71 protein-coding genes (1 of these 71 running past the window's edge) are annotated in these 48,313 nt (G+C 30.7%); 37 read left to right on the forward strand and 34 right to left on the reverse strand.

Annotated features, from left to right (window positions below):
• Positions 1 to 1,348: the 3' portion of a DUF1957 domain-containing protein gene (locus tag JJ844_09225; protein MBO6975858.1), read on the forward strand. Its footprint begins 236 nt before the window's first position; the window shows 1,348 of its 1,584 coding nt (coding positions 237–1,584); its start codon lies beyond the left edge, outside the window; the stop codon is at positions 1,346 to 1,348.
• 4 nt (positions 1,349 to 1,352) lie between these two features.
• On the opposite strand, the gene JJ844_09230 is transcribed toward JJ844_09225, so the two are convergent.
• The gene (locus JJ844_09230) at positions 1,353 to 2,564 is read right to left on the reverse strand and encodes a lycopene cyclase family protein (protein ID MBO6975859.1); all 1,212 of its coding nucleotides are present in this window, start codon (positions 2,562 to 2,564) and stop codon (positions 1,353 to 1,355) included.
• 24 nt (positions 2,565 to 2,588) lie between these two features.
• Entirely contained in the window at positions 2,589 to 5,186 is a 2,598-nt protein-coding gene (gene gyrA, locus JJ844_09235) for a DNA gyrase subunit A (GenBank protein MBO6975860.1), read from the reverse strand.
• Between the two features lie 179 nt (positions 5,187 to 5,365).
• Between gyrA and JJ844_09240 the strand changes: the two genes are divergently transcribed.
• The 4 genes from JJ844_09240 (at position 5,366) to rsmD (ending at position 8,320) form a co-directional block, all read left to right on the forward strand.
• On the forward strand, positions 5,366 to 6,529 hold the full coding sequence (locus JJ844_09240; GenBank protein MBO6975861.1) for a GuaB3 family IMP dehydrogenase-related protein: 1,164 nt from the start codon (positions 5,366 to 5,368) through the stop codon (positions 6,527 to 6,529).
• Between the two features lie 226 nt (positions 6,530 to 6,755).
• Positions 6,756 to 7,079: a thioredoxin gene (gene trxA / locus JJ844_09245; GenBank protein MBO6975862.1), complete on the forward strand. Its 324-nt coding sequence runs from the start codon at positions 6,756 to 6,758 to the stop codon at positions 7,077 to 7,079.
• A gap of 10 nt (positions 7,080 to 7,089) precedes the next feature.
• Positions 7,090 to 7,707 (forward strand): imidazole glycerol phosphate synthase subunit HisH, encoded by a 618-nt coding sequence (hisH, locus tag JJ844_09250; protein MBO6975863.1) that lies wholly within the window; start codon positions 7,090 to 7,092, stop codon positions 7,705 to 7,707.
• A 13-nt stretch (positions 7,708 to 7,720) separates the two neighbouring features.
• The gene (rsmD, locus tag JJ844_09255) at positions 7,721 to 8,320 is read left to right on the forward strand and encodes a 16S rRNA (guanine(966)-N(2))-methyltransferase RsmD (GenBank protein ID MBO6975864.1); all 600 of its coding nucleotides are present in this window, start codon (positions 7,721 to 7,723) and stop codon (positions 8,318 to 8,320) included.
• Here rsmD and petG read toward each other — a convergent pair.
• Together petG and JJ844_09265 are read right to left on the reverse strand one after the other, a co-directional pair.
• A complete protein-coding gene (petG, locus tag JJ844_09260) occupies positions 8,297 to 8,416 on the reverse strand; it encodes a cytochrome b6-f complex subunit PetG (protein ID MBO6975865.1) in 120 nt (39 codons plus the stop codon). The two genes, rsmD and petG, sit on opposite strands and share 24 nt — an antisense overlap.
• A 9-nt stretch (positions 8,417 to 8,425) precedes the next feature.
• Complete coding sequence (locus JJ844_09265; GenBank protein ID MBO6975866.1) at positions 8,426 to 8,581, reverse strand: hypothetical protein; 156 nt, start codon at positions 8,579 to 8,581, stop codon at positions 8,426 to 8,428.
• Between JJ844_09265 and JJ844_09270 the strand changes: the two genes are divergently transcribed.
• The 10 genes from JJ844_09270 to JJ844_09315 all read left to right on the forward strand — a co-directional run bounded on the left by JJ844_09270 (position 8,556) and on the right by JJ844_09315 (position 16,595).
• Entirely contained in the window at positions 8,556 to 8,861 is a 306-nt protein-coding gene (locus JJ844_09270; protein ID MBO6975867.1) for a cytochrome c, read from the forward strand. The two genes, JJ844_09265 and JJ844_09270, sit on opposite strands and share 26 nt — an antisense overlap.
• Positions 8,858 to 9,607: a TrmJ/YjtD family RNA methyltransferase gene (locus JJ844_09275; GenBank protein MBO6975868.1), complete on the forward strand. Its 750-nt coding sequence runs from the start codon at positions 8,858 to 8,860 to the stop codon at positions 9,605 to 9,607. Before JJ844_09270 ends, JJ844_09275 begins: the two co-directional genes overlap by 4 nt.
• 122 nt (positions 9,608 to 9,729) lie before the next feature.
• A complete protein-coding gene (bchI, locus tag JJ844_09280; protein MBO6975869.1) occupies positions 9,730 to 10,818 on the forward strand; it encodes a magnesium chelatase ATPase subunit I in 1,089 nt (362 codons plus the stop codon).
• A gap of 5 nt (positions 10,819 to 10,823) precedes the next feature.
• A complete protein-coding gene (ruvC, locus tag JJ844_09285; protein ID MBO6975870.1) occupies positions 10,824 to 11,297 on the forward strand; it encodes a crossover junction endodeoxyribonuclease RuvC in 474 nt (157 codons plus the stop codon).
• A gap of 9 nt (positions 11,298 to 11,306) precedes the next feature.
• Positions 11,307 to 11,867: a 5-formyltetrahydrofolate cyclo-ligase gene (locus JJ844_09290; GenBank protein MBO6975871.1), complete on the forward strand. Its 561-nt coding sequence runs from the start codon at positions 11,307 to 11,309 to the stop codon at positions 11,865 to 11,867.
• A gap of 37 nt (positions 11,868 to 11,904) precedes the next feature.
• Positions 11,905 to 12,324, forward strand: coding sequence for a SufE family protein (locus JJ844_09295; protein ID MBO6975872.1), 420 nt, complete (start codon positions 11,905 to 11,907; stop codon positions 12,322 to 12,324).
• Positions 12,325 to 12,367: 43 nt separating this feature from the next.
• Complete coding sequence (locus tag JJ844_09300; protein MBO6975873.1) at positions 12,368 to 13,669, forward strand: homoserine dehydrogenase; 1,302 nt, start codon at positions 12,368 to 12,370, stop codon at positions 13,667 to 13,669.
• A 70-nt stretch (positions 13,670 to 13,739) separates the two neighbouring features.
• Positions 13,740 to 13,991 carry a hypothetical protein gene (locus tag JJ844_09305; GenBank protein MBO6975874.1) on the forward strand — a complete coding sequence of 84 codons (252 nt, stop codon included), beginning with the start codon at positions 13,740 to 13,742 and terminating at the stop codon, positions 13,989 to 13,991.
• A 17-nt stretch (positions 13,992 to 14,008) separates the two neighbouring features.
• Positions 14,009 to 15,580: an ABC transporter substrate-binding protein gene (locus tag JJ844_09310; GenBank protein ID MBO6975875.1), complete on the forward strand. Its 1,572-nt coding sequence runs from the start codon at positions 14,009 to 14,011 to the stop codon at positions 15,578 to 15,580.
• Positions 15,573 to 16,595: an ABC transporter permease gene (locus JJ844_09315; protein MBO6975876.1), complete on the forward strand. Its 1,023-nt coding sequence runs from the start codon at positions 15,573 to 15,575 to the stop codon at positions 16,593 to 16,595. Before JJ844_09310 ends, JJ844_09315 begins: the two co-directional genes overlap by 8 nt.
• On the opposite strand, the gene JJ844_09320 is transcribed toward JJ844_09315, so the two are convergent.
• On the reverse strand, positions 16,592 to 18,136 hold the full coding sequence (locus JJ844_09320; protein ID MBO6975877.1) for an alpha/beta hydrolase: 1,545 nt from the start codon (positions 18,134 to 18,136) through the stop codon (positions 16,592 to 16,594). The two genes, JJ844_09315 and JJ844_09320, sit on opposite strands and share 4 nt — an antisense overlap.
• A gap of 2 nt (positions 18,137 to 18,138) precedes the next feature.
• On the opposite strand from JJ844_09320, the gene JJ844_09325 reads away from it, so the two are divergent.
• A complete protein-coding gene (locus JJ844_09325) occupies positions 18,139 to 19,368 on the forward strand; it encodes an MFS transporter (GenBank protein ID MBO6975878.1) in 1,230 nt (409 codons plus the stop codon).
• Here the strand turns inward: JJ844_09325 and JJ844_09330 are convergent.
• A complete protein-coding gene (locus tag JJ844_09330; GenBank protein ID MBO6975879.1) occupies positions 19,365 to 19,736 on the reverse strand; it encodes a DUF2834 domain-containing protein in 372 nt (123 codons plus the stop codon). The genes JJ844_09325 and JJ844_09330 overlap by 4 nt on opposite strands.
• 41 nt (positions 19,737 to 19,777) lie before the next feature.
• Between JJ844_09330 and JJ844_09335 the strand changes: the two genes are divergently transcribed.
• The 3 genes from JJ844_09335 to JJ844_09345 are packed head-to-tail and all read left to right on the forward strand — an operon-like array spanning position 19,778 to position 21,208.
• A complete protein-coding gene (locus tag JJ844_09335) occupies positions 19,778 to 20,647 on the forward strand; it encodes a ribokinase (GenBank protein ID MBO6975880.1) in 870 nt (289 codons plus the stop codon).
• 16 nt (positions 20,648 to 20,663) lie between these two features.
• Entirely contained in the window at positions 20,664 to 20,855 is a 192-nt protein-coding gene (locus JJ844_09340; GenBank protein ID MBO6975881.1) for a hypothetical protein, read from the forward strand.
• A complete protein-coding gene (locus tag JJ844_09345; protein ID MBO6975882.1) occupies positions 20,855 to 21,208 on the forward strand; it encodes a hypothetical protein in 354 nt (117 codons plus the stop codon). The genes JJ844_09340 and JJ844_09345 overlap by 1 nt, the downstream gene beginning before the upstream one ends.
• 8 nt (positions 21,209 to 21,216) lie before the next feature.
• Here the strand turns inward: JJ844_09345 and JJ844_09350 are convergent, their stop codons facing one another.
• The 5 genes from JJ844_09350 to JJ844_09370 all read right to left on the reverse strand — a co-directional run bounded on the left by JJ844_09350 (position 21,217) and on the right by JJ844_09370 (position 25,720).
• Positions 21,217 to 21,735: a pentapeptide repeat-containing protein gene (locus JJ844_09350; protein MBO6975883.1), complete on the reverse strand. Its 519-nt coding sequence runs from the start codon at positions 21,733 to 21,735 to the stop codon at positions 21,217 to 21,219.
• 82 nt (positions 21,736 to 21,817) lie between these two features.
• Positions 21,818 to 22,291: an HNH endonuclease gene (locus JJ844_09355; GenBank protein MBO6975884.1), complete on the reverse strand. Its 474-nt coding sequence runs from the start codon at positions 22,289 to 22,291 to the stop codon at positions 21,818 to 21,820.
• Positions 22,292 to 22,465: 174 nt separating this feature from the next.
• Positions 22,466 to 23,323, reverse strand: coding sequence for a transglutaminase family protein (locus tag JJ844_09360; protein MBO6975885.1), 858 nt, complete (start codon positions 23,321 to 23,323; stop codon positions 22,466 to 22,468).
• An 11-nt stretch (positions 23,324 to 23,334) separates the two neighbouring features.
• On the reverse strand, positions 23,335 to 24,276 hold the full coding sequence (locus JJ844_09365) for an alpha-E domain-containing protein (protein MBO6975886.1): 942 nt from the start codon (positions 24,274 to 24,276) through the stop codon (positions 23,335 to 23,337).
• A 1-nt stretch (position 24,277) separates the two neighbouring features.
• A complete protein-coding gene (locus JJ844_09370; protein MBO6975887.1) occupies positions 24,278 to 25,720 on the reverse strand; it encodes a circularly permuted type 2 ATP-grasp protein in 1,443 nt (480 codons plus the stop codon).
• Between the two features lie 128 nt (positions 25,721 to 25,848).
• Here JJ844_09370 and JJ844_09375 point away from each other — a divergent pair, with 128 nt between their 5' ends.
• Together JJ844_09375 and JJ844_09380 are read left to right on the forward strand one after the other, a co-directional pair.
• Positions 25,849 to 26,085, forward strand: a complete 237-nt coding sequence (locus tag JJ844_09375; protein MBO6975888.1) for a hypothetical protein — start codon at positions 25,849 to 25,851, stop codon at positions 26,083 to 26,085.
• 43 nt (positions 26,086 to 26,128) lie between these two features.
• Positions 26,129 to 26,350, forward strand: a complete 222-nt coding sequence (locus tag JJ844_09380; protein MBO6975889.1) for a hypothetical protein — start codon at positions 26,129 to 26,131, stop codon at positions 26,348 to 26,350.
• Positions 26,351 to 26,374: 24 nt separating this feature from the next.
• On the opposite strand, the gene JJ844_09385 is transcribed toward JJ844_09380, so the two are convergent.
• Positions 26,375 to 26,650, reverse strand: coding sequence for a DNA gyrase (locus JJ844_09385; protein MBO6975890.1), 276 nt, complete (start codon positions 26,648 to 26,650; stop codon positions 26,375 to 26,377).
• A 558-nt stretch (positions 26,651 to 27,208) separates the two neighbouring features.
• Here JJ844_09385 and JJ844_09390 point away from each other — a divergent pair.
• The gene (locus JJ844_09390) at positions 27,209 to 27,364 is read left to right on the forward strand and encodes a hypothetical protein (GenBank protein MBO6975891.1); all 156 of its coding nucleotides are present in this window, start codon (positions 27,209 to 27,211) and stop codon (positions 27,362 to 27,364) included.
• A 33-nt stretch (positions 27,365 to 27,397) separates the two neighbouring features.
• On the opposite strand, the gene JJ844_09395 is transcribed toward JJ844_09390, so the two are convergent.
• The 3 genes from JJ844_09395 to JJ844_09405 form a co-directional block, all read right to left on the reverse strand.
• Complete coding sequence (locus JJ844_09395) at positions 27,398 to 28,456, reverse strand: PQQ-binding-like beta-propeller repeat protein (protein MBO6975892.1); 1,059 nt, start codon at positions 28,454 to 28,456, stop codon at positions 27,398 to 27,400.
• Positions 28,444 to 29,799, reverse strand: a complete 1,356-nt coding sequence (locus JJ844_09400) for a GTP-binding protein (protein MBO6975893.1) — start codon at positions 29,797 to 29,799, stop codon at positions 28,444 to 28,446. Before JJ844_09400 ends, JJ844_09395 begins: the two co-directional genes overlap by 13 nt.
• Positions 29,800 to 29,875: 76 nt before the next feature.
• Positions 29,876 to 31,417 carry a zinc ABC transporter substrate-binding protein gene (locus tag JJ844_09405; GenBank protein ID MBO6975894.1) on the reverse strand — a complete coding sequence of 514 codons (1,542 nt, stop codon included), beginning with the start codon at positions 31,415 to 31,417 and terminating at the stop codon, positions 29,876 to 29,878.
• Positions 31,418 to 31,554: 137 nt separating this feature from the next.
• Between JJ844_09405 and JJ844_09410 the strand changes: the two genes are divergently transcribed.
• Complete coding sequence (locus JJ844_09410; protein ID MBO6975895.1) at positions 31,555 to 32,325, forward strand: ABC transporter ATP-binding protein; 771 nt, start codon at positions 31,555 to 31,557, stop codon at positions 32,323 to 32,325.
• 13 nt (positions 32,326 to 32,338) lie between these two features.
• Here JJ844_09410 and JJ844_09415 read toward each other — a convergent pair whose 3' ends face one another.
• A complete protein-coding gene (locus JJ844_09415; protein MBO6975896.1) occupies positions 32,339 to 32,773 on the reverse strand; it encodes a transcriptional repressor in 435 nt (144 codons plus the stop codon).
• Between the two features lie 17 nt (positions 32,774 to 32,790).
• On the opposite strand from JJ844_09415, the gene JJ844_09420 reads away from it, so the two are divergent.
• Entirely contained in the window at positions 32,791 to 33,576 is a 786-nt protein-coding gene (locus JJ844_09420; protein ID MBO6975897.1) for a metal ABC transporter permease, read from the forward strand.
• On the opposite strand, the gene JJ844_09425 is transcribed toward JJ844_09420, so the two are convergent.
• From JJ844_09425 to JJ844_09435, 3 genes are all read right to left on the reverse strand, one after another.
• A complete protein-coding gene (locus tag JJ844_09425) occupies positions 33,577 to 33,723 on the reverse strand; it encodes a hypothetical protein (GenBank protein ID MBO6975898.1) in 147 nt (48 codons plus the stop codon).
• 83 nt (positions 33,724 to 33,806) lie between these two features.
• A complete protein-coding gene (locus JJ844_09430; protein MBO6975899.1) occupies positions 33,807 to 34,055 on the reverse strand; it encodes a hypothetical protein in 249 nt (82 codons plus the stop codon).
• A gap of 9 nt (positions 34,056 to 34,064) precedes the next feature.
• The gene (locus tag JJ844_09435) at positions 34,065 to 34,208 is read right to left on the reverse strand and encodes a hypothetical protein (protein MBO6975900.1); all 144 of its coding nucleotides are present in this window, start codon (positions 34,206 to 34,208) and stop codon (positions 34,065 to 34,067) included.
• A gap of 698 nt (positions 34,209 to 34,906) precedes the next feature.
• On the opposite strand from JJ844_09435, the gene JJ844_09440 reads away from it, so the two are divergent.
• On the forward strand, positions 34,907 to 35,290 hold the full coding sequence (locus JJ844_09440) for a DUF1499 domain-containing protein (protein MBO6975901.1): 384 nt from the start codon (positions 34,907 to 34,909) through the stop codon (positions 35,288 to 35,290).
• A gap of 639 nt (positions 35,291 to 35,929) precedes the next feature.
• Here JJ844_09440 and JJ844_09445 read toward each other — a convergent pair.
• The 3 genes from JJ844_09445 to JJ844_09455 form a co-directional block, all read right to left on the reverse strand.
• Complete coding sequence (locus JJ844_09445) at positions 35,930 to 36,337, reverse strand: OsmC family protein (protein ID MBO6975902.1); 408 nt, start codon at positions 36,335 to 36,337, stop codon at positions 35,930 to 35,932.
• 127 nt (positions 36,338 to 36,464) lie between these two features.
• Entirely contained in the window at positions 36,465 to 36,707 is a 243-nt protein-coding gene (locus JJ844_09450) for a hypothetical protein (GenBank protein MBO6975903.1), read from the reverse strand.
• A gap of 281 nt (positions 36,708 to 36,988) precedes the next feature.
• Complete coding sequence (locus tag JJ844_09455; protein MBO6975904.1) at positions 36,989 to 37,195, reverse strand: hypothetical protein; 207 nt, start codon at positions 37,193 to 37,195, stop codon at positions 36,989 to 36,991.
• A gap of 179 nt (positions 37,196 to 37,374) precedes the next feature.
• Here JJ844_09455 and JJ844_09460 point away from each other — a divergent pair, with 179 nt between their 5' ends.
• Entirely contained in the window at positions 37,375 to 37,749 is a 375-nt protein-coding gene (locus JJ844_09460; protein MBO6975905.1) for a hypothetical protein, read from the forward strand.
• 96 nt (positions 37,750 to 37,845) lie between these two features.
• Entirely contained in the window at positions 37,846 to 38,007 is a 162-nt protein-coding gene (locus JJ844_09465) for a hypothetical protein (protein ID MBO6975906.1), read from the forward strand.
• An 18-nt stretch (positions 38,008 to 38,025) separates the two neighbouring features.
• Here the strand turns inward: JJ844_09465 and JJ844_09470 are convergent, their stop codons facing one another.
• The 3 genes from JJ844_09470 to JJ844_09480 all read right to left on the reverse strand — a co-directional run bounded on the left by JJ844_09470 (position 38,026) and on the right by JJ844_09480 (position 39,512).
• Positions 38,026 to 38,340: a hypothetical protein gene (locus JJ844_09470; protein ID MBO6975907.1), complete on the reverse strand. Its 315-nt coding sequence runs from the start codon at positions 38,338 to 38,340 to the stop codon at positions 38,026 to 38,028.
• Positions 38,341 to 38,472: 132 nt separating this feature from the next.
• Positions 38,473 to 39,243, reverse strand: coding sequence for a pilus assembly protein (locus tag JJ844_09475; GenBank protein ID MBO6975908.1), 771 nt, complete (start codon positions 39,241 to 39,243; stop codon positions 38,473 to 38,475).
• Between the two features lie 86 nt (positions 39,244 to 39,329).
• Positions 39,330 to 39,512, reverse strand: a complete 183-nt coding sequence (locus tag JJ844_09480) for a Nif11 family protein (GenBank protein ID MBO6975909.1) — start codon at positions 39,510 to 39,512, stop codon at positions 39,330 to 39,332.
• 237 nt (positions 39,513 to 39,749) lie between these two features.
• On the opposite strand from JJ844_09480, the gene JJ844_09485 reads away from it, so the two are divergent.
• The 4 genes from JJ844_09485 (at position 39,750) to JJ844_09500 (ending at position 40,986) form a co-directional block, all read left to right on the forward strand.
• Positions 39,750 to 39,929 carry a hypothetical protein gene (locus JJ844_09485; protein MBO6975910.1) on the forward strand — a complete coding sequence of 60 codons (180 nt, stop codon included), beginning with the start codon at positions 39,750 to 39,752 and terminating at the stop codon, positions 39,927 to 39,929.
• Positions 39,930 to 39,979: 50 nt separating this feature from the next.
• Positions 39,980 to 40,201 (forward strand): hypothetical protein, encoded by a 222-nt coding sequence (locus JJ844_09490; protein MBO6975911.1) that lies wholly within the window; start codon positions 39,980 to 39,982, stop codon positions 40,199 to 40,201.
• Positions 40,202 to 40,501: a hypothetical protein gene (locus tag JJ844_09495; GenBank protein ID MBO6975912.1), complete on the forward strand. Its 300-nt coding sequence runs from the start codon at positions 40,202 to 40,204 to the stop codon at positions 40,499 to 40,501.
• Positions 40,502 to 40,806: 305 nt separating this feature from the next.
• On the forward strand, positions 40,807 to 40,986 hold the full coding sequence (locus JJ844_09500; protein MBO6975913.1) for a hypothetical protein: 180 nt from the start codon (positions 40,807 to 40,809) through the stop codon (positions 40,984 to 40,986).
• Between the two features lie 4 nt (positions 40,987 to 40,990).
• Here JJ844_09500 and JJ844_09505 read toward each other — a convergent pair whose 3' ends face one another.
• Together JJ844_09505 and JJ844_09510 are read right to left on the reverse strand one after the other, a co-directional pair.
• Positions 40,991 to 41,170, reverse strand: a complete 180-nt coding sequence (locus JJ844_09505) for a hypothetical protein (GenBank protein ID MBO6975914.1) — start codon at positions 41,168 to 41,170, stop codon at positions 40,991 to 40,993.
• A 132-nt stretch (positions 41,171 to 41,302) separates the two neighbouring features.
• The gene (locus JJ844_09510; protein MBO6975915.1) at positions 41,303 to 41,587 is read right to left on the reverse strand and encodes a DUF1330 domain-containing protein; all 285 of its coding nucleotides are present in this window, start codon (positions 41,585 to 41,587) and stop codon (positions 41,303 to 41,305) included.
• Positions 41,588 to 41,666: 79 nt separating this feature from the next.
• Between JJ844_09510 and JJ844_09515 the strand changes: the two genes are divergently transcribed.
• Positions 41,667 to 42,209 (forward strand): hypothetical protein, encoded by a 543-nt coding sequence (locus JJ844_09515; protein ID MBO6975916.1) that lies wholly within the window; start codon positions 41,667 to 41,669, stop codon positions 42,207 to 42,209.
• 9 nt (positions 42,210 to 42,218) lie between these two features.
• On the opposite strand, the gene JJ844_09520 is transcribed toward JJ844_09515, so the two are convergent.
• Entirely contained in the window at positions 42,219 to 42,512 is a 294-nt protein-coding gene (locus tag JJ844_09520) for a virion host shutoff protein (GenBank protein ID MBO6975917.1), read from the reverse strand.
• A gap of 372 nt (positions 42,513 to 42,884) precedes the next feature.
• Between JJ844_09520 and JJ844_09525 the strand changes: the two genes are divergently transcribed.
• Positions 42,885 to 43,289 (forward strand): MAPEG family protein, encoded by a 405-nt coding sequence (locus JJ844_09525; protein ID MBO6975918.1) that lies wholly within the window; start codon positions 42,885 to 42,887, stop codon positions 43,287 to 43,289.
• Positions 43,290 to 43,294: 5 nt separating this feature from the next.
• On the opposite strand, the gene JJ844_09530 is transcribed toward JJ844_09525, so the two are convergent.
• Genes JJ844_09530 through JJ844_09545 form a run of 4 tightly spaced genes read right to left on the reverse strand, consistent with a single transcriptional unit; the run spans position 43,295 to position 45,136 of the window.
• Complete coding sequence (locus tag JJ844_09530; GenBank protein ID MBO6975919.1) at positions 43,295 to 44,164, reverse strand: restriction endonuclease; 870 nt, start codon at positions 44,162 to 44,164, stop codon at positions 43,295 to 43,297.
• A gap of 20 nt (positions 44,165 to 44,184) precedes the next feature.
• On the reverse strand, positions 44,185 to 44,436 hold the full coding sequence (locus JJ844_09535) for a hypothetical protein (protein MBO6975920.1): 252 nt from the start codon (positions 44,434 to 44,436) through the stop codon (positions 44,185 to 44,187).
• A 40-nt stretch (positions 44,437 to 44,476) separates the two neighbouring features.
• Complete coding sequence (locus JJ844_09540) at positions 44,477 to 44,674, reverse strand: hypothetical protein (protein MBO6975921.1); 198 nt, start codon at positions 44,672 to 44,674, stop codon at positions 44,477 to 44,479.
• Positions 44,675 to 44,716: 42 nt separating this feature from the next.
• Entirely contained in the window at positions 44,717 to 45,136 is a 420-nt protein-coding gene (locus tag JJ844_09545; GenBank protein MBO6975922.1) for an acyl-CoA thioesterase, read from the reverse strand.
• Positions 45,137 to 45,579: 443 nt separating this feature from the next.
• On the opposite strand from JJ844_09545, the gene JJ844_09550 reads away from it, so the two are divergent.
• Together JJ844_09550 and JJ844_09555 are read left to right on the forward strand one after the other, a co-directional pair.
• Positions 45,580 to 45,819: a hypothetical protein gene (locus JJ844_09550; GenBank protein MBO6975923.1), complete on the forward strand. Its 240-nt coding sequence runs from the start codon at positions 45,580 to 45,582 to the stop codon at positions 45,817 to 45,819.
• 45 nt (positions 45,820 to 45,864) lie between these two features.
• A complete protein-coding gene (locus JJ844_09555) occupies positions 45,865 to 46,029 on the forward strand; it encodes a hypothetical protein (protein MBO6975924.1) in 165 nt (54 codons plus the stop codon).
• Between the two features lie 26 nt (positions 46,030 to 46,055).
• On the opposite strand, the gene JJ844_09560 is transcribed toward JJ844_09555, so the two are convergent.
• Positions 46,056 to 46,307 (reverse strand): DUF2470 domain-containing protein, encoded by a 252-nt coding sequence (locus JJ844_09560; protein MBO6975925.1) that lies wholly within the window; start codon positions 46,305 to 46,307, stop codon positions 46,056 to 46,058.
• Between the two features lie 18 nt (positions 46,308 to 46,325).
• Positions 46,326 to 47,333: a tRNA dihydrouridine synthase DusB gene (gene dusB, locus JJ844_09565; protein ID MBO6975926.1), complete on the reverse strand. Its 1,008-nt coding sequence runs from the start codon at positions 47,331 to 47,333 to the stop codon at positions 46,326 to 46,328.
• Positions 47,334 to 47,502: 169 nt separating this feature from the next.
• On the opposite strand from dusB, the gene JJ844_09570 reads away from it, so the two are divergent.
• Together JJ844_09570 and JJ844_09575 are read left to right on the forward strand one after the other, a co-directional pair.
• Entirely contained in the window at positions 47,503 to 47,895 is a 393-nt protein-coding gene (locus JJ844_09570; protein ID MBO6975927.1) for a hypothetical protein, read from the forward strand.
• Positions 47,896 to 47,942: 47 nt separating this feature from the next.
• On the forward strand, positions 47,943 to 48,313 hold a 371-nt coding region (locus JJ844_09575), incomplete at its 3' end, for a cell surface protein (GenBank protein MBO6975928.1).

The following is a 48,313-nucleotide window of genomic DNA, read 5'->3' on the forward strand; positions in this document are numbered from 1 at the left end:
TAATAAACAAATCAAAGAAACTTTTCCAAGATGGATTAAAACAAGGAAAGATTTTTTAAGTGAGTTACCAAAAAAAGAAAAAAGTGCCTCTGCATTTTTAATGAAAAATTTTAATGAGAAAGAACTTTATTGGCAAGAATGTTCTGGAAATTTAATTGAGAAGTTTAGAGTTTTTAATAAATCTGGAAATTTGGATATTCTTACTTGTGCTGCTACACACGGATATTTACCAATTCTTAGAGAAAATCCTGAAACAGTCAAAGGACAAATTAATACAGCCATAAGGAGCCATGAAAAAATTTTTGGAACTAAGCCTTTAGGTATTTGGTTACCCGAATGTGCTTATTATGAAAATTTAGATGAAATACTTTTTAAGTCTGGAATTAGATATGCAATTTTAGACGGCCATGGCATCCTAAATGCAACGCCAAGACCTAGGTATGGCGTATACGCCCCAATCTGCTCAAAAAGAGGAGTTGCATTCTTCGGGAGAGATAGTGAGTCAACTTTGCCAGTTTGGTCTGCGAAGGATGGATTCCCAGGAGATAGAGTTTATAGAGAATTTCATAAGGATTTGGGGTGGGAATTGCCTGCCTCAAAGCTACAAAAGAAAGGTATTTCAACAATAAGACCTTTGGGATTAAAATTTCATAAGATTACTGGTGAAAACGTACCTTTAGGAGAAAAGGCGTTTTACCTAGAAAATGAGGCCATAATAAAGGCTGAGGAACATGCCGATTGCTATCTTATTGAGAGGTCCAAACAACTAGAAAAATTAACTTTATCCTCAACCTTTAAGCCTCTATTAGTCGCTCCATTTGATGCAGAATTATTTGGTCATTGGTGGTACGAGGGACCTTTTTTTATTGAAAATATTTTAAAAAAATCTGATAGATATTCAATTAAGCTTACAAATTTAAAAGAATTTTTAATTCAAAAACCAAATATTCAAATTTGCGATCCATCCCCATCAAGTTGGGGACAAGGTGGTTATCACAATTACTGGATTAACGACGCAAATGCATGGATCGTCCCAGAAATAACGAAAGCAGGCTCAACTTTTGTTGATTTATGCTCGAATAATTTTAATAATGAATTATCTACTAGGCTTTTAAATCAAGCAGCTAGAGAATTACTACTTTCTGAGTCCTCTGATTGGAGTTTTATCCTAAGAGCTGGTACTACCACTGAACTTGCAAAAGAGAGGATAGAAAGACACTTATCCAGATTCTGGAAATTAATTGCAATGATTAAAAATTATTCTGAAATTAATTTGAAATTTCTTGAGGATATAGAGGAAGAAGATAAAATTTTCCTAGATATTAATGTTGATGATTGGCGAAAATAAAATACTAATTTAATTTAAGCATTCCAAGTTTTACTTTTAGAGGCGAATTTATAAACATCTTACTCATTACGTAAATTAGCTTTGGGAGAGGAAGCGTATTAGTTAGAAAGCCTACCCACTCTTTGGTAGACAATTTAAAGAAATTAGAGAAAAAGCTTCTTAGTCTACTTTCATCAAAACTCATTAATCTTCGGAGGCCATATTGGTAAAGCTTGTGCCTTTGTGTTAATTCATAAGGCCAAAGAACGCTCCAACCTTTTGTTGCAAGTTCTAGAGAGCTTAGATGAGGTTCTTTTAGGAAGAATGCTAATTTTTCTGCAAGGAGTGGAGCTCTTCTTAACAAAGATCCAATCATGTATCCTGATGCAGGATGAACCATACTTGCTGAGCCTCCAAAACCTAGTACAAATTGCTTTTTAAACGGTAGAGGTAAATTCATTGGGAAAAGGCAATTCTCTTCGTGAAAAATTTCAATTACCTTAATACCCTTACTATTAAGTCTATTTAGAAGTCTTTTTTTTAGATTTTCTTGCGATAATGCTGGATAACTAGCTAATGAAGTTTCTTCAACAAAAAAAGTTTCATCTCCTAAATCCATTGCATAAAGAAAAGATGGAGAGGATAATTTTTCTTCCTTTTTTAAATGATTCGGACGAAAATCCATTAAAACAAACTGTTCCTCATTAACAGGCGGTGAAGAGAATTTCCCAACAATTCCATAGGCAGCTTGCTGTGCTATTTCGTTTTGAACTGGTCTTTTTACAAAATTACTCTTATGCCCACTTGCATCAATAACTAACCTAGCCATTATTTTTAAACCTGAAGAACAAATTACTTCAGATAGATTGTTCTTCTCTGTAATATCTTTTGCCGTTTCATTTAACCATTCAATCCCTTTGCATTTTTTTAAAAGTTCACTTTGAAAGGCTTCTTGATTTATTAAACCATAATCGTAATTGTGTTTTGTTGGAACATTACCCTTTTTATTTTCCCCGTTTCCAAAAAAACTAACAGTTTTACACCAACGGTGAGATAAAAGAGAATCTAAACCTAATTCCTCTAGTTCAGAAGCCCAAATACCGTAAGTATTTTCCCATTTTTCACTTGGAGATTTAGTTGATATTCCCTTTATATTTAAATCCTGCTTGGCTAATTCAGAAGCTAAACATAATGCTGCAGGACCGGAACCTAAAATTAGAATATCAAGTATTTCCATATTATTTAAATAACCATCTGTTTTTTAATTTTTCTTCTCTGGAGTTATTTGGTCCAGTACCTCTATTTGTTCACGAGGAACTAATACCACTTCTGATAAATGATCACCTTCATCCAATCTTTGTAATTTTACTCCAGTAGCTGCTCTAGATTGCTGGGAAATTTTATCTGCATTTGTTCTAACTATTACACCTTTTTCTGTCACTAATAGTAATTCTTCTCCTTCTCCGAGTACCTTTAGGCAAACCAGTACATCATTTTTTATTCTGAATTTTATTGCTCTTAAGCCCATCCCTGCTCTCTTTTGTAATCTAAATTGTGTTACGGGTACCCTCTTACCTAGTCCAAATGCACTTGCTATTAATACCCAAGGACCATCTGTGGAGCTGACTTCAAGATTTTCATCAGTTTCTTTAGTTTGATCCTCAATCTTAGTCAATTGATCAACCAAATCAGAAGTTAAGACATCCATGGACACTAGTTTGTCTCCTTCTCTTAAGTTCATTGATTTAACGCCCCTTGCTGTCCTGCCAAGCGGCCTTAATTCGTTTAGATCTAATCTGAAATGTATTGCCATCCCTGTTCGCGATCCAATTAACACACTATCACCCTCTTTTGATAACCTAACCCATGTAAGGGCATCACCATTCTCAAGATTAATTGCTATTAGTCCATTTGAGCGGATTTTCGAGAAAGCAGAAAGTGCAGTTCTTTTTATAAATCCAGCCTTGGTTAGCATTAATAAATAGCAATCGTTATCAAAAGAATCCACAGCAACTAATGAAGTTATTTTTTCCTCTCTTGGGATAGGAAGAAGTTGTACTGATGGAGTGCCTTTCGCTGTTCTGCTACTCATGGGAACTCTATATGCGGGAAGAGCATAAGCTACTCCTCTATCACTGAAAAGCAGTAGAGTGTCATGATCGTTACAGCTTATAAATAATTTCACGTCATCATCTTCTTGGGACTTTGTGCCAGCTTTACCCCTTGATCCACGACTAGTTGATTCAAATTCATTAACAGGCATCCTTTTTAAATAACCTGCTTCAGTCAATAGAACTACTGATCTATCATTAGCTATGAGATCAATATCATCTAATCCGCCACCTAAATCTAATATTTCTGTTTTTCTAGGGGAAGAAAATCTTTCATCTATTTTATTAAGTTCTTCAAGAATAATTTCAAAGATTCTTTCTTTACTATTTAAAATTTGCTGATATTGGTTGATTTTTTGGGTTAATTCTTCATGTTCTGCTTTGATTTTATCAGCTTCAAGAGCTGTTAATCTTCTTAGCTGCATTTGTAAAATTGCGTCTGCCTGTATGGAAGATAATTCGTGATCGGTTTGTAATTTTTCTCTAGCTGAAATTGAATCTTTCGCAGATCTAATTAGATCGATAATTTCGTCCATAGCATCTAAGGCTAATAAAAGACCCTTTACAATATGATCTCTTTCTTCTGCCTTTTTTAATAAAAATCCTGTTCGCCGTCTTATTGTCTCTACTCTGAAATCTAAAAATACATCTAACATTTTTCTGAGTGAGAGAGTTGTGGGCTCTCCTTTAACTAAGGCTAGAATGTTCGCACTGAAGTTATTTTGTAGCGGAGTTAACTTAAATAAATTATTTAAAACTACTTGTGGATAGGCATCTCTTTTTAACTCGATAACAATCCGCATTCCATCTCTATCACTTTCATCTCTAATATCAGAGATACCTTCTAATTTTTTTTCATTAACCATATCCGCAATTCTCTCTATCAAGCCCGCTTTGTTAGTTTGAAATGGGAGTTCCGTAATTATTACTGCATCTTTTTCTGCTCTACCAGTTGATTTGATTTGTTCAATATTTGCCACCCCTCTCATAGTTATTGAACCTTTTCCTGTTTTAAAAGTTTCTCTAATACCATCTCTTCCTAAGATTTGACCACCAGTGGGAAAATCAGGACCTTTAATAATTTCAAAAAGTTCTCTATCTTCAATTGATGGGTCTTTAATAATGGATTTAAGACCATTGATTAATTCTCCTAAGTTATGTGGAGGGATATTAGTTGCCATTCCTACAGCTATTCCAGATGATCCATTTAGAAGTAGTTGAGGGATTCTTGCAGGTAAAACTGTTGGCTCTTGTTGAGAACCGTCAAAGTTATCAGCGAAATCTACAGTTTCAGATTCAATATCCTCCAATAAACTTTCATCTGTAAGAGACTGTAGACGAGATTCTGTATATCTCATTGCTGCAGGGGGGTCGTTATCTACAGATCCAAAGTTTCCATGACCATCTATAAGTGGCATTCTCATAGAAAAATCTTGAGCCATCCTTACCAAAGCATCGTAGACAGCAGTGTCACCATGAGGGTGGTATTTACCAAGTACTTCTCCAACAACCCTTGCACATTTTCTGTAAGGTCTACTACTAGTTAAACCGAGTTCATACATCGCATAAAGAATTCTTCTATGAACAGGCTTTAAACCATCCCTTGCATCTGGAAGCGCACGGCCAACTATTACGCTCATTGCATATTCGAGATAAGAACGAGACATCTCGTTTCTTAAGTCGGTCTGAATAATTCGATCGTTATCTTCGCTTAATCCAGAATTGCCAGAATCTACAATATCAGACATACAAAAAACCTTTCTTTAATAATAATGGCTGATTGTCATAATGAATAAAAATAAAGTTATATTTAATTCCCAAATACTCACATTCACACACAAATTTAAAAAAAACCTTTTGTTTTTGAATAAACCTTGGCTTATTACCCCTTTAGTTGTTAATTTAATCTGAATAAATGATAAATTCCGTGAATATTGAACTTGGATTAAACAAAAAGGTCAGAAGGGCTTATGGCATTGACGAAATAGCGTTAGTCCCTGGCAAAAGGACACTTGATTACGATTTAACTGATCCTTCTTGGATGATAGGTGATTTAAAGAGAGAAGTTCCAATTATAGCCAGCGCTATGGATAGTGTCGTTGATGTTAATACGGCTGTAGAGCTCACCAAATTAGGTGCCCTCGGGGTTATTAATATGGAGGGGATACAAACAAGATATGAAAATCCTGAAGAAATATTAAATAAAATAGCATCAGTTGGGAAAAATGAGTTTGTTCCATTAATGCAAAAGATATACAGTGAACCTGTTAAGGAGAAATTAATATTAAAGAGAATAAATGAGGTCAAAGAAAGAGGAGGTATTGCTGCGTTAAGTGGTACTCCTCAAGCTGCAATAAAATTTCAAAAAACACTAAGTAATTCCAATATAGATTTATTTTTCCTCCAAGGGACCGTTGTTTCAACTGAGCATCTTGGCATGGAAGGTAAAGAAACTTTAAATATTAAAGATCTTTGTCAATCCATGAAAGTCCCAGTAGTAGCAGGCAATTGTGTAACTTACGAAGTTGCCAAACTTTTAATGAATGCTGGAGTCGCAGGATTAATGGTTGGTATAGGTCCTGGAGCAGCATGTACCTCTAGAGGAGTATTAGGAATTGGAATCCCTCAAGCAACTGCAATTGCTGATTGTAGTTTGGCAAGAGATGATTACTTTAAAGAAAGCGGACGTTATATTCCTATTATTGGCGATGGAGGAATTGTAACAGGTGGAGATATCTGTAAATGTTTAGCATGTGGTGCAGATGCTGTAATGATTGGCTCGCCAATAGCTAAGTCCTCAAATGCTCCAGGTAAAGGATTTCATTGGGGTATGGCTACTCCAAGCCCCATATTGCCTAGGGGTACAAGAATTGAAGTTGGGTCTACAGGATCCTTAGAAAGAATAATAAAAGGGCCTGCTTTGCTTGATGATGGTACTCATAATTTATTAGGTGCTATTAGAACATCAATGAGTACTCTTGGGGCTAAAAATATTAGAGAAATGCAAGAGGTTGAAATAGTTATTGCACCATCTCTTCTGACAGAGGGTAAGGTTTATCAAAAAGCTCAGCAACTTGGGATGGGTAAATAACTTTTAGAGAAAATTATTAAACCCTAGTGAATTAAGCATTAAATTGAACAAATTTCGTATTAAGAGTTATTATTAAATAATGGGGGAAACCCCATACTCCTCACACACTAAATCGCCCGATTATTCGGGCTTTTTTAGATATTTTGTTACTTATATTATTTTATCTGTAATGAAATCATCATTCAAAAGAATTGCCTGCTAAATTCTCTAAAGGAATACTTAAATTATGTCATCAGCCCCAGCCGTAACTGATTCTTCATTTGATAAAGACGTACTACAAAGTGATCTGCCAGTATTGGTTGATTTCTGGGCACCGTGGTGTGGTCCTTGTAGGATGGTTGCACCAGTTGTAGAAGAAATCTCAAAAGACTTTGAAGGGAAAATTAAAGTTTTTAAATTAAATACTGACGAAAACCCAAATGTTGCAAGTCAATATGGAATTAGAAGTATTCCAACATTAATGATCTTTAAAGGAGGTCAAAAGGTTGATACAGTAGTTGGAGCGGTACCAAAAGCAACTCTCTCTAGCACTTTAACTAAGCATCTATAATATAAAAACCTTGCACAAAATTGGACTTATAGACTATGGAATGGGTAACATCCATTCTGTAATAAAATCTTTAGAAAGTCTTGGAGAAGAAATAATATTAATCAAAAACTTTAATGAATCAAAGACTTGTAAGGCGATAATACTTCCTGGAGTCGGATCATTTGATCCCGCGATGATTAATCTTATAAATACGGATTTGATAACTGATTTGAAAACCTGGATTAAAAGCGGGAAGTCTTTTCTAGGCATTTGTTTAGGTCTTCAACTACTTTTTGAATCTAGTGATGAAGGAAAAGTTCAAGGAATAGGAATTTTAAAGGGGAAAATACAAAAAATACCTAAAATTGTAAATCAAAGAATCCCCCACATGGGTTGGTGCCAACTCTTACCTACAAAACCAAATACTTTATTTGAGCTAGAAGAATTAAACAATTGGGTTTATTTTGTACATTCGTATCATGCAATCCCAAATGACCATAACATTATTGCAGCCCAAGTTAATTATGGTTCTGAAAAATTAACAGCGATGATTGAGAATGATAATTTATTAGCGTGTCAATTTCATCCAGAAAAATCTGGTAAAACTGGAGAAAAACTTTTAAGACGATGGCTTAGTAATATTCAATAATTGATAATTATTAATGAAGACAAAATTAAGATTAATAGGTGGTAAAAAACTCCAAAGTCCAAATAATATTTATACCAGACCTACAACTTTGAGAGTGAGAGAGGCAATATTTAATATATTGAACAATAGAGTTGAAAACAGTAACTGGTTAGATTTATTTAGTGGAACAGGGGCCATATCTTGTGAGGCATATAATCATGGGGCAAGAAAAATAATTGCAATTGAAAAAAACAAAATCAATTCAAAAATTTGCTTAGAAAATCTATTATCGTTGGAGGATATAGAGAATAGGAAAACTGATATCGAAGTTATTTGTAAAGACGTTTTGAGCTGGACAAAACCAAATTTTGATAGAAAACTTTCATCTAAAATTATGGATTTAAATCAATTAAAGTTTGATTTTGTTTATCTAGACCCTCCATATGATGTTGATTTCCATGAATTAGTTTTAAATCAAATATTTAATTGTAATTTTTTAAAAAAAGATTCAATAGTTATTTGTGAACATTCTCCAAACTTATTTATTAAAAAAAATACTTTATGGGAAATTATAGATGTGAGAGAATATGGACAATCAAGATTAACATTTTTAATCAATGTCCAACATTCCTGAACCTCTTCTGTATTGATTCCATGCACTTACGAATAATCCAAGAAGAGTTATTGGAACTAAACCTAAAACAATTCCACATAGAAGAGGCTCGATCATTTTTTTGACTTATTTGAATTTCTTATTCACAATTGTTACATAGAGAATATTTTTTGTGTCAACATCTTCATCATCTGCAGCAGAAATAGACTTTAAAAGAGACTTTTTGAAAATTTCTTTTATTTTTTTTGGGGTATTTTTGATATGTTTCTCAATATTTTTCATGAACCACCACCATACAAATAATAAATTTATTATCGAAACTCTTAAGCTTAATGGCTCTGCAGAGGAAGGAGATGCTCTTTTCAAGATAAATTGTGTTGGATGTCATGGAATTACAGCAAGAGGATTAGTGGGTCCGGACTTACACTCAGTAACTCAACGTTTGAATGATAAAGAGATAATCAAACAAGTTACTGGTGGCCTCACTCCTCCTATGCCAAGTTTTGAAATTGACCCTGTAAATATGTCCAATTTACTGAAATATCTTCATAGCCTTGAATAATTTTGGAGAAAAATTTTTTTAATTTAAAGATAATATTAGTTGAACCAAATGGGCCTTTAAATGTAGGAAGCGTCGCTAGATTATGCTCTAACTTTGAAGTTGAAGAATTAAGAATTGTTTCTCCAAAATGCGATATATACTCTTTTGAAGCAAAAAAAATGGCCCTTAAAGGTCAAAAATTTCTTGAACATTGTAAAATTTTTGACAATCTTGAAAAAGCAATTTTCGACTGTGATTTAGTTATCGCATCTTGCGGAAGGATTGATGTAGGTAAAGATTCATCTTTTGAATCTTCTGAAGATATATTTAATTGGACTAAATCTTTTAAAAAGATAAATAATTTAGCACTTATATTTGGCAGAGAAGACAGAGGTTTAACTAATAGTGAATTACTTCTAGCAAATAAGACTTTTAACATTCCTACTTCCCAAAATAATCCTTCATTAAATCTTTCTCACGCAGTTTCCATAGCTTTGTATGAGTTGAATAAGTCTTCAAAAAGTAACTTTAATAAAGAATTAAAAGTTTTTAATCTTGCCTCATCAAAACAAATACATGAATCATTTGTGGAGATAGAGGAAATTCTTTTGAGAGTTGGATATCTTTTGAAACATACCTCCAGGGCAAAAATAAGTAAATTTAAGAACTACATATTAAGGGCAAACACATCAATGCACGAAATAAATGTTTTAAGAGGAATTGTCCATCAACTAAACTGGTTTTTGAACAATTCAAAAAAAAACTAGGATCTTACAAATTAAATATGATTTTATTTTTCCCAAGTTTAAATCTGATAAAGATATTTACTAAAAACATTTTCTGAAGTAACATCTATTGATTATTTGAATATTTTAAGAAAACTGAAACTGTGACAACAACAAAGAAAAGAAGAGTTTTTCCTTTTACGGCTGTAATTGGTCAGGAGGAAATGAAATTAGCTCTCTTATTAAATGTGATTGATCCAAGAATTGGCGGGGTCATGATAATGGGGGATAGAGGAACTGGGAAATCTACTACGATAAGAGCCTTAGCTGATTTGTTGCCAGCAATAGAAGTTGTTAAAGATGATCCATATAATAGTTCTCTTATTGACCCTGATTTGCAGAGTAAAGAAGTATTAGAAAAATTTGTTCAAGGAGAAAATCTAGAAAGTATTCAAAAACAGGTACCTATGGTTGATTTGCCTCTAGGGGCTACTGAAGACAGGCTTTGCGGAACCATCGATATTGAGAAGGCTTTGAGTGAAGGTGTCAAGGCATTTGAGCCAGGTTTATTGGCTAAGGCAAATAGAGGTTTACTATATGTTGATGAAGTTAATTTGCTTGATGATCACTTAGTTGATGTACTTTTAGATTCGGCTGCTTCTGGATGGAATACAGTTGAAAGGGAGGGAGTCTCAGTAAGACATCCTGCGAGGTTTGTCCTTATTGGTTCTGGTAATCCTGAAGAAGGTGAATTAAGACCTCAGCTATTGGATAGGTTCGGAATGAGTGTTGAGGTCAAAACAGTTAGAGATGCTGAATTAAGAGTTCAAGTAGTAGATCAAAGAACCTCTTTTGATAATAATCCTGATGAGTTTTCCTTGAGCGTTGAGAAACAACAGGATGAACTACAACAAAAGGTTATTAAAGCTCAAGAAATTTTAAAATCTGTTCAAATGGACGATGACCTTAGATTGAATATTTCGGCAATCTGCGGAGAGTTAGATGTTGATGGTTTACGTGGAGATATTGTTACAAATAGATCCGCAAGAGCAATTGCAGCCTTTGAGGGCAGGACTGAAGTGCAAGAAGATGACATCGCCAGGGTTATTTCTTGTTCTTTAAGACATAGACTAAGAAAAGATCCTCTAGAGCAAGTAGATTCAGGCGAAAAAGTTATTCAAGCTTTTTGTAAAGTATTTGATTTAGATATAAAAGAAAATCTTTCAAAATTTCAATTATCTGTTGAAGCTTAATTAAAGTGAGAATAATTGGGATTGACCCTGGATTGGCTAGAGTTGGATACGGAATTATTGAAATCAAAAATGAAAAAAAGATATTATTAGATTGTGGCGTTATTGAGACAGATAAAAATAAAAAAGAAGAAGATAGACTTTACGAGATATTCAAAGATCTTAATGATTTAATAAATCATTGGAATCCAAATATAGCGGCGGTAGAAAAATTTTTCTTTTATAGATCAAGCACTACTATTAGTGTGGTGCAGGCTAGAGGCGTGATTATGATGGTATTGGCATCTAAAAAAATTAATGTTAGTGAATATGCCCCTGCTCAGATAAAGTTAACCATTGCTGGGTCTGGAAAAGCATCCAAGAGAGAAGTTCTTGATGCTGTTATGTATGAATTAGAACTTAACAAACCACCAAAACCTGATGATTCTGCAGATGCATTGGCTATAGCACTCACAAAACTAAATGAAGAAGGCTTTAACTGAAGAATACATATGACTATCTTTGAGAAAAAAAAATTGGAAAGGGATACGTTTAGAAAGCTTAGAGATGAAATTTCCTTTAATCAAAGGGAAAATGTAGAAAAGAATGTAAAACGATATGTTGATTCATTTGTTAAGGAATATAAAAATATTAATTACGTAGCAATTTATTGGCCTCTAAAAAATGAAGTAGATATCAGAAGTCTTAAGAAAAAAAATTTTTCTTTAGCATTGCCGAGATGTAAAAATAATAAAGAATTGTCATTTTTTCCATGGGATGAAAAACCCCTCACAAAAGACTCTGAGGGAATACTAAGTCCAAAAAACTCATTTTCATTAAGTCATAAGCAGATAAGTCTGATACTTGTTCCATGTCTTTCAATAGATAAAAATTTAACAAGATTAGGTTATGGGGGAGGGTATTTTGATAAATTGAGGAGAGATGAAAATTGGAGGAATGTTCCATGCATTGGAGTATTAACTTCTAATTGTGTAAGTACGATTCCATTAACCAGGGCTGAGTGGGATATTCCCCTATCTGGCTTTATCACTGAAAAAGAAATGTTTGTATAATAGAAGGCCTAAAGTGGTTTATTAAAAGTTAATAAAAATGGAAAATCAAGAAAAATATAATAATTTATCAAAATTAGTAGAAAAGTTGAAGAAATCAGAAGATCCAAAAAGAAAATATGAATATATTTTATGGTTGGGCAAAAAATTGAAAGAGCCAGATAGTAATATCCTTATTGAAGAGAATAAGGTTAAGGGGTGCGTTTCAGAAGTATTTGTTAAGGCAACTATTAAAGCCGGTAAACTATTTTGGGAAGGATATTCTGATGCTCTAATTACAAAAGGTTTGTTGGCATTTCTAATTGGAGGATTAAATGAATTAACACCAAATGAAGTTGTTGAAATAGATAAGAAATTTATTGAAGATACTGGTTTGAAAGCAAGCTTAACTCCTTCACGATCAAATGGGTTTTTAAACATACTATTGAAAATGCAGTCTCAAGCAAATGAATTTTTGTAGGGCTAATAATATAAAATTAAACTCAAAGTAAAAAGAAATAAAAATGAGAAAATGCAAAATTGGCATTGTAGGTTTTGGAACAGTAGGTTCAGGGATTTACAAAATATTAATTTCTGAATTTGATTCACATCCAATTCTAAAAGAAATAGAAATTGTAAAAATAGCGGTTAAAGATATGAGTAAAAAAAGGGATATTGAGCTAGATAATAATTTATTAACTGATAATCCATTTGAATTAATTAATGACTCATCAATAGATGTAATTGTTGAAGTAATGGGAGGGGTTGATTTGGCCAAAGATATTATTCTGCAAGCATTAAAATCAGGTAAATCTGTTGTCACTGCAAATAAAGCAGTCATTGCAAGATATGGAGAAGAAATATACGAAACTGCTTCTAAAGAAGGAGTTTATATATTGTCAGAGGCAGCCGTCTGCGGAGGGATTCCAATAATTGAACCATTAAAAAGATCATTAAAAAGTAACAGCATAAAAAAAATGGTTGGGATAATAAACGGTACAACAAATTTTATTCTTTCAAAGATGGCAAATGAAAAAGCAGATTATAAGGAAACACTAAAACTGGCTCAAAGTCTTGGTTATGCAGAATTAGATCCTACAGCAGATGTTGAGGGACATGACGCTGCTGATAAGATTTCTATTCTTAGTGAACTAGCATTTGGAGGAAAAATTAAAAGAGACAAAATACATTCAGAGGGAATTAGTAACATTAATTTAAAAGATATAGAATATGCGAATAAATTAGGATTTGAAATAAAACTTCTAGCGCTTTCCGAAAGGCAACAAATTAATAGTAAAGATTCACTTGCTTTGAATATTTGGGTAGGCCCTTCATTGATTCCAAAATCTCATCCATTAGCAACAGTTATGGGAGTTAACAATGCATTATTGGTAGAGGCTGATCCTCTTGGACAAATAATGTTGTATGGTCCAGGTGCAGGGAGTGGGCCAACTGCTGCATCAGTGGTATCAGATGTATTAAATCTTCATGCCGCCTCGGTAAAAAATAATAATTCAATCGATCCATTATTATCTTTTGATTTCTGGAGAAACTGTCATATTATAGGATCTTCTGAAATAAATAAAAAAAATTACCTTAGAATTATTTGTCTTGATAGCCCTGGTGTAATTGGAAAGATTGGAGATATTTTTGGAAATAATAACGTATCAATCGAATCAATTGTTCAATTAGATGCAACTGAGGATAAAGCTGAAATTGTTGTTATAACTCATGAGGTTAATAATGGAAATTTTGAGAAATCGAAAGATGAAATAAATTCTCTTAATGAAGTGATAACCATCGCAAGTCAATTAAGTTGCATTTAATAAAATAGTTTGCAAATTTCTTCATAGCTTGTTAAACCGAAGAAAGCAAACGTTTGGATTTAGCAACTTAATGATTCATTCAAAACTATTAGATAATAAAAATGAAAAAAATAATTTAATTTGTTCTGAAAACCTTTACAAAGGTGCGTGTGTAAGAATTAAAAATAGCAATAAGACTTTTCAAGTAATTGGTTTAAATTTAGGTAAAAAAATTTGTTGGGTAAGAGAGTGGCCTTTTGCTTGTGATTCTGAAAAAACATTTGCTTTAGAAATAAGTCAAATAACCTTACAAATTTTTTGTTCAAAACAATTCTTAGAATAATTTAGTATTTAAGAAATATGAAAAAAAAAGTTCTTTTATCAATATTTATTATTTTAATTTCTTTTTTACAGAATTCTTGTGGGTCAAAAAGAATATCAAAAAAAATAATAGTAGCAAGCTCAGGAAAGATTGAATCTTTAGATCCAGCAAGAGCTAATACTCTTAAATCAATTCAATTAATAAGTTCTCTTGGAGATACATTATATGAATTAAATTCTAATGGGAAATTAATACCTGAATTAGCTTCTGGGATGCCAATTATTTCAAAGGATAGACTTCAAATAATTATTAATTTAAGAAAAAATGTTTTTTTTCATGATGGAACTGCCTTCAACTCAAATGCAATAAAGTTTACTTTTGATAGATTCAAAAGAATTGGCACGATGAATTATATTTTAGGAAATAAGATTAAATCAATAGAAACGCCAAGTGAATATTCAGTCATAATAAATTTAAATAAACCATCAAGTTCTTTAAATGGTTTACTTACATCAGTAAATTTAACTCCAATATCTCCTACATTTTATAAAGAATATTCTGATAAGTTTCTAAATGAAAAATTCGTAGGTACTGGCAAGTATGTGTTGACTAGTTTTTCAAATGAAGTTCAATCAATTGATCCCAATTTAAATTATTGGGGCGAAAAGCCCTTAAATAAGGGTATTGATTTTGTGGGATATTCAAATTCATCTTCTCTTTTTGGGGCTTTAAAAAGTAAACAAATTGACGTGCTTTTATCAAATTCAATTGATGATAGTCAGAGAAACAGCCTAAAGAATTTAAGTGAAAATAAAAAGTTTAAAGAAGGTAATAGCCCTTTCACTGAATTAAGTTTTATAAGCCTTAAAACTAGTGCTTATCCCTTAAGTAATCTTAATTTAAGAATGGCTTTGGCAAAAAGTCTTAATAGAAAATTAATTAGTAAGAAAGTAAGTTATGGATTAAGGAAGTCATCTAGATCAATTATTCCTCCAATATTAAAAAAAGATAATCAAGAACTTTGGCCTAAATATGATTATTTAGGAGCGAGAAAGTTATTGCAAAAAGAAAATTATTGTAATGGAAATGTTCTCAAAATACCTCTTACTTATAGATCGAATGTACCAGCTGACAAGCTTATTGCCCTCACATGGCAGGAGGAAATTAAAAATTCTTTGAAAGATTGTATTGAGATTGAACTCAATGGGGTTGAATCTACAACAGTTTATAAGAATCTAAGTTTAGGAATTTATACAGCAGTTATTTTAGATTGGACTGGAGCTTATTCAGATCCAGAAGCCTATCTTACCCCTCTTTTAAGTTGTGATGAAATAGTTGATGGCCTATGTAAAAAAGGAGAATCAGTTTATAGCGGTAGTTTTTGGGGATCTAATAAAGTGGAAAGTTTATTTCTTGAGAGTGAAAAAATTAGTGGAATTAAAAGATTAGAAAAACTTGTTGAAATTGAAAAAATAGCAGCAAAATCAATCCCTTATATTCCTATTTGGGTATCCTCACAAAAAGCATGGTCTCAAAATAAAATATCAAAACCTATTTTTAATGGTGCAGGAATAATTTCATTAAGTGATCTTAAGTTAATTGATGAGTAGAAATTTAAATAAAATACTAAATTATTCATTAATAAAATTTTCATTAATACCGATAATGTTATGGATAATTTCTTCATTAGTATTTATTTTATTGAGAATTGCTCCCGGGGATCCAGTAGATGCCATACTTGGATCTGGGGCTGATGAGATTTCAAGGGAATTTCTTAGAAATAAATTGGGGCTAAATGAACCTTTAATAAATCAATATTTTTCTTATATTAAAAATATATTGCACTTTGATTTTGGCCAATCTCTTAGTACCCAAGAGCCAGTCCTTAAAATTATTCTTAAGTCATTGCCTGCAAGTCTTGAGCTTGGATTCTTTTCAATATTAAGTGCAACACTAATTGGATTCCCATTAGGATTAATAGGCTTGAAAAATAAAGGTGGGAAGACTGACTATATTGCGAGAATATTTGGAATTGCTACATATGCGATCCCCCCTTTTTGGGGGGCGATGTTAGCGCAATTAATATTTTCTGTATTGTTTAATATTTCACCAATTGGGGGTAGATTTCCAATATTTCAGCAACAACCCCAAATTACAGGTTTTATAGTTTTAGATAGTATTCTTTCAAATAATATTGTTGCTTTTAAAGATAGCCTTTATCATCTCGCACTGCCTTCCATTACTCTTGGTTTTCTTTTGAGTGGTATATTCAGTCGCTCGCTAAGAGTAAATTTGGATAAGACATTAAAAAGTGATTACGTAAATGCTGCTATATGTAGAGGGATATCGAGAAAAAAAATCTTTTTAAACCATGCATTGCCTAATGCTCTATTGCCAATTGTCACTATTTCTGGGTTGACTATGGCTTCATTAGCAGGAGGTGCGCTGTTGTTCGAAGTGACTTTTTCATGGCCAGGTATTGCTTTAAGATTACATGAAGCAATTTCTCAGAGAGACTATACCTTGGTTCAAGGTATTGTGATTTTTACTTCTATGCTCATAGTTTCTTTAAATCTCTTTGTGGATGTTTTAATCGCGTATTTAGATCCACGCATAGAATACTAATTTTTGGAAATTTCTTTTATTGTTTCAAGATCTAATAGATGGAAATCAAGTCCCAAATCTCTTTCGTTTTTAATTTCTTTAAGGACCTTTTGGAGCTTAATATTTTCTAAAAATTTAACTATAAATTTCGCAGATAAATCTTGTACTAATATTGGATTTGAACCAATAAAAGATTCATTTATTTTGAAGACGTCATTATTTTCTTTATTATTATTAATTCTTATTGGAGAGAAATGACTTGCTCCTTCAATGATCAGAAATCTATTTGATTTATTATTTAAAGCAGAAAACACTCTAAATTGTTCATTCATTAATGGTGTAATAAGGTCATATGTACCACCAATTAGAAGAGTTGGTGTTTTAATTCCAGAACTATTTTCTTTTGGCCATACTAAACTGCCAAACGAATTAAATCCTATTATTGCACTTGCCTCATTATCATTATCTTTCTTAGGGAATGGAATTTCACTTAATTGACATTGAAGTAGTTTTGATAAATTTGTTATTGCAAAATCTTTTAATGCCGAATCACATTTTTCCTGTAGTTGATCAGTAGGTTTATTGCCTTCATATAAAAGTGCTATTAAAGCACCAAGTGAATGCCCCATTAAGATATAAGAATCATTAGGTAAACCAAACTCTCCATTTTCATGAGCTTTTAATACAGCATCTAAATCTTTAAATCTATATAAGAAAAAGTCTGCACTTCCTGGTATTGTCTCCTTACCTTCGAGAATCTCTATGAATGATTCTAAATTACTCCCTCTATGATCAATGAATAATATCGGCCAACCTCTTCTGGCTAATTCGTTGCCTATCCATTTGAAATTATTAATTTCACCTCCAAGTCCTGGCATAAAAATTATCAGTTCTTTGTCATCATTTGTTTTATTACTTTTCCATATTTCAATTTCAAAAGGTTTCACTCGATGAGGAGCATAAATTTTTTTATCAATTTTTGTTAGATCTTGAATTGATTTTTCAGTATTTTTAAAGGTATTTTGGTTCGTTCTTTCAAGTTTATTTAATTTGGATATAAGTTCTTGTTGCATTGATAATTCATTTTTCCAAGATGAAATTATTAAAATTAAGTTATCTATATCTAGTGAAATTTCTTCTGATGGTAATGCCTTTATGATTTCTAAAGTTGAAACTTCTTTTTTTTGATCTAATAAATTTTCTATAGTGTTATAAATTTCTGTTCCATTATTGTCATTTGGAACTTTAATGCTTTTGCTTAATTCTGTAAGAATTTTACGCCCTATCCAACTTCTTAATAATTCTCTATTTAATCCCTCTTCCTTGAAAACTGGAAATTCTAAAAATTTTGATAATTCAAAAACTCTTATTAATCCATTTTTTTTTAGCCAATCTATTAATTCTGTTGAATCATCTTTGTATTGTTCTAATTTTGATAATTGTTCTATAGTAAGAGGGATTTCCATCTCTTCAAACTTAATATTTATCTTTTCAGCAGCCTTTAAAGCATTATTAAAAAATAAACCACAAAAACTAAAAAAAATTATAAAAATGTATTTCACTAGTGATTAGTCCAAATAGTTTACAAATTAGCAAAAATTGGTGGATTCAATTTCCATATCATTTGAGGTTAATAACCAAGATAAGATTTTATGCTGCATTTGGAGCAGGAGGTGTTATTTATTTAACATCACTTATTTTTAATAACATAGGATTATCGGCAACAGATATTGGCTTGGGGTTTACCATTTCAGCAATAATTGGAACTGCAACAAGACTTTTTACAGGTAATTATCTTAATGAAACAGGTAAAATACAATTTCCGATAGTTATTTCTTCAATCCTAAGTATTGCTGCTAGCTTGTGCCTAATTTTTTCAAGAGATACTTTTTTGTATATCATTGGACAATCATTTGTTGGTGCTGCTGCAGGAATATATTGGCCTGCTGCCGAGTTTGGAGTGCCTTATTTTTGCCATCCAATCGAAACTCGGAAAGCATATGCTCTTGTTAGAAGTTCGGAGGCTTTAGGAATATTTCTAGGGGTATTCTTAGGAGGTTATATGACAAATTTCTTGTATTCTAAATCAATTTTTATTAATGATATATTTTGCATGGTAGTTATCACATATTTAATATCTAGAAATAGTTCTTCTATTAAAAGAAAATTAGAAAATTTCCAAAAAAGATTAGTAGATCCAATTAATCAGGGACAATTGAAATGGAATAAAAATTCAACAATAATAATTTTATCTATTTTATTGATTACTACCTCTTTAGCTTTGATTCAAGTAACTTTGCCTCTGGATCTTGTTAAAGGTGGAGTATATCGCAATGCATTAAGCAAGGAAGTTATTAGTCTTATAATTTCTATTCAGTTAATTTTATTGTTGTTTTTACAATGGCCTGTCGGTTCTTGGATATCTAAGAAAGAAAGATTATTTGGCTTGAAATTTAGTTTAATAAATTTCTTTTTCGCTTCATTTTTATTATTTATTTCTAGTTATTTAAACATCCCAGCTTTTTATTTAATTTCTTTTGCATTGATTTTAGTAAGTTTAGGAACTGCTTCATTTCTTCCAACATCAACAGATATCGTTTTCAGAATAGCTCCTTCAAACAAAAAAGGTTTTGCACTTGCTCTACTTTCACAATGTTTCGCTATGGGTTATTTTTTTGGACCATTTATTTCAGGACGTATATTAGATCTATTTGGTTATGCTTCAATAATCTGGCTTTCCGTTTCATGTTCTTGCTTTATTGCATTTGCAATTCTATTTAAGAGATTATTTTAATTGATCTTTTCTAATTCAATAATTCTTCTCTCTCTTAGAAATAAGAAAAAAGGAGCAGAGAATGCGAAGGCTATAAGAAAAGTTCCAATGTATACAACCCACATATTCTTCATGTTTAGTTTTTTTGATTCATTGACTATCCATATAAAAATAGCGCTTGCACCTACTAATAAGTCTCTAGAAATTGACTGAGCTGCAGGGTTTGCATTCGCTAAAGTAATGAAGTTATTTATATCAAAGCTGTTTCCATATTCCTTAGCAAATTCAAAATTTGCCATCATTGGAAGGACAGCACCCAAAATTGATAGAAAAAGGTAAAGATAAGAAAGTATCTTTTTATTATCTTTTAAAATGTTAAATGAATTCACCTGTCAAAGAAATTTCTTTTAATAATAGTATTTAAATTCTTATGATTGTTGAAAAGAATAATAAATTTGAAGACTATAAATTTAAAAAAGGAAATTTAAAATTTGCTGTGGTTGGTCATGTTGAGTGGATAAATTTCTTAAAGGTCGATCAATTACCAAAACCCGGAGTCATTTCTCATTCTAAAAAGTCCCTTGAGTATCCAGCTGGTGGTGGCTCTATTATCGTGAAAACACTTTCTGATTTAACTTTAAACCAAATTCATTTTTTTACTTCATTAGGTAATGATGATTATGGAGATAAGTGTTTCAAGATTCTCTCAAATATGGGAATTAATTTGCATGTAGCTTGGCGTGATAAACCAACTAGAAGAGGATTTAGTTTAATTGACTCTCAAGGTGAAAGAGCAATAACGGTTATTGGAGAAAGGTTAGCTCCAACTCATAAAGACAATTTAGAATGGAACATTTTAAAAAAGATGGACGGAGTTTTTATTACTGCATCTGATTCAGAGATTTTTAAAATGGCTAGATCAGCTTCAATACTGTGTACAACACCAAGGGTAGGATTAGATACAATAAATAATTCAAATGTTCTTTTAGATGGATTAATAGGGAGTAATCTTGATCCGGGAGAAGTTTTTTCTTTTTCTGAATTATCGTTAAAACCCAAATATACTTTCAAAACAGAAGGAGAGAAGGGAGGCATAATATTCCCAGGAGGAAGATATAAGGCTCTTAAAAACAAAAAATTAAAGGTTGATTCTTATGGATGTGGCGATTCTTTTGCTGCTGGGATTCTTTATGGAATGGCATCTAAATGGGATATAGATAAAAGTTTAAATCTTGCTAAAATAATGGGAAGAGATGCCAGTGAATTTTTCGGGCCATATGCAAATAGTGATGCAAAATAATTGAATTAAGACTTATATGAGCAATCTAGATAATAAAAATAAAAATCTACTTGTAGAAAACATTATTGTTTTCTTCTTATTTACTGTTTTTTTGGTTTTTAATTCTTTAAAAACTTTATCTAAAATTTTTACCTATGGAATCATAAAAAAAGAAATATTAACTACTAAAAGTAACTTAGGCGTAGATATAAAAATAAAAATTAAGTAATGAATATATTTTTAGTTTGTCTAATTTTAGGAGTTGTTTTTTTGGGGTTCAAAAAAATTAATTCTAAAAAAACAAAGAACTTAAAATTAGATAAATTTAAAAATAAACTACAGAGCACGCAAACAAATATTGACAGGATTTTTTTAAGAGAGGAAGAAAAAACCTTTTCAAATCCCAATATAAATATTTATATTGGGGTTTATGACAACGAAGAAAATATAAATAGAAAATCCAATATACACAGAGCAAGACTTTCAAAATTTAAGAAATCCAAATTAAATGGTGAAATGATATTTCAAGATGATGAACAAAGAATTTATAAATTTAATAACGGGAAAAAAGTTTACTTATAATTCTATTTCTAACTACACTCAAGACTTTCTCTTGTTGAAACGCCTGTTGTTGGATTGATCCCATCAGCAATTTCACAAAGATTTCTTTGGTCTTCGCTGTCAAGAATAGCGTAAGAAAAATCTGCTCCTTCTATTTGAGCTCCCGCAAAACTGCTACCTGAGGCGATCATATTTATTAAAACAGCATTTCTAAGATCTGTTTTTTGGAAATTAACTCGATCAGAAAGAGTATCGGTCAGGTCTATTCCATTTAAATTAGATCCTTTTAAATCAGATAGGGTTAAGGTTGTCCCATGTAAATCAACATCACTAAAGTCTGCGTCTCTTGCCACTGCTCCAGCTATAGAAGACAAATGAAGATCCTCTCCATGGAAATTATATCCTGTAATGTTAGATCTTACATAACTTGGTACTTCATCTCCTTCTCCTTTAACAGCAACATTCGCCCCAGCAAAAACTGGAGAAGATAACACTAAGAAAGAAAAAGTTATGGATAAAAAATATTTTAAAAACCTAAAAAATTTCATTTTGAAAATTTGATTAAATCTATTTTATAACAAATAGATAATTTTTTAAATTGTTGAATAAATTTAGAATCCCTTTTTAAGATTATTTAACACTATAAATTTTAAATCTAGGCTCTAAATTAGTTATACAATCTAGAAGTTTTTTGTTATCTTTGCTATTGGTAACTTTGAATTCAGATTCAACTGTACCGCCTTCATCTCTAATAGCTTGATTTAAAACGATGGAACCGTTTTTATCAGATACCGATCTATGAAAAGTTCCTCTAGGTATCCTTAAAATATATCCACAAGATTCTAATCTAACTTTATAAAAAGGATAATCCCAACCAAAATTGACAAGAAAAAAAGTTCTACCCCCAGAGATAGCTAATAGATTATCTTCTTGATTGTGATGTATGTAAAATTGCCAATTATTAAAATCTTCATCATTTGGAGGACTAGTTGCAGGACCACTGTGAATAACTAGATCTCTATAATTTGATTCATTAACACTAATATCAAAAAATCTGACATCTTTTGTATCGCGAAATTTTTCATAACTTATCAATTCAAACATTTTTGATTTATTTGAATTGATAAGTGGAATTTCTAAACTTGAGTTCAATTTTCTTTAAAGATTAAACAAATGAAAACAGATATATATACCTAAGAACGTATCAATTAACACTAAAAAAGAAACATATTATTATTTATATTTTTTTGTTGTTTTAAAAGATTAAAAATTTAGTGTTTATTTAATTTCAAGAGGTTTGATTTCCCAGGTTAAAGTATTTTCTAAATTATTTTTTCCTATAAAGTTTCCTGTAATTACAGAGGTTAAATTAGATTTTGAGGAGGATACCAATGTTAAATATCTATCATCTATTAATCCTTTTCCGCTTGGATCAAAACCTCTCCAACCAGCACCTGGAATATATAATTCAGCCCAAGCGTGTAAATCCAACTCAGAGGGCAGCGGATCTTCAAAATTATAACCACTTACAAACCTACTTGGGATACCTATAGACCTGCAAGCCTCAACCATCAGCATTGCTAAATCTCTGCATGAACCTATACGCTCTCTAAGTGTTCTGCTAGCCGGCCATGCTGGACCAGTATGTCTTTTGGTATATTTAACTCGATCTTGAATAATCTCTATAAGTTGGTAGGTAAATGATAATGCGTTATTAATGCTTCCTGCTAAGGCTTCTTGGGCAAGTTCTACGGCAGAGGGATCGTGTTGTCCATTTGGCATCCATCCCTCTAATGCTCCCTGTAAATCTCTGTTAATAATGCTTCTACAAAAAGGTAATGTTAAATCTCTATTTTTAACTCCATCAATAATATTTGGATGTTTTATAGTTTCAACTTCGCTGATTGATTCAATAATTAAATTATCTGTTAATCCATTGAATCTGATTCTATTAATCTCTTCTCCGCTAGCAGCAAGTAATGGATAAATAATTTCTGGTTCTGGGGTTATTTTTAATTCAAAATTCTTAAGTTTTTGGAAGCCATTTGATCTTGGTCTTATACATAATCTATGCTCGCCTAATTGAACAGGGTCTTCGTATTTATATTCAAGTTTGTGAATGTATTTAATTCTCATTAATAAACTTATTAATTAATAAAATATTTTTCTTGAATGAGATCATTCAATTTATTTAAATCCATTTGCAATGAATCGATTGCCTCATGTAAACCATCATTGATTATATCTTCAATTCTGATATAACTCCACTTTGCTTTAAGCAAACCTCTCATGCATTCTAATTCTGAAGGATTTTCAGTAGATGGTGAGGTATCTATCGTTTTAAGTGTATTACTTATCCCATCAAGACAGTATCTTACTGATCTCGGAAAAATTGGATCAAGTAAAAGAAATCTCGCAACTGAATTAGGCTTTATAGAATTTTGCACTGCTTTCCTAAACATTTGATAAGCTCCAGCTGAGCGTAAAAGTGCAATCCATTGCAGCTCATCAAGAACTCCTCCAAGCTCATCTAAGCTGGGTAGAAGTAAATAGTATTTAACATCTAAAATTCTTGATGTTTTGTCAGCTCTTTCAATCAATCTTCCAAGAATGCTAAATCTCCAGGCGAGGTCTTTGCTTAGCGTCGCATCTGTAATTCCATAAAAAAGCTGACATTCCCTCCTTATTTCACTTAATTGTTCTTGCCTTGGTTTATTCCATATTGCCTCTCCTTCTTGCATATTCCAATATAAAATATTTATCTGTTCCCACATTTCGGTGGTCATGACATCTCTGATTTGTCTTGCATTTTCTCTAGCCATTTGAACGCAAGAAATTATACTGTTTGGGTTTAAACGATCTCTTATTAAAAAATTAATAACGTCATCAGGTTTTTTCTCTGGGAATCTTTTATCAAAAGATTCTCTATCACTTGAAGCATCAATTAAGGGGAGCCAAGGTTCTGCACTTCCTGGCGGACAATCTAATGACATTGCTTCACTAACTTCCACGAAACGAGATATGTTCTCTGCACGTTCTAAATAACGATTGATCCAATAAAGGGATTCTGCTACACGACTCAAAAGCATATTATTTACCTACGACCCATGTATCTTTGCATCCTCCCCCTTGAGAAGAATTGACTACTAACGAGCCTTTTTTTAATGCTACCCTCGTAAGCCCACCAGGGCTAACCCATGAATCTTTTCCTCTCAAGATATATGGTCTTAAATCAACATGACATGGATATAGTTCTCCATCACATAAAGATGGCACAGTAGATAATTCTAATGTTGGTTGTGCTATGAAATTTCTAGGATTTTTTTTAATTTTATTAGCGAATTCTTCTATTTCAGATGTTGTTGAGTGAGGGCCAATTAACATTCCATAACCACCAGCTTCTGCGACAGACTTAACAACAAGTTTTGATAAATTTTCTAGAACATATTCTCGATCCTTTTGGTAATGACAAATATACGTTTCTACATTTTTAATAATAATTTCTTCATCAAGATAATATTTAATCATTTTTGGAACAAAAGAATAAATCATTTTGTCATCTGCGATACCAGTCCCAGGTGCATTTGCTAAAGCAACATGACCTGCTTTAAAAACATCAAGTAATCCGCTAACACCAAGGCAGGAATCTTTTCTGAAATTAAGCGGATCTAAGAAATCATCATCAATCCTTCTGTAAATGACATCTACTCTTTTTAATCCAGAGGTGGTTTTTAAATATACATAATCATCATTACAAACTAAGTCATGACCCTGGACTAGTTGGATGCCCATTTCTTGAGCTAAATAACTATGTTCAAAATAAGCACTATTAAAAATTCCAGGAGTAAGTAGAACTATCTTGGGTGTATCTGTCCAAATTGCAAGTTCTTGAAGCGTTTTTAAAAGATATGATGGATACTCATCAATTGGTTTTACTATTCTTCCTGAGAAAAGATTAGGAAAAATGTTTTTCATAACTAATCTATTTTCTAAAAAATAAGCAACCCCAGAAGGGCATCTTAAATTATCTTCTAGAACATGCCAATCTCCTTTCCTATCTCTTATTAAGTCAAGTCCTGAAATTTGACACCATTTATTTAGTGGAGGTTTGAAACCTATCATCTGAGGTCTCCAACCTTCTGAACTCTCTATTAATTCTCTTGGAATTATTCCGTCATTAATTATTTTTTGAGAATTGTAAATATCATCTAGAAATAAATCAATTGCCTCAAGCCTTTGTTTAAGACCTTTTTCTAACGTTACCCAATCATCTTTACTAATTATTCTAGGAAGTGGATCAAAAGGTAATATTCTCTCAGTACCTTTCAAACCAGTATCGTTTAATCTAAAAGTTGCTCCATGTCTTAGTAATAATTTTTTTGCGGCAGAGTGATTCCTGTTTAATTCTTCAAGTCCCATATTATCTAAAGATGAAAGAAGTGGAATCAATATTTCTCTAGCAGAGTTAACATTATCCTTAAAGTATTCATCAAAACTATTTTTAGGCTGATAACTTGAAAACATATTTTTCATCGTTTTATAATTTTTACTTTAGCTTTTTATCTTTATTCGTATTTATGGCTACCAAAAATAATATCTCTTGAGTCGATCTATATCATTATTTTGATCATTGAAGTATATTTCTTAAAAATCTAAAAGGTATGAGTTCTAATAATTGGCAATTTGTTTTTTTTAGATATTTCGCAAGCTTTCTTTTTATCCTCTCTCACAGTTTGCTGGTTCTTGATCATCTACCAGTAGGGGCGGCACTTCACGGACTTGGAGAAGTTTTTATTGCGCCTTGGGCTTTTAGGGAAAGAGCATGGGATCTTGTTGTTATTGCAGTTTTATTTTTCTTTTTCGATATCTGGGGACTTATAAACACTCCTTGGAATTAACTGATATTATTTATTTACTAATTCTGGGAAAAATATATTAAAAATGAAGTCTTATTTTTATCAAATTTATAAAATAATTTTTATTTTATTACTTACGAATATTTCCAGTTTGTATGCGCATAATTTATTAAATGGTGGTTGCAAAGAACATTGTGGGCAAAAAGTTAAAGTAAAAAGTAATAAAAACAAATTAAAAAATATTGATGATCAAATAAATATTGAGAGTAAAAATTCTTGTTTAAATAAATCACTATGTAGAGGTTAACCTCTCGAGATCTTTTAAGTTGTGTTATGAAAGTGTTTCTTTGATAATTATCATTAAATTACTATTTGCTTGATAATTTTTATTAGGAGGATTTATTTGATTTTTAATTAAAAAAATAAAAGTATATATTAATGGTAGAAGTAATGATGACGCAGCAACTAAAGCAATTATCTGGTTCAACCTAATAAATGGTTTTTTTACAAGTTCCTCTCCGCACAAGCCACAAATCAAAGTGCCTTTTGAGGATTGTTTTTGAAATTGATATTTAGGATTGCAATATGGGCAATAATATCGAACCATATTTAAATTTTATTTCTTTAATCATTATCTATAAAACTAGAATAAAGTCATCTTAAAAAAAAAAGAGGGCTTATTTAAGCCCTCTTTTATCTCTTACTTATATTTTTTACTGAAGTTAATAACGCACCTAAATCATGGATCCTTGTTGCTAACTTCTATTAAGCTAATGCTCACCAAAATTAACTAATTGTCTTTAACTGGGGCAAAAACTCTAGAATTAAGCTTGTTTCTTAAAGGGCACCTAAACGATGCAGAAGAAGGAAGCTTAGACATTAATAAAAAATAATTGGAGCAGTTAATTAAATTAGTTCGGTTTATTCCGAAATTTCAGGCAGGCTATCGATCATTTTGAAAGACCCCCTAGAACTCAACAATATAAAATTAGGAAAATATTTCTTTAATGACAATCCGTTTTTATACGCATTGCTTTTTAATTAAAAATGTCCGAGAGTAGTAATCAATCGTGCTAATTTTTTGAGATATTTTTAGTAAGTTTTGCTTATTTCTTTTGATATTTAATTCGTCTATCTTAATTTTAAATAATCGAGGAACTCTTTTATGAATCATTCGAAAGAAGTTATTAAAGCTGATCAATCTAATCCTATAGACGAATATTTTCAATGTCTCTCATATTGCGATATTCACCCAAAAGGTATAGATAATGACTGTGAAGTCATCTGTATGGAAAGACATTTAAAAGCTAACTATTGGTAGTTTGAATTATTTTATTTTCCTGCTTAAATTCCTTCAAAAAGAATTAGTACGAACTTTAAATTTCCAAACATTTACTACACCTTTTGCGTTAACTGCAGCTAGTGCACAATCATCAGGTCTCCACGAAAGTGCACCCACTAAATCGCCTGCGAATGCAGCCCCAACTGGGTCACCATTACCGTCTTTTTTTAGAAAACTTGCGACAACAGAACCATCTCTAGATCCTGAAGCTACAAGCATGCCTTTATTTGAAAAGGCTAGGCTAGAAATAGGTTCGGTATGGTGCCATAGCTCTCCCGGCATAGTCCCCTCGGGACCGTCACCTATAAAGCTCCACACTGTAATTCTTTCACTGCCACTAGTTGCCAGTAATTTTCCACTATCGTCAAAAGAAAGGTGACTGGGTTTTCCTGGGTATCCTGTCATTTCAGCATCCATTCCGGTTGATCTTCTCCAAAAATGAACTGAATTGTCTTGACTCCCGCAAGCGACTATATCACCATCAGGACTTAATTCCATTGAGACTAATGATCCTTGCCACTCGAGCTTTTGATTCGTTTTATTATTTACTATGTCAAAGAATGTTACTCTCCCGTAGCAGGCTGTAGCTAGCTCATTATTATTTGACCATTTTATTGCACTCACTGTGCTTGGATGATCATCTGATACCCATTTTTCTTCCCCAATTTCATTAAAAACATATACTTTTTTTGAAGAAGCTGCTGCAAGAAATAAGCCATCATTTGACCACTTAAGATGCTCTACCCAAGCCTTGCCAAGATCGAGAGTTTTAATTACTTTACCTTCGTGACAATTATATATTTGAATATTTCCATCTTGACCGGAAGTTGCAAAAATCTCTCCTTCTGGATGAATGGACATTGCTAATAGACCAGCAGAGTGTGTATTTTCTTTTTTCCAAATAATTTTCCCAGTATCTCCTTCAAAGGCAAAAATACCTCCTGCTACATCCCCAACAATGAATAACTTTCCTTTAGTAGCCCAACCACAAACTATGGCATAATCATTAACTTCAGCTGTCCATCCCTCGTGGAACATGCCTCTTGGGCTAAATGATTCTATATCAGGCATTTTTCAAAACCTTCTTTCATCTCTTTCTCGTCCAAATTTCTACCTATAAAAACAAGTTGGTTTCTACGAGGTTCGTTACCCCATTCCTTATCAGGTTGCGCTGTAAATAACATATGTACCCCTTGGAAAACTATTCTCTGTGGGTTGCCTGAGTAGCTAATGAAGCCTTTAGTTCTAAATATATCCACCCCTTTTTCAGAAAGAAGTCTGCCCAACCAAGTATTAAGTTTTTCTGGATCAACATCTCCAAATCGTTCAATTGCAATGGACGTTACTTCATCATCATGCTCGTGCTCGGCTTGCCAGAATCTTTCAATATTAAATGGGATCTCTTTTGAATTATTGTCTTCACTTTTAATGATTTTCATATTGAATTCTTCAGCAGTGTGCTGTGTATATAAACCTATCTTTGATCCCTTTTCGATATCTAATATGAATGATTTATTTCCTTTATCCTCCAATTTAAGGTTTATATGTTCTCCAAATGGAATGATATTACCAGGTTCTAAGCTTTTAGCTTTTTCTGCATAAAGTCTTACGCAGGATTCAGCACCATCTTTAAGTTCTTCTTCACTCTCACTTTGATTAGCGAAAGCTACTAATGACATTTCTGGATCGGGACCTTCTTCTAGCATTAATTCATATTTACCTGCAGCAAGGTCGTAAACACCTGTCCATTCAAAAGGATATTCTGGTTCAAGAAATGTTGGTCTGCGTTTAAGGATTTGATCTAGATCAAATGCACTTAGATTTAGGACTGTTTCGATTGGTACTTGGGCATTCTCGGCTCTAATGATTCGAGTCATTCGGTTCATATCTCTCAATCTAGATTCAAGAGTATCTAGTGCATCATCAGAGACTAAATCAGTTTTATTAAGGACAAGAACATCTGCAAACGCAACTTGTTCTGAACTTTCATCACTTCTTCCTAGCTGCTGATCAATATGAGCAGCATCAACTAAAGTTACAATTCCATCAAGAGTAAATTCAGAACTAATTTCTTCATCCATGAAAAATGTCTGCGCGACTGGCCCAGGATCTGCTAATCCGGTCGTTTCTACTAAAACATAGTCAAACTTATCTCTTCTTTTCATAAGGTTGCCAAGGACTCTTATCAAATCACCGCGAACAGTACAACAAATGCACCCGTTTGACATCTCAAAAACTTCTTCATCGGCATTAATTACGAGCCCTTGATCTATCCCTACTTCACCGTATTCATTCTCAATTACGGCTATTCTTTTCCCGTGCTCTTCACTTAGTATTCTATTAAGTAATGTAGTTTTCCCTGAACCTAGAAATCCAGTGAGAATAGTAACTGGAACTTTATCTTTGATGCTCATTTAATGATTTTTACCAAATAAACAATAGTTTAATAATAGTAATAATAAGAAATGAAAACCGTTTTTATTAGAAAAATTAATCTGAAAGTTTGTACCATTCAGACTCAAGATTGGATCCAGATTCTTTATCACAGCTTCCACCTAATGAATCAACAATTGTGCAAGTGTTGTGAACGGCTACTGAAACCGTATTACCATCCATCATCAATCCATCAACGAATATTTGATTAGAAGCTAAAGGAACTGAACTTTGTCTACTTAAGTTCCTTAATAACTTAGATGCTGGAATTTGTTCAGGAAATATCGCCTGAACTTTCTCTTCATCTAACATTTTTAAAGTAGAACTTATGTTGTCTGGCCTTAAGCTTGAGGAGTCTCCAAGAAAGTCAAGTAAACTAATGGTTTCAAAACCAAAAGCATCACCGTAGTATTCCATCGCCTTGTGTTTAGACACAATTACTCTGTTCTCCACAGGAATGGAGCCTACTTGTGCGACGATCCAACTATCCAAGTCTTCCAAGATAGAATCAGCCTTTTCAAATCTTTCATTAATTAGTTTTCTGTCACCTCTATTAAAAACTGAAATATCTTTCTTTAAACTTTTGCTTATAAGATCTCCCATTTTTATGATGTTATGTGGATCATGCCAAACATGAGGATCTAGTCCTCCATGGTCATGATGATGATGCCCCTCGCCTTCGTCTGGTACTTGTGCTATTGGTTCTACATCACTATTTGAAACGTCTTTAAAAAAGTGTTGAGTTGCTTCAAACTCAAAAGGCATGTGTTCAGTAAAAAATATATATTGACCATCTTCTTTGATCTCCACGTTAAAAACAGTACTTTCTTTTCTTTGATCAAAGTTAAGAACAAAAGCTTTATTACTTGCTGTAAGAGTACCATCATTTTTTCTGCTAATTGAGTCTTTAGATCCTAATAGTTCTTTAGCTAAGTCTTCAGCCCCTTCTATGTCATTAGATTTGAGAATCACCATCTTCATTGCAGGATCTGCATATTCTCCATCAACTTTTTCAAATGACCATTTGTAAGAACCCTTAGAAAGTTGGAATTTGCCTGCCCATTCGAAAGCACCCTCAGCATGATCATCATGTCCACCATGGTCTGAATGATCATCATGACCTCCATGATCAGAATGATCATCTACCTTAGCTGAATGTTCAGCATGATCGTCATGTCCGCCATGGTCTGAGTGGTCATCGTGACCTTCATGATCAGAATGATCATCTACGTCTATTGCACTAACACCTACAACAATAGTATTCTTTTTACTTTCCCAATTTCTCATACTTGGAGTCATTTCTTTGCCAAGAGTGAATACTTTGTCTGCGCTATTTAGTAATTGAGCTTGTCTTGGATTGATCTTTAAGTCATGAACATCCTGTTTTCTATCTACTAAGCATGTAACTTCGTCAGATGGTAACGCAATAGATTTAACTAAATCACAAACTAGTGGTTCTACTGCTACGTATGACTTCCCTTTAGCCATTACATCCTGCCCAAAACCAGAAAATATAATCGTTCCAGCGATTACGGAATTTTTAATAATTGACTTACTTGAACATGTTTTATTTGATAAAAGTCTTTTAAAAGTTGACATAAAAAATTATTAAATACTTAAAAATGATAATCATTTTCATTACACCTGACAAGAAAAGGTATCAAATGTTATGAAAATAATACGCAGCTTGTATTATTGGTAAGCTTGTAAAGTGACTTTTTCATGAAGATTAATTAATGGCTACTTTAGTCGCTGAAAATTTAACATTTGCATACACAGAAAAAAGTAAGCCAGCTTTAAATAAGGTATCGGTTGAGATTAAACCTGGAACTCTAACAGCGCTAGTAGGTCCAAATGGTGCCGGTAAATCCACTCTTTTGAGGATATTGCAAGGACAAAATACTCCAGATAAAGGCGAAATAAAAATTGATGGTGAAAATTTATATAGATCTAGAGCTCTAGTGGCACTTATGCCTCAAAGAAGTTCTATGAATTGGAAGTTTCCCATTACAGTTGAAAAATTGGTATCTCTTGGTCAAATAAAGTATTCAAAATCAAGAAGTAATAACCCCTTTCAAATAAAGGCTCTTCTAGAATATCCTAATTCTTGGATTAATAAATGTTGTGAATTAGAAGCGACAATGCAAAGAGTAGGAATTGCTAATTTGGCTAATAGAAGACTTGATTCTCTTTCAGGAGGACAGCAACAAAGAGCTCTATTAGCAAAAACTCTTATGTCCCCTGCAAAAATATTTCTTCTGGATGAACCTTGTGCGGCATTGGATCCCCCCGCAAAAGAGGATTTTCTAAAAATTGTTCGTCAACTCGCAGATGCGGGACTTTCTTTGCTAGTAAGTAGCCATGATTGGGGCGAGTCTCTAAATAACTACGATCAAGTAATCGTTCTTGATAAAAGTGTTTTAGCAGTTGGTAGTCCTGATCAAATAAAAGATAAATTAGATGCGATAAACATAAGCTCTATAAAGGAAAATAATTTCTGTGATTAGAAAATGTTCCTTATTAATTTTGAGCTTGATAACAGTTTTGGCAAAGGCCGAAATATTCGAGTGTATGAAACAAAAGTTGAAACTTTCTTGGATTTTTTTTAGGGGCATGAATATCTTTAACAGGACAACCTTCCATTTTCGACGTCTCTCCGCATTGAACGCAGGTCAAATGATGAATGTCTCTATCTACGGGAGTGTAAAGAACCTCTCCTGTTGGGAGATGTCTAGAACGAATTAAACCATGCTTTATAAGAACTTGAAGATTCCTGTAAACAGTGGTCAGTCCCATAGCTTTTCCGCTTTCAATCAATTGTCTATGCAACTCTTGACCGCTCAGTTCATCTTCGCATTTATTAAGTTCTTCAAGAAGTTGCTCTTGTCTTTTGGTAATGTCAGACTTAGTTACCATTGTTTCCAAAATCTTTTTTTGCCTCGTATTTTTGATCATACCGAATCTTTCGAATAATGTCTTTTATTAATAACAACTGGTGGCTGGTCCCATTAATAATAACTATATTCTCCGGAATTTTATGCCCAGCTATGGGAACTGTATTAATCACTCATAAGAGATTATTACAAGTTAATTTAATCTCTCATTGTGTGTTGCCTGGACTTGCTCTCGCATTAGCGCTTGGAATTCACCCCTCAATTGGTGGTGTTATAAGCGGTCTTCTGGGCTCAGTAATTGCGGAAAGTTTAACTAATAGAAAAAGTGAAAATTATGAAGCAGTTATGAATACTATTCTCGCTGGAATGCTTGGGTTTGGGGTCCTTATAATCCCCTTACTCGGAATAAGGATTGATTTGGAGGCAGTATTATTTGGCGATTTATTGACAGCAAATTTTGGAGATTTACTTAGAACAATAATTGCTTTTTTAGTATTTATACTTTTAATGACTTTTGGATATGAAAAGGTTGTTTATGTCGGATTGGATCCAGAAGGTGCATCGGCGAGCGGTATAAACGTTTCTTTATTAAATCTTGCTTTGAGTTTTACAACGGCATTAGTAATTGTTAGTTCAATGTCAGCAGTAGGAGTAATTCTTGTAATTGCTCTTCTTTCTACGCCAACTTTGTTAGGGCTAAATAAGGCTCATAGTTTAAGAATTGCAATGATGAGGTCTTCATTTTTTGGATTATGTATCTCACTTCTTGGATTTTTTCTCTCTATAGTCTTTAATCTTTCGCCTGGACCTGCAATTAGCGTTATTTGTGTTGCTTCCCTTTTAATTCCTAAGCTTCGCAAATAATTAAATCTTAAATGTCCAATCAGAATTTAATGCTTGAGCTTCTGGATTGTTTTTTAAAGCTACTTCAATAGCTTCTTTTTTATTATTAGCTATAACAACTTCATCAAATTCCTTTCCATTTTTTTTGAGACTTACTTTGAAACGCATAAAAATTATTTAATTAATCAAAAGTTAACCACTAGGCAACTAGATTTAAATACTTTTAAAAGTTAATTGATGAAATAGAAACTTTAGTTATTCTGAAGTTTTTCTACTACAGATTCTTTCTCAATTTTAGCTACATCCTGTAATCCATTAGCATCAAACCAAGGAGCGTTTTCCCAATTAAATCCTTCCCCAAAAGTATTATCGGGAGCAGCTACGTACCAGTGACATGACGAATCGGGAACATCTACAGCACATTTTGACCAGTCAGCTTCCCATTGTGGAACTTGTACCCACATTACAGATGCTAATAAAAAAGAAAAAATAAAATTCATAATTATCGGTTAGCAAAATTTTGAAAGATTTTTTTCACATTCTTTCTTTCTTTTCTTCCAATAATTTTCAATTATTTGATATTTATGCTTATTTTTAAATTGACTTAAATGAATATCATTCTGATTAAGAACTGAAGTATTTTTGATTTTCATGACTCAAGCTATCTATGTAGAACATATTTAAGACACTTTATATATTTTTTGAAGTGAATTTATACTTAATTATTGTCTCCCTTTTGTTTAGGGAAGTATTTTTCGGGATTATTTTCAATATAAGTAAGCGAATATTTGACAACACACACTATTACTAATACTAGAGCAATTGCCGGAATAATAAAAATGATTTTTTTGTAAATACTTTTCATGAATTATTTTGCTTATGATTATTTTTTTCATCAACGGCCAATTTTCTGAAAGATTGAAATAATTAGTAATTTATACTGTAGCCTTTTTAATTACCTACGGAGTAAATTAAATGTATCAGAAACTCCTCACACACTTTTTTCTGATTACTGTAAAAGTACTCGACCGCAAAGTTTGAGTACTTTTTGTAATTTTGGGATGTGACAGTTAAGATACAGGTCTATTAGGTATTACATATTTTGAATTTAGGTGTGATATTAAAAGGGTGTGTAGGAGGAATTGATTTATTTAAGTGGAAACAAGGAAACACTTGATCTAAATCAATTTTTAAAGATCTCTCTCTGAGAGATCTTTTTTTTTGCGAATTATTAGAAATACATACCAAATCCTGAATAAATAAATATTTTTTTTCTTCAAAAAAATTTGGTCGTCATTACAAATTTTGTAATTTAATTCGTTAGATTATGGGTTGTTAGATTCTAATGTTAATGAAAATACTTTTTTTGGCAATTATAATTTGTTCTGGCTTTTTATTCCCTTCTTCATCATTTGCTTCTCATATAGAACTAAAACCTTGTGTAGAGATTGCTCATTGTGTAAGAGAAGAATGGGAGGTTAGCAATATTGAGAAACCTTTTGAAGAGATTAAAACATTTATCGAAAACACTCCAAGAACTGAGATTGTAGAAATTGATGGCGATTATCTTCATGCTGAGGCAACTAGTAAATGGATGAAGTATGTGGACGACTTAGAAGTATCCTTTCTAGCTGAATCAAACATCTTATCAATAAGATCAGAATCAAGAGTTGGAGAAAGTGATTTGGGAGTGAATCAAAAAAGAGTTGATTTACTAAAATCGAAAATGTTCTAAGATGAAAAGTTAAAAAAATAATTTATTTTTATTGTTTTTTGTATAACTTTTTTATTTTTAAAAAAAATTAGCAGATAAAAAAGTGATAATTATCATCATGCCTCGATAATGGCAAATTTATTGGATTTTCTAAAAAAAGATGATCATAAATTTTATATATTTATTGTTATCTAGTGTTGTTTTTTTCTGGTTTTATATAAACATTAAAAAGAATGGATTTAAATGGATAATCAAAGGTCTTTTTCAGATTGGAATACTGGTATTATTCATTGGAGGGTTTTTCAAAATATTTTTCACTTTACCCCCTAATTTATTTATAAAAATAATTTTTCTTATTATTTATACATGGTGCACTGTTGGAATAAATGTAAATTTCATTATCCCTTTTATTAGTTTGATTGACCAAAAAATAGTGAAAAAATAAAACTAAAATATGCCTTAATTGTCGGTACAAAAATAAATCTTTTTCCTTAATCTGCAATATTAAAATTTATAAGATATATTTTTTCCTTTTGAAAGTCTTTTTCTTGTATACCTAGTCTTTAATGCCAAGTCTGTCATTATATATATTCCAAATAAAAGAATGACTACTCCAATAAAGTATTTCATTATTTTTTATGTAATTACTATTTTTGAGATTTATTCATTATGCCAAATAATTTTAATATCTATTTCTTGAGATAAATTTCTTGTAACTGGGCATTCTTTGGAAGCTTTTTTCAAAAAATCAATAGTTTCATTAGAAGTGCTCTTTGGTATAAAAATATCTATTATTAGTTCTTTTATCTTCCTCTCGCTATTTTGTGTCATTAGTTTTTCAATATTTAAATATATACCTTTCAAATCAAATCCTTTCGATTTAGCTTTGATTGCCATGATGGTTAGCAGGCAAGTACCTAGAGACGTTGCTAATAAATCAGTTGGGGAAAAACTTTCACCTTTACCGCAGTGATCTAAAGGGGCATCAGTTCTAATAAGACTTCCAGATTGTAGATGAATAGCCTCACAGTTTAAATTTCCTAAATAATAACATTTAACTTTAGTCATTTTAAAAAATTAAATTAGGAAAATATTATTAATAAAAAATTATGGTACATAACAAGATTATTGATAAGAGATTTTTTATTTGCATATTAGTGGAGTATTAAGAAAATTCATCATTCAAGTTTTGAAATCATTTTTTATATCCATATTCCTCTAAGCAATACTCAATTAATTCAATTGATTTATTAAGAGTTCTTTTATTTTTATTTTCTAGATCGAAGCATTTATTTAAAACACGTATAGATTCATTTAAGAATGATTCTTCTTTATTTTTTAAATCTTTAACTTGATTTATATAAATTAATTTTTTAATCCCAATAATGGAAAATATGATTATTGATATTGTAAATATTGCTATTTTGAATTTATTCATACAATTAGTTATTACAAATATTTTAATTTATTTAATATCTAAAAACTTTACATAGCTTATAAAACTAAGTAATTACATATGTAGCTGCTGTTATTGCTATAGCAGTAATTGAAATGAATATGTATGGAACAACCTTTAAAGGTATATATAGATTATTTTTAGACATAATAAAAAACTTTATAAAATTCTTACATTCTCTTTAAAATTTATAAGTCTTCAAATATACAAATTAATTTTCTTTGCAAAAATTCAATTCTTTTAAAAGATTAAAAAATTTATATTCATTGAATTTTCATTAAATAAAGTATTTCTAAATCCTGTCTTGAGTCCGATATTTTTCTTTTTAAGAAGATTAATTCTTCTTGGCTCATTTTTGATTCTTTTATCATCAATTCTGCTTGTTCAATAGCATGTTCTATATTTCTAATTTTAATTTCTCTTATTGAGGGATCATCTTTACATGCTTTTTTAGTATTCGCATCTAACATATGTATTAAAAAATCACTTTGCATTTAATCTAAATTAAAACTTCATTATGCTACAACCGCGAATTTTATTAAAATAAATTATTATCTGAGTAAGAACTTTAACCTTAGCTAACCCTCTCTTCAATTGATCGAGTGGGTTTTTTTTATGGTGTAATATACTTCTAGCATTTAATACTAATTTGGAAGATTCAAAACTTAATCCTGAGGAAAATAATTCAATCGAATCGTCCCCCAATTTGAATGAAGACAATAAAGATCTTAATGAGGGGATTAAAAAAGAAGAAAATGTTAAAGCATTTACAGAATTTCTAGAGAAAGCAAGTAGTCAAGATTCTTCGGAAGAAAAAGTAAAACTTGATTCTGAGCAACAAAAACTAAAAATTGACAAATCACTTTTTAAAAGATTTCTTAATAATGGATTTGATGGCATTTCAACTAATCCAAACTATAAAATGTTGGCATTATTAATAATCCTTTTAATTAATTTGTCTCTATTTTTTGTAATTGGCAATATGGGTAAAGAGTTTTTAAGAAATGCAGGGATTATGGGTTAGAAATTATTTGTTTCTTTTTGGATATTCAACTTTACAATTTTGATTCTTCAAATGAAACTGTGATATTTTCTTGTCAAATTAATATTTAAATAAAATTTGGATAATAAAGAGCCAGAAAATCCAGTAGTTTATCTTTCTAATTTAGTTAAGAAATTAGATGTAAAAAACAGAAATGGTTTAGTAGCCTTAGCAATTGTAAACCTTTTAGTAATTCTCTTATTTAAATTTTATTTGAAAGGATCTGGATTATTATCTTGAATTTACCTGCAGTTAGTATTATTCAGCATTTTCAAATTGCTTTGCTAATCTAAATGCCTTCTTAATTATTAGAAATCCACCATATCCTCCTGCTAGTAAGGGTAATACTATTAATGGGTTAGGAGAATAATCTGAATAATTTTTCACACCCTCAACATATTTATAACCTGAACATTTAAGAAAGATAAAACTAAAAAATGTGATACTCCAACCAATGATTGATAAAAAACCCCCTTTTTTATCTCCTTCGTAGAATCTGTCTAGACCTAAGCCCCATCCTCCTACTAAGAATATTCCTCTAACAACTGAATTTTTTTCTTGATTTCTGAGCATAATAAAAAAATGTTCACTATGAACATAACCTATTTGTATTTAAGATGCGAGATGTTTTTATTAATTAATCTTTAAAATAAATTTTTAATGGATTTATTTTATAAATTACTAAAATATTAATCAGTCTTTTAATTAATCATTAGAGATTGTATTTGAATTCAACAAGGAAATTGAAGGCCTTATATAAATAAAAATAGACCCATACATATCCTGCATAATTCTCATTTCTTCGTCTAAATATACAATTGAAACTTGACAATTTGGCGATTCTTTATTCCAAGGTAACTTATTCCATACCTCTTTAACTGGATACCATCTATCCATAAGTAATTCACTAAATAATGGAATCTTATTAAGTCCATCAACTTTGGAAACTTTTGTCTTTTGTAAGTTCATATCAAGCAAATTTTTTCTTAAAACTAAATCACTTGCTAGAGTTATTACTCTTCCACCAAATGTAGGCAATAGTTTGAACCAACCTAAGATTGGAATTGTTGTGAGCCCAAATATTGTAGTGTCAAAAGAAGATATAAATTCCTTTTTGTCAAAATCAATCTTTTGAGCAATTCTCCCAATAGTTGATAAGCCAAAGGACCCTACTTGCAATTGATGTAATTTAAAAAAAAGATTACTTTTAAATTCATCATTTAATGCCTTTTCAATAGCAAGGAAGAAAGGAGAACTTCGAAATAATTCAACATTAGAAAAAATCAATTCCCACTCTCCAGACAATAATTTTTCTGATATTTCAAAACTAAAGTCTTTAAGAGCATCTATCAATTCATCCATTTCATTGGCTTTTTCCTCATACATAGGAGAAATTAATTTATTTAATCTTTGCCCTCTATCTGTAACAGCAGCTATTTTATATATATTTGACTTTATATCTCCAATTTCTTTCATAAACTTCAATACAAGAAATACTAATTAATCTTAATAATTTAATTTGATGTTGATGGCAATTTTAATAATGCTGGTAATAAAATCAATTAATATTCTCCCCACCTTTTACCAATATCAAAACCCCATTCAGTGGTTAATTTAATTACTTCATCATGATTCTTGCATTTTGAAAGGGATAACTTTTTACTAGGATTATTTTTTATTAGCTCAGCAATTTGATTAAGTTGCTCTATTTTTTTTAGAAAATTGCTTAGATCTTTATCTGACATTTATCTAGGAAGTAAATTTTTGATCATAAGTAAATATGTAATAAAGAACCCAGGCAACACCAATAATAAGAATTGCAATCATTATGTTTACTGACCAAACTACTTCTATCATGAAATTTTTTTTTATATTTTTAATATATCCAAAATTTAAATTAAATTAACTGTTAATAATTTAAATCTAGAACAATACACTACTAAAACTAGGTATATAGAATATTCATAAATAGTTTAAAAATTATGGGAGAAGCTAAGAGAAGGGAAGAGTTAGGCTTACCACCTAGAGAAAAGAAAAAGGAAAAACAAACATCGAAAAATCAACTAAACAAAATTTTAAATAAATATCCTTATTTACCTTTCATTTTAGGTTTTTCATTATTAGCAATATTAATTATCGATTTAGTTAATTACTACAAATAGATTTATAAAAAAGGGAATACTTTTAGCAGAAGAGAAGATTATGTTCGCAATTGCGAAATTATTTTTCCATAATAAAAATAAAACTCATGAAACCGATTTACACCTCATGCGCCTTAATTTTAGGGGTATTAACTTTGTTTTCAATATCTAATGCAAATGCAGGTGGCTGCAGTTCTCATACTGAGAAGAAGGCAGAAATTGAATGCTTGTCTGATGATAAAAAGTGTATAGAAGCGAAAGAAAAAGAATCACTATACAGAGTTGAGGCCTAAATGTTTGATAATCTTGGAACTGCTTTAGTGCAGGCATTAGGCTTCTTTGCTGTTTTTGGTTTTTTTGTATATCAAACTTTATTTGCAGATAGCAAACCCAAAAATTCAAAATCAAATCCAAAAAAAATAAAGATTTCCGACAAAAAAGAATCAATTAAAGAACCTAAAAAAGGCTTATTTAACAGAAAATCTAAACCTGTTGAAGAGAATTTAACAGTCCAAAAAAAGGGATTATTTAGGAGAAAAAAAGAAGTTATTAAAGAAGAGATTAAACCAAAGAAAAAAGGTTGGTTTAAATAGGTAAAGTTACTTAAACGCTTTTTTGATATCTTTTATACAAAAACTTTTTTTAGTAACTTTATAATTACAGTAGATAACATCTAAAATGAACCATAGAGAAATCTCAAAAAAATATAGCGAGTTACTTAACAAGGCTGAGTTTGCTACTGGCCGAAAGGAAGTTGTAGGTCTTTTAAAAAAAGCTGCCAAATTGAAATCTCAGATTGAAATCAATTGTTAGATCTTATAATTAGTTTAATTCTAAATGTAAAAAATTTTTTTAAATAAGTTTTTACATGAGATAATCTCCATAGATTATTTTTCTTATGAATAAAAAAGGTTATACAACCGAAAGCGGTGGTAGACAAAATGGTTTTGCAATTGAACCAGAAATTAACCCCATATCAGAAGGCGAATCAAAGAAATCCATATTTTTATTTGTTGGAATATTATTACCTTTTCTAATAGGCGGTTTTTATTATCTAAGGACTCTGAATATATTCTGATATTTTATAAGCCATTTTTAGCAATATATTCTTCTGAGCTAACTATATCTTGCATTAAGCTCTCTGATGAAGGATTAAACCCATTTTGCTCTAAAAAAGATTTAACCTTTTCAAATTTTTGCTGAATTTTCTTTGTATATGGCGTTGTCATCAAATAATCATCTTTTTCTGTTGAATAGTTCATTTGATTAACGGATTACTTTTACAATTAAATTTTGCAAAATATCCTATAGCTAGTGAAGTTATAAATATTACATAAATAATTTAATAGTAATAAATACTTATAAGTTGTTTGTGTGAGGTCGCTATTGATTGTTTAAAGAGTACTTATAGTAACTAGTTCCATTAAATCTCTGGACTGCAGATATTTTTGAAATACTTCAGAATAAAATGCTTTTTTAGCAGCAAATTTTGATTCGAATTCAATTACTAATCCAAGCTGCCCTCCATCCCATTCATTTGAGGTTGATTCTTGTATTAAATCTCTTTTTACTATTACTCCTCCCACAGATTTAATCCAAGGCAATACTGTCCTTATATATTCCAGAAATAAATCAGCATTTGGGATTGAAATTTTCTTAAGCCAGTAGCTCTTTGTCATCAAATCAACATATTCTGGGTAGAATATAGCATATTGAGGTAAGTATTTATCCTTAGCTATAAACTTCAGCGTATTTTAAATGGAAACCGAAAATGATTTATTAAATTTACTTCTTAAATCTCCAAATTCAGAGAGTATACGTAATATGGTCGAACAACTTGAAATTGATCATAATTTTTCCTTTAGCAAAGATAGAAATGATTTGCAGGGTGTTTGGGAGCTTAGGTGGAGTAGTTCTAATAGTCCTTTTTTAAAATATTCTCCTTTTATTGATAACCTTCAAATTCTTGATCCCTTAAATTTAAATGGTCTTAATTTACTTAAACCTAGAGGAATAAAATCAATTATTGGTACTGGCATTTTAATAAGACTTAACTACATAAATGAAAAAAAAATTGGGGTCAAATTTACACATGCTGGTGTTATTGGTCCTAAATTTGGAAAAAAAAATATAAAGGCTATGAAAGAAATAAATAATGAACAATTAGGGTGGTTAGAGATAACTTATTTAAGCAATAAGCTTAGAATCTGTAGAGGTGATAAAGGAACTTTATTTGTTTTAAGAAAAATAAATTCACCGACTTTATTAAAGAATTTCAAGGAATTTATTAAAATCTATTAAAAATAGAAATTAATTCTTTATCCAAATAGACTTTAATACGAAATAAATTGGTAAATATTTAAATGATTCTTTAGGTATTTCATAACTTAAGAATTTTAGTGCTTCTTCTAACCAGTAACCAATATCAAATCCTAAAAGAATTTTTTCTATAACAAACCAAAATTCTTTATCAAATATATTTCTGAAGTTTAAGTAAACATATTCCCAATGAAAGGTATTCCAATATTGGGTTAAAAATGAGGATAAAATAAGCCATAGTGATATAAATAGAAAACTTTTAAGAAATTTATAAAATTTTTTCATATACCAGCAACTGAATTATTTAATTTCAAATATCCCTTATTATTATTTGGTTCAAATTTTATTTCCATAAATATATTCAAAAAGATATAAAAATATTGAGAAAATAGTAAATTTTTGTGGCATTAATAATCTATTCTTCTTTTTTTAGATTCTGTGCCTTTAAATTTTTATTCTTAAGAAAAAATCCTAAAAACAGAAAAGCAGAATATATTAGTAAACTTATGCCAAAAATTAAAACTATCTTTGAAATATCCATAAATGATTTATTTATAAATTACAGCATTTTTTGCCAAGTTTTTTCTATGGTAATGATTTTTCATTTATCACGATAACGAGCTTCAATTATTAAGCTAATAATATTATTTAAATCATATGCAAGTAGCTTTTGCCTGGAGCCTTTGTCTATCAGTTGGTGTTGTTTTATTATCAATTATTCCATTAACTATAGGGAGGGTAAAAGCGGGATATTCTGTTGAAAATATGTCTGCTCCAAGGGCTTTATTCGATGAATTACCTTCTTTTGGGAAAAGAGCAGTTTGGTGTCATCAAAATTGTTGGGAAAGTATTTCCCTACATGCACCCGCATGTCTTCTTTGTTTGATTAGTTTAACTGACTCTAATATTGCAATAATTGCAGCATTGATTCATCCTATTTTTCGTTTTTTATATATTGGTGCATATATATTTAATATCCCCACAGCTAGAGGTTTAATGTGGGCCTCAGGAATTTTTACAACACTTTTGCTTTACAAAGAGGGCTTAACTCAATTGATATAAACTTTTTAAACAATAAACTTTTCTAAATCTTTTAATTGATATTCATTCATTAGTTCCACTTTATTTGATTTTGCTAGTTGATGCGCAGACTTTGTAAAGCCAGATTTTGAGACTATTATTGCATGTGTACCTTTCCAAAATAATTTACCAGCTGAAATTTCCTGAACTGCTTTATTTCCAATGGCTTTTTCATGATCTTTGCATTGTATACATATTCTCAAATCATTTATTGACGCAATTAAGTCAACCCCTTGATCTCCTGTAATAGGGGTTTCTTTTACTTCCCAGCCATTTTTTTTGAGAATTTCCATACAATGATTTTCAAATCTAATACCTTTTTTGTAGTTTCCCTTTTTTTTACTTGAGTAGTTTTTTTCTATTAGGATTAAGCATGATTTCTCAATTTGACTTGCTATGAAAACAAACCAATCTTCAGTCTCGAGCTTTCTAATAGATCCAATTATCTCATCATCAATAGTAGGATTTTCATTACAATAGGATCTCCACTTTTCGAAAAATAATTCCGTACTTCCAAATTCTTTTAAAATTACTTTTTCATAGAAGTATGGTATACCCTCTTTAAATCGCTTAGATCCATTAAATATATTTTTCTCAATGGCTTTTTCATCAAGAGGTGGATTGCCAATCCATTTTTTATAATCCTCGTTACCGTAAGCATCTATTTCCCTTAATCTGATCCTCTCCTCTAACAAATTGTATTTGTTCTCGTCAATTAATTTATTAATTGTTTGAATAAAGAAATTGGAATTTAAGGCATTGTTTAATTTTAACTTTTTCTTCTTAATTTGATAATCTCTTACAATTATAAAAATTAAAAAAATGATAAAAATAATTAAAATAAAAAAATTTTTCATTAAAGATTTTTATTTTCTATCTAAAAAGTTTTTGTTTTTCTAATAACAAAATTATTTTTTGTTATTACTGAAGATTCATTTACTTCAAACCCATTAATTGCTGATATTTCTCCTTTTATACCCTCTAATGTTAATTGCTCGATAATGCCTTTTATTACTTCATCCTCGACCAATTTTCTATCAATTCTTTCAGGTGTAATATCTGTAAGCCATTTTGATGTCTTTTTTTTAACAACCTCTGTAGGGTTAGTTATTTTTAAGTAGATAGCCATTTTTTTTATCATTCAGTTGAATTATAAGCAATAAATCTTCTTAACTTTTATTATTGTCATTACTTTCCCACTCAAGAAATTGAAAAACAAAAATTGCAAAGATAGAGAAAAATACTATAAACAAACCTAACCATCCTAGGAATTTATGCTCTGTAAAAAGATTTGTAAGCATTGATTTTTCTTGATATCTTGATTCCATTTCATATTGGTAAGAGTCAATAACGTGAAATATATTCATAATTAATAATTTAATAAATCTTTTAATAAAACGATAATAACTTCAACCGTTTAATCTAATAAATGCTTCCGATAGGAAATCTGGTATTTTTCTTATTATTGAAAAATTTCGTTTATTTATTAAGACTAAATTGACTTCAGCAATCGTTAAGATTTCTTTTCTCTTATTAAGAAATTTTGAAATTACATTAATCCGTGGACTTTTTTCAATATAGAATTCGCTTTCTATTGTTATTTTTTCACCAAGTAATAAAGGCGATTTATATTTTATTGAAGTATTTATTAAAGGTAAATCAAAGCCTTTTTTAGTAAGTTCAAAATAACTTGTACCTACTTCAAAAAGTGCACTTATTCTGCTTTCTTCAAGCCAATTAAAATATGTGCCGTGCCACATTACTCCAGCATGGTCCGCATGTTGAGGTAAAACAATTTTTTCTATCTTCCAAACTGGTTTTGAGTTCATTTTTTATTTAAAAATAATTTTTATTCAATGAAAAAAAATTATTTTGATATTTTAGATTAATATTGTTTATTAATATAAGAATCACTAAAACTGTATTTATAAATTTATGTTTAATCGTAATAATAGAAAAAGAAAAATGAAGAAGATTTTTCAATGGGAAGAATATTTAAATTGGAAAAATATGTCAAAACAACAGAAATTAAATTTCAAGAGGGCATGCTTATTTCCATTTCTAGTATATATAGTTTATGTTTTTCTTAATCAGTACTCTTTAGCAATTCTTTTATTATTGGGTCTTTATTTTTTAATTAGATTCAAAAATAGAAATAAGTTAAGAAGATGAACATTTTTTACTTTGATATATTTAGAATTGTTTTAAAATAATTTAGTTTTTCTAAATAACTTTATTGGCATATGACAATAGTATTAGATAAATTTTTTTTATGAAAAAAATTATTTTGTTCTTATGTGTATTAGTTTTTTCAATATTTTCTAATACGAATAATTTATTAGCAAAAGAAATTGGAAATAACATTAAAGATAATATTTCTAATCAAATTGAAAAGAATAAGCCTGATCAAAATAAAAAAAATAATATTTCTAATTCTTCGGCAGAAGATATATTTGGAGATGAACAAACTTTTCCATTTGTTGCAGGTTTAGGAAAAAATGCAGCCCATTGATTTCAAAGTTCCTGATAATTTAGAAAAAAGATTTTTTTCATACAAATGAAAGGTCTTAGGGTCCTGGAGCTTTCTGAAGCAATTAATGTTGATATCTCAGATTTATTAGCTGTTTGTGCGATTCTAAAAATAAAAGCCACATCTAGATTAAGCATGCTTTCATTTGAGGAATGTAAAAAGATAACTGATTACTATGAAAATAAAAATTAGATTTTTTTATATAAATTATTTAATTATTAAATCTCTTTAATCATTGATACTAAGGTTGAATGAATTTCTTCTTCAGATATTTCATTTTTAAAGTTGATAATTGCTGACTGGCCATCGTAATTGATTTTTATATAACTATTATTAATTTCTTCCATATAAGCACTCTCAAAGCTTGATATCTTTCCATAATGAATAAGATATTTGTGCACTGAATCTATGTGATCATTGTTCATGTGATCACAAACTCTTTTACTTGTCTCTTTACTAATTATTTTCATTTAAAAGTTAAATTTGTTTTAAACTAGTATATTTTTTTCATTATTCAAAGTTTTAATCATTTTTTTTATTAATTTTTTAACTTCATTTTTATCAACAGCTCTAACCAATTTATTTCTCAAATTTGATGCTCCTTTAAAGTCTTTACATGTCCATGAGATATGTTTCCTAGCAATAAGCAAGCCGTGATCTCCTTTTTCTTCTATTAATTCATCAAGATGCTCAATAATTAAATATAGTTTTTCTTCTGTGTTTGGTTCTTTAAAGTTTTTATTTTCTCTAATGGCATAATCTATTTCTCCTATTTTCCATGGTGATCCTAAAATCCCTCTTCCAATCATTACACCATCAGCATTTGTTTTTTTTAAACAATTAAGAGCGTCATCTGGATTTTTGATATCTCCGTTAGCAATTACTGGAATTTCTAATAACCTTTTAAGACTCCCGATCATTTCCCAATCTGACTTGCCCGAAAAACCCTGCTTTCTAGTTCTTCCATGAATTGTGATCATTGTTGCTCCTGCATCCTGAAGCTTTAATAAGAAATCCTCTATATTTTCTTCTTTACTATCCCATCCGAGTCGTGTTTTTACTGTGACAGGAATTTTGACAGCTTTTACGACATTTTTGACTAATTCTATAGCAAGTTTTCGGTCTTTAATTAAGGCACTGCCTCCACCTTTCTTTGCAATTTTTTTTACTGGACATCCCATATTTATATCAATTAAGAAAGCTCCAGAGTCCTCAGCTTGTTTCGCGGCTTCAGAAACAGCAAATGGCCTATTATCAAATATTTGTACTCCAATTGGACCGTCTTCTAAATCTATTTGATTGATTTTTTGTATTCCAAATCCTTTTTTAAGACTTGTGGCATTTATCATTTCTGTAAAAAGTAAAGAGTTTGGAGCCCATTTACGTACAAGTCTCCTAAAAATGTTATCTGTAACTCCTGCCAAAGGCGATAGCATGACCTTACTCGTAATTATCCTGTTAACTCCCCTCCCTCTAAGCTTTATATTTGAAGACATATAATTTTTAATTTAATTAATCTTTATTTATTATAAATTCAGATATGGAGTTGATTTTATGGTTTCTATTTATTTCTTAATTTACAATAAGTACTTTTACTTAAATAGGCCTAATTGATTACTTTTTTTGCTAGTTTATATTGAGTTTAAATTTAAAAAGGAAATTTTTTTGTTTATATTAGTATCTATTTTTCTTCCGATAATTATTTTTATTGCACCAATAAATGTAAAAGCTATACAAGGTAATTTGGATTTATCAAGTGCTCAAACTTCTGTGGGAAAAAGATTCGCTAAAGTGTTTTGTGATGCTAAGAGGGAGGGATTAGATTCTGATTTTGCTAGTGAATATGCTTTGAATAATACATATTTAAAATTTGTAGCATTTCCAGACGATGACGAATATTTGGATAATTTATGGAATTTCACTCATAATAATATATTAGATAATTGTGGTGAATTTGTAGATATGAATGATTTAAAAGACCTAGAGATTTTTTTTAAAGAAGAAGGTTTAATTGCATCAAATAGGGAACTCTATTTACCAACTTTTGAGAATAATTAGATTAAATTTTTAGCATGTACTAAAATAAAAATAGAATATGAAATTTTATGAAACTATTAGGTTTAAATTCACCTGAAATATTCATAATTTTAGTAATTTTGCTCTCAATTTTAGGTCCAAAAAGAATTGAAAAAGGTTTCTTAATATTAAAAAAACTATTAAAATTCCTTTTAAGTAAAGATGAAGATCAAAGGATAGAAAATTTAAAAGTAAAATCAGAGGAACCAAAAGAAAGTGAAGTTAAAGAAGAAAGTATAGAGCCAGAAGTAAAGGCAGAGGAACCAAAAGAAAGTGAAGTTAAAGAAGAAAGTATAGAGCCAGAAGTAAAGGCAGAGGAATCAAAAGAAAGTGAAGTTAAAGAAGAAAGTATAGAGCCAGAAGTAAAGGCAGAGGAATCAAAAGAAAGTGAAGTTAAAGA

This window comes from Prochlorococcus marinus CUG1435 (assembly GCA_017644375.1).
Taxonomy (GTDB): Bacteria; Cyanobacteriota; Cyanobacteriia; order PCC-6307; family Cyanobiaceae; genus Prochlorococcus_A; species Prochlorococcus_A marinus_AH.

Coding starts and splice junctions, on each gene's coding strand:
- JJ844_09230 (MBO6975859.1), bottom strand. CDS start 2,564: ATGGAAATACTTGATATTCTAATTTTAGGTTCCGGTCCTGCAGCATTA.
- gyrA (MBO6975860.1), bottom strand. CDS start 5,186: ATGTCTGATATTGTAGATTCTGGCAATTCTGGATTAAGCGAAGATAAC.
- trxA (MBO6975862.1), top strand. CDS start 6,756: ATGTCATCAGCCCCAGCCGTAACTGATTCTTCATTTGATAAAGACGTA.
- rsmD (MBO6975864.1), top strand. CDS start 7,721: ATGAAGACAAAATTAAGATTAATAGGTGGTAAAAAACTCCAAAGTCCA.
- petG (MBO6975865.1), bottom strand. CDS start 8,416: ATGATCGAGCCTCTTCTATGTGGAATTGTTTTAGGTTTAGTTCCAATA.
- JJ844_09265 (MBO6975866.1), bottom strand. CDS start 8,581: ATGAAAAATATTGAGAAACATATCAAAAATACCCCAAAAAAAATAAAA.
- JJ844_09290 (MBO6975871.1), top strand. CDS start 11,307: ATGACTATCTTTGAGAAAAAAAAATTGGAAAGGGATACGTTTAGAAAG.
- JJ844_09295 (MBO6975872.1), top strand. CDS start 11,905: ATGGAAAATCAAGAAAAATATAATAATTTATCAAAATTAGTAGAAAAG.
- JJ844_09300 (MBO6975873.1), top strand. CDS start 12,368: ATGAGAAAATGCAAAATTGGCATTGTAGGTTTTGGAACAGTAGGTTCA.
- JJ844_09305 (MBO6975874.1), top strand. CDS start 13,740: ATGATTCATTCAAAACTATTAGATAATAAAAATGAAAAAAATAATTTA.
- JJ844_09310 (MBO6975875.1), top strand. CDS start 14,009: ATGAAAAAAAAAGTTCTTTTATCAATATTTATTATTTTAATTTCTTTT.
- JJ844_09315 (MBO6975876.1), top strand. CDS start 15,573: ATGAGTAGAAATTTAAATAAAATACTAAATTATTCATTAATAAAATTT.
- JJ844_09335 (MBO6975880.1), top strand. CDS start 19,778: ATGATTGTTGAAAAGAATAATAAATTTGAAGACTATAAATTTAAAAAA.
- JJ844_09340 (MBO6975881.1), top strand. CDS start 20,664: ATGAGCAATCTAGATAATAAAAATAAAAATCTACTTGTAGAAAACATT.
- JJ844_09345 (MBO6975882.1), top strand. CDS start 20,855: ATGAATATATTTTTAGTTTGTCTAATTTTAGGAGTTGTTTTTTTGGGG.
- JJ844_09350 (MBO6975883.1), bottom strand. CDS start 21,735: ATGAAATTTTTTAGGTTTTTAAAATATTTTTTATCCATAACTTTTTCT.
- JJ844_09355 (MBO6975884.1), bottom strand. CDS start 22,291: ATGTTTGAATTGATAAGTTATGAAAAATTTCGCGATACAAAAGATGTC.
- JJ844_09360 (MBO6975885.1), bottom strand. CDS start 23,323: ATGAGAATTAAATACATTCACAAACTTGAATATAAATACGAAGACCCT.
- JJ844_09365 (MBO6975886.1), bottom strand. CDS start 24,276: ATGCTTTTGAGTCGTGTAGCAGAATCCCTTTATTGGATCAATCGTTAT.
- JJ844_09370 (MBO6975887.1), bottom strand. CDS start 25,720: ATGAAAAATATGTTTTCAAGTTATCAGCCTAAAAATAGTTTTGATGAA.
- JJ844_09375 (MBO6975888.1), top strand. CDS start 25,849: ATGAGTTCTAATAATTGGCAATTTGTTTTTTTTAGATATTTCGCAAGC.
- JJ844_09380 (MBO6975889.1), top strand. CDS start 26,129: ATGAAGTCTTATTTTTATCAAATTTATAAAATAATTTTTATTTTATTA.
- JJ844_09385 (MBO6975890.1), bottom strand. CDS start 26,650: ATGGTTCGATATTATTGCCCATATTGCAATCCTAAATATCAATTTCAA.
- JJ844_09390 (MBO6975891.1), top strand. CDS start 27,209: ATGAATCATTCGAAAGAAGTTATTAAAGCTGATCAATCTAATCCTATA.
- JJ844_09395 (MBO6975892.1), bottom strand. CDS start 28,456: ATGCCTGATATAGAATCATTTAGCCCAAGAGGCATGTTCCACGAGGGA.
- JJ844_09400 (MBO6975893.1), bottom strand. CDS start 29,799: ATGAGCATCAAAGATAAAGTTCCAGTTACTATTCTCACTGGATTTCTA.
- JJ844_09405 (MBO6975894.1), bottom strand. CDS start 31,417: ATGTCAACTTTTAAAAGACTTTTATCAAATAAAACATGTTCAAGTAAG.
- JJ844_09410 (MBO6975895.1), top strand. CDS start 31,555: ATGGCTACTTTAGTCGCTGAAAATTTAACATTTGCATACACAGAAAAA.
- JJ844_09415 (MBO6975896.1), bottom strand. CDS start 32,773: ATGATCAAAAATACGAGGCAAAAAAAGATTTTGGAAACAATGGTAACT.
- JJ844_09420 (MBO6975897.1), top strand. CDS start 32,791: ATGTCTTTTATTAATAACAACTGGTGGCTGGTCCCATTAATAATAACT.
- JJ844_09425 (MBO6975898.1), bottom strand. CDS start 33,723: ATGCGTTTCAAAGTAAGTCTCAAAAAAAATGGAAAGGAATTTGATGAA.
- JJ844_09430 (MBO6975899.1), bottom strand. CDS start 34,055: ATGAATTTTATTTTTTCTTTTTTATTAGCATCTGTAATGTGGGTACAA.
- JJ844_09435 (MBO6975900.1), bottom strand. CDS start 34,208: ATGAAAATCAAAAATACTTCAGTTCTTAATCAGAATGATATTCATTTA.
- JJ844_09440 (MBO6975901.1), top strand. CDS start 34,907: ATGAAAATACTTTTTTTGGCAATTATAATTTGTTCTGGCTTTTTATTC.
- JJ844_09445 (MBO6975902.1), bottom strand. CDS start 36,337: ATGACTAAAGTTAAATGTTATTATTTAGGAAATTTAAACTGTGAGGCT.
- JJ844_09450 (MBO6975903.1), bottom strand. CDS start 36,707: ATGAATAAATTCAAAATAGCAATATTTACAATATCAATAATCATATTT.
- JJ844_09455 (MBO6975904.1), bottom strand. CDS start 37,195: ATGTTAGATGCGAATACTAAAAAAGCATGTAAAGATGATCCCTCAATA.
- JJ844_09470 (MBO6975907.1), bottom strand. CDS start 38,340: ATGCTCAGAAATCAAGAAAAAAATTCAGTTGTTAGAGGAATATTCTTA.
- JJ844_09475 (MBO6975908.1), bottom strand. CDS start 39,243: ATGAAAGAAATTGGAGATATAAAGTCAAATATATATAAAATAGCTGCT.
- JJ844_09480 (MBO6975909.1), bottom strand. CDS start 39,512: ATGTCAGATAAAGATCTAAGCAATTTTCTAAAAAAAATAGAGCAACTT.
- JJ844_09485 (MBO6975910.1), top strand. CDS start 39,750: ATGGGAGAAGCTAAGAGAAGGGAAGAGTTAGGCTTACCACCTAGAGAA.
- JJ844_09495 (MBO6975912.1), top strand. CDS start 40,202: ATGTTTGATAATCTTGGAACTGCTTTAGTGCAGGCATTAGGCTTCTTT.
- JJ844_09500 (MBO6975913.1), top strand. CDS start 40,807: ATGAATAAAAAAGGTTATACAACCGAAAGCGGTGGTAGACAAAATGGT.
- JJ844_09505 (MBO6975914.1), bottom strand. CDS start 41,170: ATGAACTATTCAACAGAAAAAGATGATTATTTGATGACAACGCCATAT.
- JJ844_09510 (MBO6975915.1), bottom strand. CDS start 41,587: ATGACAAAGAGCTACTGGCTTAAGAAAATTTCAATCCCAAATGCTGAT.
- JJ844_09515 (MBO6975916.1), top strand. CDS start 41,667: ATGGAAACCGAAAATGATTTATTAAATTTACTTCTTAAATCTCCAAAT.
- JJ844_09520 (MBO6975917.1), bottom strand. CDS start 42,512: ATGAAAAAATTTTATAAATTTCTTAAAAGTTTTCTATTTATATCACTA.
- JJ844_09525 (MBO6975918.1), top strand. CDS start 42,885: ATGCAAGTAGCTTTTGCCTGGAGCCTTTGTCTATCAGTTGGTGTTGTT.
- JJ844_09530 (MBO6975919.1), bottom strand. CDS start 44,164: ATGAAAAATTTTTTTATTTTAATTATTTTTATCATTTTTTTAATTTTT.
- JJ844_09535 (MBO6975920.1), bottom strand. CDS start 44,436: ATGGCTATCTACTTAAAAATAACTAACCCTACAGAGGTTGTTAAAAAA.
- JJ844_09540 (MBO6975921.1), bottom strand. CDS start 44,674: ATGAATATATTTCACGTTATTGACTCTTACCAATATGAAATGGAATCA.
- JJ844_09545 (MBO6975922.1), bottom strand. CDS start 45,136: ATGAACTCAAAACCAGTTTGGAAGATAGAAAAAATTGTTTTACCTCAA.
- JJ844_09550 (MBO6975923.1), top strand. CDS start 45,580: ATGAAAAAAATTATTTTGTTCTTATGTGTATTAGTTTTTTCAATATTT.
- JJ844_09555 (MBO6975924.1), top strand. CDS start 45,865: ATGAAAGGTCTTAGGGTCCTGGAGCTTTCTGAAGCAATTAATGTTGAT.
- JJ844_09560 (MBO6975925.1), bottom strand. CDS start 46,307: ATGAAAATAATTAGTAAAGAGACAAGTAAAAGAGTTTGTGATCACATG.
- dusB (MBO6975926.1), bottom strand. CDS start 47,333: ATGTCTTCAAATATAAAGCTTAGAGGGAGGGGAGTTAACAGGATAATT.